At 66.5% G+C, this 57,516-nt stretch carries 49 protein-coding genes (1 of these 49 only partly in view); 16 read left to right on the plus strand and 33 right to left on the minus strand.

Annotation, left to right across the window (positions count from 1 at the left end; translation table 11 throughout):
• Positions 1-2,415, plus strand: a 2,415-nt coding sequence (locus tag ABIS05_RS05775) for an efflux RND transporter permease subunit (RefSeq protein WP_348009651.1), incomplete at its 5' end; no start/stop codon positions are given.
• 38 nt (positions 2,416-2,453) lie between these two features.
• Positions 2,454-3,344, plus strand: coding sequence for an alpha/beta hydrolase (locus tag ABIS05_RS05780; RefSeq protein WP_348009652.1), 891 nt, complete (start codon positions 2,454-2,456; stop codon positions 3,342-3,344).
• A gap of 61 nt (positions 3,345-3,405) precedes the next feature.
• On the opposite strand, the gene ABIS05_RS05785 is transcribed toward ABIS05_RS05780, so the two are convergent.
• Together ABIS05_RS05785 and ABIS05_RS05790 are read right to left on the minus strand one after the other, a co-directional pair.
• Positions 3,406-3,840, minus strand: a complete 435-nt coding sequence (locus ABIS05_RS05785) for an HIT family protein (RefSeq protein ID WP_348009714.1) — start codon at positions 3,838-3,840, stop codon at positions 3,406-3,408.
• On the minus strand, positions 3,840-7,709 hold the full coding sequence (locus ABIS05_RS05790) for a DUF3683 domain-containing protein (RefSeq protein WP_407074821.1): 3,870 nt from the start codon (positions 7,707-7,709) through the stop codon (positions 3,840-3,842). Before ABIS05_RS05790 ends, ABIS05_RS05785 begins: the two co-directional genes overlap by 1 nt.
• Before the next feature lie 48 nt (positions 7,710-7,757).
• On the opposite strand from ABIS05_RS05790, the gene ugpQ reads away from it, so the two are divergent.
• Both ugpQ and ABIS05_RS05800 read left to right on the plus strand, forming a co-directional pair.
• Positions 7,758-8,495 (plus strand): glycerophosphodiester phosphodiesterase, encoded by a 738-nt coding sequence (gene ugpQ, locus ABIS05_RS05795; RefSeq protein WP_348009654.1) that lies wholly within the window; start codon positions 7,758-7,760, stop codon positions 8,493-8,495.
• On the plus strand, positions 8,489-9,307 hold the full coding sequence (locus tag ABIS05_RS05800) for a hypothetical protein (RefSeq protein WP_348009655.1): 819 nt from the start codon (positions 8,489-8,491) through the stop codon (positions 9,305-9,307). The genes ugpQ and ABIS05_RS05800 overlap by 7 nt, the downstream gene beginning before the upstream one ends.
• Here the strand turns inward: ABIS05_RS05800 and ABIS05_RS05805 are convergent.
• The 4 genes from ABIS05_RS05805 to ABIS05_RS05820 form a co-directional block, all read right to left on the minus strand.
• Positions 9,297-9,881 (minus strand): GNAT family protein, encoded by a 585-nt coding sequence (locus ABIS05_RS05805; protein ID WP_348009656.1) that lies wholly within the window; start codon positions 9,879-9,881, stop codon positions 9,297-9,299. The genes ABIS05_RS05800 and ABIS05_RS05805 overlap by 11 nt on opposite strands.
• Entirely contained in the window at positions 9,878-11,158 is a 1,281-nt protein-coding gene (locus ABIS05_RS05810) for an MFS transporter (protein WP_348009657.1), read from the minus strand. The genes ABIS05_RS05805 and ABIS05_RS05810 overlap by 4 nt, the downstream gene beginning before the upstream one ends.
• Positions 11,159-11,263: 105 nt before the next feature.
• A complete protein-coding gene (locus ABIS05_RS05815; protein WP_407074822.1) occupies positions 11,264-11,647 on the minus strand; it encodes a PPC domain-containing DNA-binding protein in 384 nt (127 codons plus the stop codon).
• Positions 11,644-13,257: a gamma-glutamyltransferase family protein gene (locus ABIS05_RS05820; protein WP_348009659.1), complete on the minus strand. Its 1,614-nt coding sequence runs from the start codon at positions 13,255-13,257 to the stop codon at positions 11,644-11,646. Before ABIS05_RS05820 ends, ABIS05_RS05815 begins: the two co-directional genes overlap by 4 nt.
• 131 nt (positions 13,258-13,388) lie before the next feature.
• Here ABIS05_RS05820 and ABIS05_RS05825 point away from each other — a divergent pair, with 131 nt between their 5' ends.
• Positions 13,389-13,661 (plus strand): hypothetical protein, encoded by a 273-nt coding sequence (locus ABIS05_RS05825; RefSeq protein WP_348009660.1) that lies wholly within the window; start codon positions 13,389-13,391, stop codon positions 13,659-13,661.
• Between the two features lie 57 nt (positions 13,662-13,718).
• Here the strand turns inward: ABIS05_RS05825 and ABIS05_RS05830 are convergent, their stop codons facing one another.
• From ABIS05_RS05830 to ABIS05_RS05845, 4 genes are all read right to left on the minus strand, one after another.
• Entirely contained in the window at positions 13,719-14,708 is a 990-nt protein-coding gene (locus ABIS05_RS05830) for a S49 family peptidase (RefSeq protein ID WP_407074823.1), read from the minus strand.
• Position 14,709: 1 nt separating this feature from the next.
• Entirely contained in the window at positions 14,710-15,087 is a 378-nt protein-coding gene (locus tag ABIS05_RS05835; protein ID WP_407074824.1) for a Rieske (2Fe-2S) protein, read from the minus strand.
• Positions 15,088-15,281: 194 nt separating this feature from the next.
• On the minus strand, positions 15,282-15,941 hold the full coding sequence (locus ABIS05_RS05840) for an HAD-IA family hydrolase (protein ID WP_348009661.1): 660 nt from the start codon (positions 15,939-15,941) through the stop codon (positions 15,282-15,284).
• On the minus strand, positions 15,938-16,930 hold the full coding sequence (locus ABIS05_RS05845; RefSeq protein ID WP_407074825.1) for an RluA family pseudouridine synthase: 993 nt from the start codon (positions 16,928-16,930) through the stop codon (positions 15,938-15,940). Before ABIS05_RS05845 ends, ABIS05_RS05840 begins: the two co-directional genes overlap by 4 nt.
• A 611-nt stretch (positions 16,931-17,541) precedes the next feature.
• Here ABIS05_RS05845 and ABIS05_RS05850 point away from each other — a divergent pair.
• The 6 genes from ABIS05_RS05850 to ABIS05_RS05875 all read left to right on the plus strand — a co-directional run bounded on the left by ABIS05_RS05850 (position 17,542) and on the right by ABIS05_RS05875 (position 30,845).
• Positions 17,542-20,508: an Rne/Rng family ribonuclease gene (locus ABIS05_RS05850; RefSeq protein WP_348009663.1), complete on the plus strand. Its 2,967-nt coding sequence runs from the start codon at positions 17,542-17,544 to the stop codon at positions 20,506-20,508.
• 91 nt (positions 20,509-20,599) lie between these two features.
• Entirely contained in the window at positions 20,600-22,129 is a 1,530-nt protein-coding gene (locus tag ABIS05_RS05855; protein ID WP_348009664.1) for an oligopeptide:H+ symporter, read from the plus strand.
• 148 nt (positions 22,130-22,277) lie between these two features.
• Positions 22,278-24,278, plus strand: a complete 2,001-nt coding sequence (locus ABIS05_RS05860; RefSeq protein WP_348009665.1) for a response regulator — start codon at positions 22,278-22,280, stop codon at positions 24,276-24,278.
• A complete protein-coding gene (locus tag ABIS05_RS05865) occupies positions 24,275-25,336 on the plus strand; it encodes a diguanylate cyclase (protein ID WP_348009666.1) in 1,062 nt (353 codons plus the stop codon). Before ABIS05_RS05860 ends, ABIS05_RS05865 begins: the two co-directional genes overlap by 4 nt.
• 47 nt (positions 25,337-25,383) lie before the next feature.
• Positions 25,384-28,968, plus strand: coding sequence for a PAS domain S-box protein (locus ABIS05_RS05870; protein WP_348009667.1), 3,585 nt, complete (start codon positions 25,384-25,386; stop codon positions 28,966-28,968).
• 170 nt (positions 28,969-29,138) lie between these two features.
• Positions 29,139-30,845, plus strand: a complete 1,707-nt coding sequence (locus tag ABIS05_RS05875) for a hypothetical protein (protein ID WP_348009668.1) — start codon at positions 29,139-29,141, stop codon at positions 30,843-30,845.
• Here the strand turns inward: ABIS05_RS05875 and ABIS05_RS05880 are convergent.
• From ABIS05_RS05880 to ABIS05_RS05980, 21 genes are all read right to left on the minus strand, one after another.
• Positions 30,842-31,648 carry a hypothetical protein gene (locus tag ABIS05_RS05880; RefSeq protein WP_348009669.1) on the minus strand — a complete coding sequence of 269 codons (807 nt, stop codon included), beginning with the start codon at positions 31,646-31,648 and terminating at the stop codon, positions 30,842-30,844. The genes ABIS05_RS05875 and ABIS05_RS05880 overlap by 4 nt on opposite strands.
• Before the next feature lie 98 nt (positions 31,649-31,746).
• Positions 31,747-32,151: a holo-ACP synthase gene (gene acpS / locus ABIS05_RS05885; RefSeq protein WP_348009670.1), complete on the minus strand. Its 405-nt coding sequence runs from the start codon at positions 32,149-32,151 to the stop codon at positions 31,747-31,749.
• The gene (locus tag ABIS05_RS05890; RefSeq protein ID WP_348009671.1) at positions 32,148-32,909 is read right to left on the minus strand and encodes a pyridoxine 5'-phosphate synthase; all 762 of its coding nucleotides are present in this window, start codon (positions 32,907-32,909) and stop codon (positions 32,148-32,150) included. The genes acpS and ABIS05_RS05890 overlap by 4 nt, the downstream gene beginning before the upstream one ends.
• Positions 32,906-33,658 carry a DNA repair protein RecO gene (recO, locus tag ABIS05_RS05895; RefSeq protein WP_348009672.1) on the minus strand — a complete coding sequence of 251 codons (753 nt, stop codon included), beginning with the start codon at positions 33,656-33,658 and terminating at the stop codon, positions 32,906-32,908. Before recO ends, ABIS05_RS05890 begins: the two co-directional genes overlap by 4 nt.
• A 105-nt stretch (positions 33,659-33,763) precedes the next feature.
• Complete coding sequence (gene era / locus ABIS05_RS05900; protein ID WP_348009673.1) at positions 33,764-34,714, minus strand: GTPase Era; 951 nt, start codon at positions 34,712-34,714, stop codon at positions 33,764-33,766.
• Positions 34,711-35,418, minus strand: coding sequence for a ribonuclease III (gene rnc, locus ABIS05_RS05905; protein WP_348009674.1), 708 nt, complete (start codon positions 35,416-35,418; stop codon positions 34,711-34,713). Before rnc ends, era begins: the two co-directional genes overlap by 4 nt.
• A 25-nt stretch (positions 35,419-35,443) precedes the next feature.
• Positions 35,444-35,806 (minus strand): DUF4845 domain-containing protein, encoded by a 363-nt coding sequence (locus ABIS05_RS05910; RefSeq protein ID WP_348063223.1) that lies wholly within the window; start codon positions 35,804-35,806, stop codon positions 35,444-35,446.
• A 28-nt stretch (positions 35,807-35,834) separates the two neighbouring features.
• Positions 35,835-36,818, minus strand: a complete 984-nt coding sequence (lepB, locus tag ABIS05_RS05915) for a signal peptidase I (RefSeq protein WP_348009676.1) — start codon at positions 36,816-36,818, stop codon at positions 35,835-35,837.
• 41 nt (positions 36,819-36,859) lie between these two features.
• Positions 36,860-38,668, minus strand: a complete 1,809-nt coding sequence (gene lepA, locus ABIS05_RS05920) for a translation elongation factor 4 (protein WP_348009677.1) — start codon at positions 38,666-38,668, stop codon at positions 36,860-36,862.
• A gap of 516 nt (positions 38,669-39,184) precedes the next feature.
• Positions 39,185-40,654, minus strand: coding sequence for a DegQ family serine endoprotease (locus tag ABIS05_RS05925; protein ID WP_348009678.1), 1,470 nt, complete (start codon positions 40,652-40,654; stop codon positions 39,185-39,187).
• Between the two features lie 42 nt (positions 40,655-40,696).
• Positions 40,697-41,257, minus strand: coding sequence for a sigma-E factor negative regulatory protein (locus ABIS05_RS05930; RefSeq protein WP_348009679.1), 561 nt, complete (start codon positions 41,255-41,257; stop codon positions 40,697-40,699).
• Positions 41,254-41,838 (minus strand): sigma-70 family RNA polymerase sigma factor, encoded by a 585-nt coding sequence (locus ABIS05_RS05935; RefSeq protein WP_348009680.1) that lies wholly within the window; start codon positions 41,836-41,838, stop codon positions 41,254-41,256. The genes ABIS05_RS05930 and ABIS05_RS05935 overlap by 4 nt, the downstream gene beginning before the upstream one ends.
• Positions 41,835-42,248: a hypothetical protein gene (locus tag ABIS05_RS05940; protein WP_348009681.1), complete on the minus strand. Its 414-nt coding sequence runs from the start codon at positions 42,246-42,248 to the stop codon at positions 41,835-41,837. The genes ABIS05_RS05935 and ABIS05_RS05940 overlap by 4 nt, the downstream gene beginning before the upstream one ends.
• 12 nt (positions 42,249-42,260) lie before the next feature.
• Positions 42,261-43,505, minus strand: a complete 1,245-nt coding sequence (gene fabF / locus ABIS05_RS05945) for a beta-ketoacyl-ACP synthase II (protein ID WP_348009682.1) — start codon at positions 43,503-43,505, stop codon at positions 42,261-42,263.
• Positions 43,506-43,542: 37 nt separating this feature from the next.
• Entirely contained in the window at positions 43,543-43,782 is a 240-nt protein-coding gene (gene acpP, locus ABIS05_RS05950) for an acyl carrier protein (RefSeq protein ID WP_348009683.1), read from the minus strand.
• Positions 43,783-43,892: 110 nt separating this feature from the next.
• On the minus strand, positions 43,893-44,636 hold the full coding sequence (fabG, locus tag ABIS05_RS05955) for a 3-oxoacyl-ACP reductase FabG (protein ID WP_348009684.1): 744 nt from the start codon (positions 44,634-44,636) through the stop codon (positions 43,893-43,895).
• A 4-nt stretch (positions 44,637-44,640) separates the two neighbouring features.
• Positions 44,641-45,585, minus strand: a complete 945-nt coding sequence (gene fabD / locus ABIS05_RS05960) for an ACP S-malonyltransferase (RefSeq protein ID WP_348009685.1) — start codon at positions 45,583-45,585, stop codon at positions 44,641-44,643.
• Positions 45,586-45,748: 163 nt separating this feature from the next.
• Positions 45,749-46,747 carry a beta-ketoacyl-ACP synthase III gene (locus ABIS05_RS05965; RefSeq protein ID WP_348009686.1) on the minus strand — a complete coding sequence of 333 codons (999 nt, stop codon included), beginning with the start codon at positions 46,745-46,747 and terminating at the stop codon, positions 45,749-45,751.
• Positions 46,744-47,838 carry a phosphate acyltransferase PlsX gene (gene plsX, locus ABIS05_RS05970; RefSeq protein WP_348009687.1) on the minus strand — a complete coding sequence of 365 codons (1,095 nt, stop codon included), beginning with the start codon at positions 47,836-47,838 and terminating at the stop codon, positions 46,744-46,746. Before plsX ends, ABIS05_RS05965 begins: the two co-directional genes overlap by 4 nt.
• 131 nt (positions 47,839-47,969) lie before the next feature.
• On the minus strand, positions 47,970-48,155 hold the full coding sequence (gene rpmF, locus ABIS05_RS05975; protein WP_056876082.1) for a 50S ribosomal protein L32: 186 nt from the start codon (positions 48,153-48,155) through the stop codon (positions 47,970-47,972).
• 194 nt (positions 48,156-48,349) lie between these two features.
• The gene (locus ABIS05_RS05980; RefSeq protein ID WP_348009688.1) at positions 48,350-48,913 is read right to left on the minus strand and encodes a YceD family protein; all 564 of its coding nucleotides are present in this window, start codon (positions 48,911-48,913) and stop codon (positions 48,350-48,352) included.
• A 32-nt stretch (positions 48,914-48,945) separates the two neighbouring features.
• Here ABIS05_RS05980 and ABIS05_RS05985 point away from each other — a divergent pair, with 32 nt between their 5' ends.
• Both ABIS05_RS05985 and ABIS05_RS05990 read left to right on the plus strand, forming a co-directional pair.
• Entirely contained in the window at positions 48,946-49,521 is a 576-nt protein-coding gene (locus ABIS05_RS05985) for a Maf family nucleotide pyrophosphatase (protein WP_348009689.1), read from the plus strand.
• Positions 49,518-50,279: an SAM-dependent methyltransferase gene (locus tag ABIS05_RS05990; RefSeq protein ID WP_348009690.1), complete on the plus strand. Its 762-nt coding sequence runs from the start codon at positions 49,518-49,520 to the stop codon at positions 50,277-50,279. The genes ABIS05_RS05985 and ABIS05_RS05990 overlap by 4 nt, the downstream gene beginning before the upstream one ends.
• Positions 50,280-50,288: 9 nt before the next feature.
• Here ABIS05_RS05990 and ABIS05_RS05995 read toward each other — a convergent pair whose 3' ends face one another.
• Both ABIS05_RS05995 and ABIS05_RS06000 read right to left on the minus strand, forming a co-directional pair.
• Positions 50,289-51,809 carry a DEAD/DEAH box helicase gene (locus ABIS05_RS05995; RefSeq protein ID WP_348009691.1) on the minus strand — a complete coding sequence of 507 codons (1,521 nt, stop codon included), beginning with the start codon at positions 51,807-51,809 and terminating at the stop codon, positions 50,289-50,291.
• A 38-nt stretch (positions 51,810-51,847) separates the two neighbouring features.
• Positions 51,848-52,939, minus strand: coding sequence for a glycosyltransferase (locus ABIS05_RS06000; RefSeq protein ID WP_348009692.1), 1,092 nt, complete (start codon positions 52,937-52,939; stop codon positions 51,848-51,850).
• Between the two features lie 120 nt (positions 52,940-53,059).
• On the opposite strand from ABIS05_RS06000, the gene ABIS05_RS06005 reads away from it, so the two are divergent.
• The 3 genes from ABIS05_RS06005 to ABIS05_RS06015 all read left to right on the plus strand — a co-directional run.
• On the plus strand, positions 53,060-54,925 hold the full coding sequence (locus ABIS05_RS06005) for an SLBB domain-containing protein (protein WP_348009693.1): 1,866 nt from the start codon (positions 53,060-53,062) through the stop codon (positions 54,923-54,925).
• A 55-nt stretch (positions 54,926-54,980) separates the two neighbouring features.
• The gene (locus ABIS05_RS06010) at positions 54,981-56,075 is read left to right on the plus strand and encodes a lipopolysaccharide biosynthesis protein (protein WP_348009694.1); all 1,095 of its coding nucleotides are present in this window, start codon (positions 54,981-54,983) and stop codon (positions 56,073-56,075) included.
• 212 nt (positions 56,076-56,287) lie between these two features.
• Positions 56,288-57,516, plus strand: the 5' portion of a protein-coding gene (locus ABIS05_RS06015) for a hypothetical protein (protein WP_348063224.1). 19 nt of this gene lie beyond the right edge of the window; 1,229 of the gene's 1,248 nt are visible here — the first part of the coding sequence; its start codon is at positions 56,288-56,290; the stop codon falls past the right edge of the window.

Consider the following 57,516-nt stretch of genomic DNA (forward strand, 5'->3'; position numbering starts at 1 on the left):
GGCTTGCGCAGCACCGCCGATGTCGGCAACGTGACGCTGGAAGTGGGCGGCCAGTTGCTGCGCCTGGCAGACATCGCCACCGTGCGCGCCGGCTACGAGGACCCGCCGAGCATGACCATCCGCCACAACGGCACGCCGGTGCTGGCCATCGGCGTGACCATGCAGTCCAAGGGCAACGTGCTGGACTTCGGGCACGCCCTGGAGCAGCGCATGGCCGAGGTGCGCAAGGACATGCCGGTGGGTGTCGAGATCCAGCAGTACGCCGACCAGCCGCGCGTGGTGGCGGAATCGGTCTGGGAGTTCGAGCGCTCGTTCCTGGAGGCGCTGGCCATCGTGCTGGCGGTGTCCTTCCTCTTCCTAGGCTGGCGCACCGGCATCGTGGTGGCTGCTTCGGTGCCCCTGGTGCTGGGCCTGGTGGCCGCCGTGATGTACGCGGCCGGCTGGGCACTGGACCGCATCTCGCTGGGCGCGCTGATCATCGCGCTGGGCCTGCTGGTGGATGACGCCATCATCGCCGTCGAGATGATGGTGGTGAAGCTGGAGCAAGGCTGGGGCCGCCTGGAAGCCGCCAGCTACGCGTACACGAGCACCGCCTTTCCGATGCTGACCGGCACGCTGGTCACTGCCGCCGGATTCATGCCGGTGGGTTTCGCCAAGTCCATCGCCGGCCAGTACGCGGGCGGCATCTTCTGGGTCGTCGGCGTGGCGCTGATCCTGTCGTGGCTGGTGGCCGTGGTCTTCACGCCCTACCTGGGTGTGTTGCTGCTGCCCAAGAACCTGGCCTCAGGCACCCACCACGACCCCTACGACCGGCCCGTCTACCGCAAGCTGCGTGCCGTCATCGACTGGGCCGTGAACCGCCGGGCCTGGGTGCTGGGCGGCACGGTGCTGGCCTTCGGCATCGCCGGCGCCGGCATGCTGCTGGTGCAGCAGCAGTTTTTCCCGACGGCATCGCGGCCTGAACTGCTGGTGGAGCTGCGGCTGCGCGAGGGCGCCTCGTTCGCCGCCACCTCCGCCCAAGTGAAGCTGCTCGAAGCGCGGCTGGCGAAAGACCCGGATGTCGAGTTCTTCACCGCCTACACCGGTGCCGGTACACCGCGCTTTTACCTGTCGATCCAGCCGGAGCTGCCCAACCCGGGCTTCGCCCAGTTCGTCATCAAGACGGCGGGCATCGAACAACGCGAACGGGTGCGCGCCCGGCTGCTGGAGCTGTTTGCCAAGGACGAAGCCCTGCCCGACGCACAGGCCCGCGTGACACGCCTTGAGTTTGGCCCGCCGGTGGGCTTCCCGGTCCAGTTCCGCGTGATCGGCCCCGACAAGGCGCAGGTGCGCGAGATCGCCTACCGCGTGCGCGAGACGGTGCGCCAGAGCGCGCTGGTGCGTGACACCCAGCTCGACTGGAACGAGCAGGTGCGCTCGGTACAGGTCCACGTCGACCAGGACAAGGCACGGCTCCTGGGCCTGTCCAGCGCCGACATCCAGGGCCTGGTGCAAACCACGCTGGACGGCGCGCCGGTGACGCAGATCCGCCGTGGCGAAGAACTCGTCGACGTGGTCGTGCGGGCCACGCCCGAGGAGCGCAGGAACATCGGCCAACTGGGCGACCTGCAGGTGTTCACCCGCAGCGGCGTGAGCGTGCCGCTGTCGCAGATGGCGCGCGTGGAGCCGAGCTTCGAAGAGCCGGTGCTGTGGCGCCGCAACCGGGACATGGCGCTGACCGTGCGCAGCGACGTGCTCGACGGCGTGCAGGGGCCCTACGCCACGGCGCAGATCAGGCCGTCGCTGCAGCCCATCATCGACAGCCTGCCGCTGGGCTACCGCATCGAGGAAGGCGGCGCCATCGAAGAGAGCGACAAGGCCAACGTCGCGCTGTTCGCGGTGTTCCCTGCCATGTTCGCGGTGATGCTGACGCTGCTGATGATCCAGCTGCAAAGCTTCTCGCGGCTGTTCATGGTGTTCATCACCGGCCCGCTGGCGCTGATCGGCGTGGTGCCGGCGCTGTTGCTGTTCCATGCGCCGTTCGGCTTCGTCGCACTGCTCGGCGTGATTGCGCTGGGCGGCATGATCATGCGCAACTCGATCATCCTGGTGGACCAGATCGACCAGGACATCGCGCGAGGCGAGGCGCCCTGGAACGCCATCGTGGAGGCCACGGTGCGCCGCTCACGCCCGGTGGTGCTGACCGCCGCTGCCGCAGTGCTGGCCATGATCCCGCTCATGCACAGCGTCTTCTGGGGCCCCATGGCCATCTCGATCATGGGCGGCCTGATCGGCGCCACGGCGCTCACGCTGGTCTTCGTGCCGGCGCTGTACGCCGCGTGGTTCCGCATCTGGCGCGACAGCCCGGCCCACATGCCAACGCCGGCCGCTGAGCCGCTAACGGCCATCGCACGAACCGCACCGTCTGCAGCATGAACACGGCGAATCGCCATCACGCTTCCAAGGAGATGAACATGTCCATCACCGGCGACACCCCATCCGGCATCACGATCCCGGGAACCCGCAGCCACGACGTCGAACCGGCCGGCACAGGCGACCGAGGCCAAGGCCGGCTCCGCTACCTCAGCGGCGGCACCGGGGCGCCCTTGGTCCTGCTGCACACCGTGCGCACCCAGGCCGAGCACTTCCGCAAGCTGATTGCCTTGGTGAAGGACCGGTACACCGTGTACGCGCTCGATCTGCCCGGCATGGGCTATTCGCAGATCGTGCCCGGCGCCTCGTATGAGGAGCCTGCGATGCGCGCCGCCGTCAAGAACCTCCTCACGCAGCTGGACCTGCGCGACGTGACCCTGCTCGGCGAATCCATGGGCGCCGTGCTGGCCCTGACCACGGCCGCGGATATGCCCGACCGAGTCCGGCGCGTCGTGGCGATCAACCCCTACGACTACGCCGGCGGCATCAAGCGGTCGAGCTTCCTGGCGCGCTTCATCGTCACCGGCGTGCTCGCGCCCGGCATCGGCCCGATGCTCGCCAAACTGGAGCCCAAACCCATCGTGCGCGCCGTGCTGAACGGGGGCTTGGTCAACACGACGGCGCTCGGTGATGACTACCTGGATGAACTGCTCAAGGTCGGCCTGCGCCCGGGCTACTCGACGGTGGCTCGCGCGGTGTACGCGGCCCTTCCCAGCCTCATTGCGGCCCGCTCGCGATACGCCGAGGTCAAGGCACCGATCCACCTCATCTACGGCGAGAAGGATTGGTCACGCCCGTCGGACCGGCAGGCCAACCAGCGGCTGCTGCCCGCCGCCCAGTTCACGCAGGTGCCCAGCGCCGGCCACTTCATCGCGCTGGAAAGACCGGACGTGCCGGCCACGCTGCTGAACGAGTTGGCGCAGCACGCCTGACGTGCCCCCCATGTCGCCCAACGCTTGCGTGGCGTTGCGAACACCACGCGGGGCGTGCTGCTCAGCAGCCGAGGGCCAGCGCGATGGCGGCGTCGACCGCCGCCAGTGGCTGCGCCAGCCGTGCGAGCGCGCCACCCGGCACCTCGTCGCGTTGAGCCGCTGCCCAGACGGGCGCGGGGAAGTGGCTGTCCCAGTCGAAACGGGCGATGACGTGCCAGTGCAGATGCGGCACGACATTGCCCAGCGTGGCGAGGTTGACCTTGGTCGGCGCGAGCAAAGCCCGCAGCGTCCGCTCGATCTCGGTGACAGAGTCCATGCAGGCGTGTCTATCTGCTGGGGCCAAGTCGCTGAACTCGGCGACATGCGCGGTCCAGATCAGACGGTAGAACGCGGGGAAACGCCGCGCTTCTTCTCCATCGACGACTCGCACGACGCGGAACTGCGCCGTGCGGGCGACGACGAGGCCGCCGTCGCTCTCACACAGCGGGCAACCGATCACACCAGCACCCGCTCGATGCCACCGTTATTGGCCTTGGCCACGTACTCCGCCATCCAGTTCTTGCCGAGGATCTGGTTGGCCATTTCGACGACGATGTAGTCGGCTTCAAGCAGCCCGTTCTGCAGGTCGTCGCCGTAGCGGCTCAGGCCCTGCAGGCAGCTCGGGCAGGACGTCAAGATCTTCAGGTTCTCGTTCGCGCCAACCTTGCCGCTCTCGCGCAGCGCCGTTTCGGCCTTGCGCAGTTCCTCTTCCTTGCGGAAGCGCACCTGCGTCGAGATGTCGGGCCGCGTCACGCCCAGCGTTCCGCTCTCGCCGCAGCAGCGCTCGTTTTTGACGACGTTCTCGCCCACCAGCGCCTTCACCGTCTTCATCGGCTCCTGCAGCTTCATCGGCGAGTGGCAGGGGTCGTGGTACAGGTAGCTGGTCTTGGAGCCGAGGGTGATGCCCTTCTCCAGCAGGTACTCGTGAATGTCGATGATGCGGCAGCCGGGGAAGATGTCCTCGAACTTGTAGCCCTGCAGCTGGTCGTAGCAGGTGCCACAGCTGACCACCACGGTCTTGATGTCGAGGTAATTCAGCGTGTTGGCGACGCGGTGGAAGAGCACCCGGTTGTCGGTGATCATCTTCTCGGCCTTGTCGAACTGGCCCGAGCCGCGCTGCGGGTAGCCGCAGCACAGGTAGCCAGGCGGCAGCACCGTCTGCACGCCGGCATGCCAGAGCATGGCCTGCGTGGCCAGGCCCACCTGGCTGAACAGTCGCTCCGAGCCGCAGCCGGGGAAATAGAACACCGCCTCGGACTCGCTCGCCAGCTCGGGCGGGCGAATGATCGGCACGTAGTCCTTGTCCTCGATGTCCAGCAGCGCGCGCGCCGTCTTCTTGGGCAGGCCGCCGGGCAACTTCTTGTTGATGAAGTGGATGACCTGTTCCTTGATCGGCGCGGCGCCGAGCGTGGCCCGTGGCGCCGCCGTCTGCTTGCGGCCGGCCGGTTTGAACAGCTCCACCGCCAAGCGCTGCGCCTTGAAGCCGATGCCCACCATCGCCGTGCGCGCGAGCTTGATGGTCTCGGGGTTGGTCGCGTTCAGCATGAACATCGCCGCCGCGTTGCCGGGCCGCCAGGTCTTCTTGCCCATCTTGCGCAGCAGGTTGCGCATGTTCATCGTCACGTCGCCGAAGTCGATGTCGACCGGGCACGGCGACAGGCACTTGTGGCAGACCGTGCAGTGGTCGGCCACGTCCTCGAACTCCTGCCAGTGCTTGATGGACACGCCGCGGCGCGTCTGCTCCTCGTACAGGAAGGCCTCGACCAGCAGCGAGGTCGCGAGGATCTTGTTGCGCGGGCTGTAGAGCAGGTTGGCGCGCGGCACATGCGTGGCGCAGACGGGCTTGCACTTGCCGCAGCGCAGACAGTCCTTGATGGACGCGCTGATGGCGCCGATGTCGCTCTGCTGCATGATCAGCGACTCATGCCCCATCAGGCCGAAGCTCGGCGTGTAGGCGTTCCTCAAATCGGCATGCAGGTCGGCGCTCTTGAGCAGCTTGCCCTTGTTGAAGCGGCCTTCCGGGTCGACACGCAGCTTGTAGGCCGTGAAGTTGGCCATCTCGTCGTCGGTCAGGAACTCCAGCTTCGTGATGCCGATGCCGTGCTCGCCGGAGATGACGCCGTCCAGCGAGCGCGCCAGCACCATGATGCGCGCCACGGCCTGGTGGGCCGTCTGAAGCATCTCGTAGTTGTCGCTGTTGACGGGGATGTTGGTGTGCACATTGCCGTCGCCGGCATGCATGTGCAGGGCCACCCAGACGCGGCCACGCAGCACGTCCTTGTGGATGCGCTTGCACTCGGCCAGCAGCGGCTCGAAGGCCGCGCCGCTGAAGATGGCCTGGAGCGGCTTGAGGATCTGCGTCTTCCAAGACGCGCGCAGCTCGTGCGTCTGCAGCCCCTCGAAGAAGCCGGTGTCGATGCCGTCAAGCCACTGCTGCCACAGCTCGCCCACCTCGCGCAGCAAGGCGAGCGCCTGCTGCACACGGTCTTCCAGCAATTCGGCGCTCGGGATCTCGCCCGCGTCGTCGCTCTTGCCCAGCGGCAGCTTGCCGGTGGTGAACAGCGCCTGCAGCGCCGTCACCAGCGCCAGCTTGTTGCGCAAGGAGAGCTCGATGTTGATGCGCTCGATGCCCAGCGTGTACTCGCCCATGCGGTGCAGCGGGATCACCACGTCCTCGTTCACCTTGAACGCGTTCGTGTGCTTGCTGATGGCTGCCGTGCGCTTGCGGTCCAGCCAGAACTTCTTGCGCGCATCGGCGCTCACGGCGATGAAGCCCTCGCCCGAGCGGCCATTCGCTAACCGAACAACTTCAGACGTTGCGCGTGCCACCGCATCGGCGTCGTCGCCGACGATGTCGCCCACCAGCACCATCTTCGGCAGGCCACCGCGCTTGCTCTTGGTCGCGTAGCCCACGGCCTTGAGGTAGCGGTCGTCCAGATGCTCCAGGCCCGCCAGCAGCACGCCGGTGCCGGCAATCGAGAACATGTAGTCCTTGATGTCGACGATGCTGGGCACGCAGTCGCGCGGGTTGCCGAAGAACTCCAGGCAGACCGTGCGCACATGGGCCGGCATCTTGTGCACGATCCAGCGCGCGCTGGTGATCAGGCCGTCGCAGCCCTCTTTCTGGATGCCCGGCAGGCCGGCCAGGAACTTGTCCGTCACGTCCTTGCCCAGGCCCTCCTTGCGGAAGACGCGGCCCGGGATGTCCAGACGCTCCGTCTTCTCCAGCTTGGTGCCCGAGGCGTCGAAATAGCGCAGCTCGAAGCTGGCGATCTCGACGTCGTGGATCTTGCCGAGGTTGTGGTTCAGGCGGATCACCTCCAGCCACTTGGCCTCGGGCGTCACCATCTTCCAGCTGGCCAGGTTGTCCAGCGCCGTGCCCCACAGCACGGCCTTCTTGCCGCCCGCGTTCATGGCCACGTTGCCGCCGACGCAGCTGGCCTCGGCCGAGGTCGGGTCGACCGCGAAGACGAAGCCATGCTGCTCCGCCAGGTCCGCCACGCGCTGCGTGACGACACCGGCTTCGCTGAAGATCGTCGGCACCTCTCGGTCCAGGCCCGGCAGCTGCAGCATCTCCACGCCGCGCAGCGCTTCCAGCTTCTCGGTATTGATGACGGCGCTGTTCCACACCAGCGGGATCGCGCCGCCCGTGTAGCCCGTGCCGCCGCCGCGCGGGATGACCGTCAGGCCCAGCTCGAAGCAGGCACCCACCAGCCCGGCCATCTCGGCCTCGGTGTCCGGCGTCAGCACGACGAAGGGGTACTCGACGCGCCAGTCGGTCGCATCCGTCACATGGGACACGCGCGACAGGCCGTCGAACTTGATGTTGTCCTTGGCCGTGTGCTTGGCCAGCGTCTTGGAGGAGCGCTTGCGCAGCACCGCCACGCGCTCGAACATCAGCGCGAACTCGGCCACGGCGCCACGCGCGGCGATCAGCAGCTCGCCCACCGCCTCATCGCGTTGCGCGTCGGCAGAGGCGTCGCGGCGCTTCTCCACCTCGCCCAGGCGGTGATGCAGGGCCTCGATCAGTTGGCCGCGGCGGCGCGGGTTGTCCAGCAGGTCGTCCTGCAGGTAGGGGTTGCGCTGCACCACCCAGATGTCGCCCAGCACCTCGTAGAGCATGCGCGCAGATCGACCCGTGCGCCGCTCCAGCCGCAGTTGGTCAAGCAGCTCCCAGGCGCGAGCGCCCAGCAAGCGGATGACGATTTCGCGGTCCGAGAACGAGGTGTAGTTGTAGGGAATTTCACGCAGGCGGGGGGCGTCGCCAGCGTGGGGCGTGTCGGTTGCGGCAGCGGCAACCGGCATCAGGGGATGCGGGGCGTTCATAGAGGGAAAGGATCGTATCGCAGAGGGTTTCACCCCAGAATCCGCCGGATGAAGCCCTGGCCCTATCCAATCTGGCTCGCGCACCGTGGCGCGGGCAAGCTCGCCCCGGAGAACACGCTGGCTGCGTTTCGCCTTGGCGCCGGTTTTGGTTTTCGAGCCTTCGAATGCGATGTCAAGCTCAGCCGCGACGGCGAAGCCTTTTTGCTGCATGACGACACGCTGGAGCGCACGACCAGCGGCCTGGGCTCGCCGAACAACGTCGACTGGGCCGACTTGGCCCGGCTGGACGCCGGTGGCTGGCACAGCGCGCCATTCGCTGCCGAGCCCTTGCCGACGCTGACCCGGATCGCTGCCTTCTGCCAGGCCAATGGCTGCGCGCTGAACATCGAGATCAAGCCCTGCCCCGGTGTCGAGCGGCTGACCGGTGAGGTCGCGGCGCGCGAGGCCGCGCGGCTGTGGGCCGGCGCCGCCCTGCCGCCGCTGCTCAGCTCCTTCAGCCCCGAGGCGCTCGAAGGTGCCCGCAACGCCGCCCCCGCCCTGCCCCGCGCGCTGCTGCTGGACACACTGTGGGACGGCTGGGCCGAGGCCACCGTGGCACTCGGCGTTGTCGCCGTCATCACCAACTGGCGGGTGATGGACGCGGCGTTGATCGAGCGCCTGCATGCCAGCGGCTGGCGGGCGTTGGTCTACACCGTCAACGACGCCGCCGTGGCCGAGCGCCTCATCGCCGAAGGCATCGATGGGATCATCACTGACGCCGTCAACGAACTCGGACCCTCATGCTGAAGACCTTCTGCGCCACCGCCCTCGGCCTGCTCGCCACACTGGCTCAGGCAGCCCCGCCCACATGCGAGGCCGAGCGGCAACTGCCGCTTGAGCGAATCACCGAGAGAGTCGTCCTCGTCGGCGAGACGCACGGCAACGAGCAGGCGCCCGCCTTCGTCGAGCGGCTGATCTGCGGGCTACTGGCGCAAGGCCGGCCGGTGATCCTCGCGGTGGAGCGGCCTGTGACGGAGCAGTCCGCCCTGGACCGCTACCTGGCCTCGGCGGGACAGAGCGCCGACAGGCGTGCACTGGTCAGCGAGCCCGACTGGACAGCGCCCACGCAGGATGGCCGCAGCAGCGAGGCCATGCTCAAGCTGGTCGACAAGGTTCGCCTCTGGCGCCAGGCAGGGCAGCCCGTCCAGCTGGTGGCCCTGGTCCGCCCCTGGGCGGCCAGCTCCGCCCCCTTCGACCCCAAGCTCGCCCAGGCCGAGGGAGACCTTGGCATGGCCGACAGCCTCTCCGCAGCGCTCGACCGACACGCGGGGTACAGCGCCGTCGTGTTGGCCGGTACCTTCCACACCGTGGTCGGGTCGAAGATGCACCACGACATCATCGGCTCGCCGTCTATGGGCGATGTTCTCGCCACTCGCCTGCCGGTGCACGCCATCGGGCTCAGCAGCGGCGCAGGCGAAACCTGGGTGTGTCATCAACCCAGGGAATGCGGCCCGCGACGCTTGAGCGCCGCGCCATGGAACCTGCCTGATGCCCGAATCGACACATCGGTCGACCTGGGGCCGATTACCGTGTCGCGCCCCGCAGCCCTCAGCCTGTGATCCGCGAATAGACGGCCGTGTCGCGCGGTGCGCCGTCTACGCCGAGGGCCTCGTTGCGCAGCACCCCCTCCAGCTCGAAGCCGCAGCGCTGCGCCACGGCACGGCTTTTCAGGTTGCGCGCATCACAGCGGATCTCGACGCGCCGTGCGCCCAGCCGGTCGAAGGCGAGCGCCGTCAGCAGCGCAACCGCCTCGCTGACATGGCCCTGGCCCGCCGCCTCGGGGCGGATCCAGTAGCCGATCTCAAAGCGCCGGACGACCCAGTCGATGCGGTGCAGGCCGGTGCCGCCGAGCATGCGGCCGGGGCTGCCGTCGGGGCGACGGGCATAGATCTGGAAGCACAGGTCACGGCGGGCAATGAAGTCGGCCTGCATGCGGCGCACGACCAGCTCCGAGCTTTCGGCGGTCGGGGCTTCCTGCGCCCAGGGCATCCACGGCCGCAGGTGCGAGATAGCCTGCGTGATGACAACGGCCAGCTCGGCGCCCAGGCCCGCGTGCGGCGCGAGCAGCACGGTGCGCGGGCCATCCAGCCGCTCGGGGATGTCGATCAACACCGGGTCCTGAGGGTCGCTCATACGGTCACCGCCTCGACCGGCTTGGGCAACTCCCGCACGCCGCGCAGCACTGGGTGGTTCCAAGCCCACACGGCCGTCAGCACGCAGCCCACGCCGGAGAAGGCCAGCGCCGTGCGCAGGCCGAAGTGCTCGCCCAGCCAGCCGCCCAGCAGCGCGCCGGGTGCGGCGGGCAGCAGGATGAGCCAGCGCACGGTGCTGGTCATGCGGCCCAGCATGGGCGCCGGCGTGACGGCCTGGCGCAGCGACAGGAAGTTGATGAACATCAGCACCGCGCCCACGCCCCAGCCGAACAGCATCAGCGCGAAGCTGGCCACGCCCAAGGAGCCAGACGGCGCGAAGGCGAGCTGCAGCCAGGCCAGGCCGCACAGTGAGAAGCCCAGCACCAGGCAGGGCCCTGGGCCGAGGCGGCGGCTGATGCGGTGGCCGAAGATGCTGGCCAGCACGGTGCCCACGCCGATGGCCACGTAGGACCAGCCCACGGTCTGCGGCGCCATGTGCAGCTCGCGTGTGGCGAGCAGGATCTGCACGACGAGTGCTGCGTTGTGGAAGAGGTTCCAGGCGGCCATCAGGATGGCCATGCTGACGAGCAGTTGCCGATCGCGCACGAAACGCAGGCCGGCCTTGAGTTCCGCCCAGAAGTCCTGCGTCTTGCGCGGCGGCAGGGCTTCATGCACGCGGATGCCGCGCAGGATGAGCACCGACCCGGCCAGCATCAGCGCGTCCACCACCAGCGCCATCGGTGCGCCCAGCAGCTTGATCAGCAGGCCCGCCATGCCGGGCCCGGCCACGTCGGCGCCGGACGAAGCCAGCGCATTCTTGGCATGCGCCTCCACCAGCCGCTCGCGAGGCACCACCTGGGTCAGCACGATCTGCGCGGCGGTGCCGGCCGTCGTGTGGACGGTGCCGATGATGAAGCCGACGACGTAGAGCCATGCCATGTCCAGCACGCCCAACCAGGCAGCGACAGGCACCGACGCGACGGCCAGCGCCAACGCGACCTCGCCGCTGATGTAGACCGGCAGCTTGCGCACGCGGTCCAGCAGCACGCCGGCGGGCAGCGAGAACAGCGCGAAGGGCAGCACCTCCAACGCCTGCAGCAGGCCCATCTGCGTGGGGGTGGCGTTCAGCATCACGGCGGCCGTCAACGGCAGCGCCAACAGCGTGATCTGGCCACCGAGGGAGGAGCAGAGGATGGAGGTCCACAAACGCCGGTAGACGGCGTCGCGCAGCAGGTCGCTGGGCGCGAGGACGAAGAACTGGATGAAACGGGACAACATGACGGCTCGGGTTGAGACTCGACGCGCGGGCCGCAGGCCCGCCAGGCAGGACACGCCAGGAAGGCGCGTCAGTCGAGATCGAGCAGCTTGGTCATGCGCTGAATGCTAGCAGCGTGGCTCGACGGTGAGCTCCGCAAAGCCGGTGGCCGCGTCGAACTCGCGCCGCAGTGAACCGGCAGGCAGCGGCGCCACCAGCAGCTCTGCCGTCGTGCGCACCTGGCAGCCGGCGCAGACATGGCCGCCGAACACGCGGCCTGCCGCGTCGGACACGCTGGCGTGCAGGTGTGCGCCGTCGGGTGTCAGGCTGCCGCTGAGGGTGAGGATCTCCAGCGGGCCTTCAATCAGCGTGGCCCCAGGCTCGCCGGCAAAGCGCAGTTGGGCGTGGGCGAGGCTGCCGATGCCGGCGACGACAAAGCCGGTGCGGCCGCTGGCCTCCAGCGTGGCGCGCAGGTCGTCGCCAGGGTTCAGGCGCAGTGCCTCCATGCTCACCAGCCCACGGCCGCACCATCACGGCGCGGATCACTGGCGGCTACGTAGCCTTGCGCACTCGGGTCGCCCAGGCGCCAGATGAACTGGCCGGCGCCGAAGTCCTGGTAGCTGTCGTGGATGTCGCCGATCTCGTGACCGCGTGCGCGCAGGGTCTCGATGGTGGCGGCGGGCATGTGCGGCTCGACGTTGATCGACAGGCCGTCGTTGAAGCGCCAGCGCGGCGCATCGCAGGCGGCCTGCGGGTTCTGGCCGTAGCAGAGCATGCGCACCAGCGTCTGCATATGGCCCTGGGGCTGCATGTTGCCGCCCATGACGCCGAAGCTCATGACGGGCGCGCCGTCCTTCGTCAGAAACGCCGGAATGATGGTGTGGAAGGGGCGCTTGCCCGGCGCGACCTGGTTGGGGTGCCCCGCCTCCAGCGTGAAGCAGTGGCCGCGGTTCTGCAGGCTGACGCCGTAGCCAGGCAGCACCAGGCCCGAGCCGAAGCCCATGTAGTTGCTCTGGATGAAGCTGACCATCATTCCGGACTCGTCGGCCGCCGTCAGGTAGATGGTGCCGCCCTTGACGGGGTTGCCGGCGCCGAAGACCTGCGCGCGGGCCGGATCGATCAGCCTGGCCCGCGAGGCGAGGTAGTCGGGGTCTAGCAACTGCGCGGCGCTGACCGTCATGGCGCCAGGCTCGGCCACGTAACGGTAGACGTCGGCAAAGGCCAGCTTCATCGCCTCGATCATCAGGTGCTGGGCCTCGGGGCTGTCGACGGCGTGGGCCGTGACATTGCAATGCTCCAGCAACCCCAGCGCCATCTGCGCGGCGATGCCCTGGCCGTTGGGCGGGATCTCGTGCAGCGTGTGGCCGGCAAAGTCCTTGGCCAGCGGCGTGACCCATTCAGGCTGGTAGGCCGCGAGGTCGGCTTCCGTCAAGGCACCGCCCGTCTCACGCGCGAAGCGGGCCAGCGCCTGCGCGATCTCACCGCGGTAGAAGGCCTCGCCCTTGGATTCGGCGATCAGCTTCAGGCTGCGCGCTGCGGCTTCAAAGCGGAACAGCTCGCCAACCTGGGGTGCCCGGCCGTTGGGCAGCAAGGCTTGCGCAAAGCCGGGCTGCGATGTCAGCTCGCTCAAGCCCGCAGCCAGCGCCCATTTGCCCTGCACGACGGGCGGCACGGCAAAGCCGCGCTCGGCGATCTCGATGGCCGGCTGCATCAGGTCGGCGAACGGCAGCTTGCCGAAGCGTTCACTCAGCGCCACCCACGCGCCGACGGCGCCGGGCACCGTCACCGAGCCCCAGCCACGCTTGGGCATGACCTGACCCTTGAAGAAATCCGGCGTCCACGCTGCCGGCGCCGGCCCCGAGGCATTGAGCCCGTGCAACTGCTGCCCGTCCCACAGGATGCAGAAGGCGTCCGAGCCGAGCCCATTGCTGCACGGCTCGACCAGCGTCATGCAGGCTGCAGCAGCGATGGCTGCGTCCACCGCATTGCCACCCAGCCGCAGCATCTGCAGGCCCGCCTGCGCCGCGAGCGGGTGCGAGGTCGAGACGATGTTGCGAGCGAACAGCGGGCTGCGCCGGCTTGGATAGCCGGCGGCCCAGTCGAAGCGAGAGGCTGTATTCATGGAGGTCGATTCTGCGCGGTGTAAGGCTTTGCAAAGCCCCGGTGCATCGTCAACTTGGCGCGATGGGGCGTCGTTGTGGACCCAAGCTTTCGCGAAGCCCTCCCAACCCCAAACACCCTGGAGCACTCAAGATGAACACGCTGAAGACCGCCATCGCCACCGCCCTCATCACGCTCGCCTCTGGTGTGGCCCTGGCGCAAAGCCCGACCCCCGCCACTGCGCCTGCAGTCAAGGCCAGCGCCGCCACGCCTGCTGTCAAGGCTACTCCGGCGACCCCGGCAACCGGCACCGCCGCCACGGCCGCGACGCCGGCCATGCCGGCTGACGCCGCCAGCGGCGCCAAGCATCACAAGCGTCACGCTAAGAAGCACGCCGACGCCAAGACCGAAACCAAGACGCAGTAAGCGCGAGAGCGCTCTGCGCAAGGCCGCTGCCCTCAAAGGCAGCGGCCTTTTATTTGTTCAGCGGATCGGCGCCATCTCGCGCAGCGCCTTGACCGCACCGCCGCCGATGGCGGCGCCGAAGCGCTTGGCCAGGCGCTCGGCCACGTTGTCCTTGGGCGTGTAGTCGATGACGTCCTCGGCCTTGACGACCTCACGGGCCACGTAGTCGAGGTTGCCGTAGTGGTCCGCCAGGCCCATCTGCACGGCCTGCTCGCCGTTCCAGAACAGGCCGGAGAAGGTCTCGGGCGTTTCCTTCAGTCGCTTGCCCCGGCCTTCGCGCACGACGGCGATGAACTGTTGGTGGATCTGGTCCAGCATGGCCTGCGCATAGGCGCGCTGCTTGGGAACGAGCGGGCTGAACGGGTCCAGCATGCCCTTGTTCTCGCCGGCGGTCAGCAGGCGGCGCTCGATGCCGACCTTGTCCATTAGCCCGGTGAAACCGAAGCCGTCCATCAGCACGCCGATGGAGCCGACGATGGAGGCCTTGTCGACGTAGATCTCGTCTGCCGCTGCGGCGATGTAGTAGGCACCGGATGCGCACATTTCCTCGACGACGGCGTAGACCGGCTTGTCGTAGCGCTTCTTCAGCCGCTTGATCTCGTCGTAGACGATGCCCGCCTGCACCGGGCTGCCGCCGGGCGAGTTGATGCGTAGCACGACCGCTTGGGCCGCGTCGTCCTTGAAGGCGTCCCGCAGCGCGGCCAGCAGCAACTCGGCGCTGGCTTCGCTGTCCGCAGCGATCTCGCCGCGCACCTCGACGAGGGCCGTGTGGGGCGTCGTCGTCGTCGCCACATGCCGGCCCTGCCACCACAGGCTGTAGATCAGCAGGGCCGCGATCAGCAGCCAGAACAGGCGGAACACCGTGCGCCAGCGCCGCTCCACGCGCCGCTCGCGCAAGAAATCACGCGCCAGCTGGGCCAGCAGCGTTTCGTTGTGCGGCGTGAGCGAAGGCGGCACGCCGACGGGCTCGGGCATCGGGGGCGGCAGGGTGTCTTCGGGGAGGCTCATATCAGTCTTCAAAAGCGGGTTTGGTATCGCGTGTCGGCTGCCAGTAGACCTCGCCGTCGCGCTCGGTCACTTCGATCTTGGTCAAGCGGCCCCGGTTGCAGGGCCCCATCACGCACCGGCCGGTCAGCGGCTCGTAGACGGCGCCATGGATGCTGCACATGATGAAGCGCTTGTCGCCGTCCAGGAACTCGCCTTCCTGCCAGTCCATCTCGGCCGGCACATGCGCGCAACGGTTGAGGTAGGCCACGACACGGTCGTCGAAGCGCAGCGCGAAGGCCCGCACCGGCTCGCGCCACTGCAGCACGTCGAAGCTGACCGCCTTGCCACGTTCCTCCAACTCTGCGGAAGCACACAGGCGCTGCGGCGACATAGCGTCCATATCAGCTGTCCATGACGTTGTGCGCCACGTTTGGTTCGTGGAATGGCCTTCTCGGGCCGAGCGCCGGGCCGCTCCCAAGCCGGCCCGTCCGGCGATGTGCTTGCGGCTCGATGCCGCGAGCATCGCCGTCCCCACGGGGGACCGACCAGGCACGTCCGCGTCCAGCGGCGAGGGACTGGGCGAGGGGCTTCACGTCAGGCATGCGCGATCAGCCAGTCGTGCAGCTCGCGCGTCGAATGCGCGATGAAGAGCGGCTTGAACTCGGCAAAGGTCTCGTGGTCATGCGCGCCGAAGCTGACCGCCACGCAGGGCGCGCCGGCATTGGCCGCCAACTGCAGGTCATGCGTCGTGTCGCCGATCATCAACGTCCGCTCGGGCTCCACGCCGAACTCGCGCATCAGCTCCAGCAGCATCTGCGGATGCGGCTTGGAGCGCGTCTCGTCGGCCGTGCGTGTGGCGTCGAACAGATGGCCCAGCGCGCTCGACGCCAGCACGCGGTCCAGGCCCACGCGGTTCTTGCCGGTGGCTACGGCCAGCCAGTGATGGCGGGCTTTCAGTGCCTCCAGCATCTCCAGGCTGCCGTCGAACAGCGACAGCTCGTGTTCGGAGGCCAGATAGTGATGGCGATAGCGCAGCCCCAATTCGGGGTAGCGGTCCTCGGCCAGCCCCGGCACCGCATGCTCCAGCGCGTCACGCAGGCCCAGGCCGATGACGTATTTGGCGCGCTCGAACTCGGGCTCGGGCAAACCGACGTCCACGGCGGCGCGCTGGATGCAGCGGGCGATCAGCGCGGTGGAGTCGAACAGCGTGCCGTCCCAGTCGAAGGCGATGAGGTCGAAGCGTTGGGGTCTCATGGGTTCGCGAGGTTGGCACATTCGGGCGGCAGCGGCGCTTCCAGCGTCATTTCGGCGCCCGTGGCGGGATGGACGACGCGCAGTTGGCGGGCATGCAGGAACATACGATCAAATTTTGCCGGCCCGCGCGCCAACTCCCGGTTGCGCTCGAAGTCGCCGTACTTCGGGTCGCCAACGATGGCGTGGCCCGCCTGCTGCAGGTGGACGCGGATCTGGTGGGTGCGGCCCGTCTTGATGGTCACGTCGAGCAGGCTGAACTGCGGCGTTCTCTGCACGACCTTGACGAGGCTGATCGAGCGCTTGGCGTCTTCCTCCTCCGCCTTGCCCGGCCGCACCCACCGCTCCCCGTCGCCGCCGACGAACTTGACCAGCGGCACGTCGATGACCTTGAGCTTGGCCGGCCAGTCGCCCCAGACCAGGGCGGCATAGGTCTTGCCCGTCTCGCGCTCGCGCAGTTGGTCCTGCAGCGCTACCAGCGCGCTGCGCTTCTTGGCGATCATCAGGAGGCCGGAGGTTTCCTTGTCGAGCCGGTGCACCAGTTCCAGGAACTTGGCTGTTGGCCGCGCGCGGCGCAACTGCTCGATGACGCCGAAGCTCACGCCCGAGCCGCCGTGCACCGCCACGCCGGCCGGCTTGTCGATGACCAGCAGGTGGTCGTCCTCGAACACGACCGGGAACTCGCGCGGCGGCGCTTCGGGCTGGGCGGCGCGCTCGGGCAGGCGCACGGGCGGGATGCGCACCTCGTCGCCGATCTCCAGCCGTGTGTCGGCCTGGGCGCGGCCCTTGTTGACCCGCACTTCACCCGCGCGGATGACGCGGTAGACATGCGTCTTGGGCACGCCCTTGAGTTCGCGCAGCAGAAAGTTATCCAGCCGCTGCCCGGCGGAGCCTTCGTCCACCGTCACCCGCCTGACCGCCGGAGCCGCTGCCGGGGGAGGGGTTTGCGTGGTGGCGGGCGGCGATGGAGCTGCCTCTATAATCCTTTTCACCACGTTGTTGCCGTAAGTATTTGATTTGCTTGATTTTAGCGGCGGTAACGTGCGGTCAACGGGCGAAAGCCCGGCGGCCACAGGCGATGCAACGCGAACGATGGCCGGCAGGTTCCCTCCCTGTGTGAGTGAACGGCCCGCTGACAGACGCGGCAGAGCGATGACACAAGAACCCGCGAGCCCCGCTGCTTTTGATTGTTTCGAAGGCACACGGCGCCCGCAGACAACAAGGTTTCCATGGCGACAGAGCGCCTGGCCCTCCGGCCAAGTGAGCTGTCACCAGCGTCCAGCAGCCCACGCAGATGAGCATGCCCCTCCCCCCACACGCACCCCAGCGGCCCCGGCTTGATGCCGGCGTGGCCGCCCTGACCCGGCCTATGGCTGGGCGGGTGCGCGCGGGAGCCGGCAGCTCGGCTCGCTTGAGTGCTGCTGCGGCGCACGCGCCAACGCCGACTGCACGCTGACCCCCCGGTCAGTTGCGCTTTCGGTCCAGGGCGATTCCTTCCTCGGTTCTTCTCGTCGCCCGTGCATCTTGAGCTGCTCTCGGGCAGCGCGATGAACGTGCGCGTTTTGCGGCGGCTGATGCCCCCCGGCGCGCGAGGAGTGATGACATGAAACGCATGCTGATCAATGCGACGCAGCCGGAAGAGCGGCGCCTCGCAATCGTTGATGGCCAGAAGCTGCTGGACTTCGAGACCGAAATCGAAGGCCGCGAGCAGCGCAAGGGCAACATCTACAAGGCCGTCGTGACGCGGGTCGAGCCCTCGCTCGAAGCCTGCTTCGTCGACTACGGCGAGGACCGCCACGGCTTCCTGCCGTTCAAGGAAATCTCGCGCCAGTTCTTCCGCGAAGGCACCGACGTCAAGAACGCGACCATCAAGGACGCGATCAAGGAAGGCCAGGAGTTGCTGGTCCAGGTCGAGAAGGAAGAGCGCGGCAACAAGGGCGCGGCGCTGACCACCTTCGTGTCGCTGGCCGGCCGCTACCTCGTGCTGATGCCCAACAACCCGCGCGGTGGTGGCGTCAGCCGCCGCATCGAGGGTGAGGATCGCGAGGAGCTCAAGGAGAACCTCGACCAGCTCGAGTACCCCAAGGGCATGTCGCTCATCGCCCGCACCGCCGGCATCGGCCGCACGGCGCCCGAGCTGCAGTGGGACTTGAACTACATGCTCAAGCTCTGGACCGCGATCGACGACGCGGCCAAGGGTGGCAAGGGCGCCTACCTGATCTATCAGGAAAGCAGCCTCGTGATCCGCGCGATCCGCGACTACTTCACCTCGGACATCGGCGAGATCCTGATCGACACGGACGACCTGTACGAGCAGGCCAGCCAGTTCATGAACCACGTGATGCCCGACCAAGGCCATCGCGTGAAGCGCTACCGCGACGACGCGCCGCTGTTCAGCCGCTTCCAGATCGAGCACCAGATCGAAACGGCGCACAGCCGCACGGTCAACCTGCCCTCGGGCGGCGCCATCGTCATTGACCACACCGAAGCGCTGGTGTCCGTCGACGTGAACTCGGCCCGCTCGACCCGTGGCACCGACATCGAAGAGACGGCCACCCGCACCAACCTCGAAGCGGCCGACGAGATAGCCCGCCAGATGCGCCTGCGCGACCTGGGCGGCCTCATCGTTGTCGACTTCATCGACATGGAGGAGAGCAAGAACCGCCGTGACGTGGAACAGCGCCTGCGCGATGCGCTGCGCAGCGACCGCGCCCGCGTGCAGTTCGCCTCCATCAGCAAGTTCGGCCTGCTCGAAATGAGCCGCCAGCGCCTGCGCCCGGCGCTGAGCGAAGGCAATCACATCACCTGCCCGCGCTGCAACGGCACCGGCCATATCCGCGACACCGAGTCCTCGGCGCTGCAGATCCTGCGCATGGTTCAGGAAGAGGCGCTGAAGGACAACACGGCCGCTGTGCATGTGCAGGTGCCGGTCGAGGTGACGAGCTTCCTGCTGAACGAGAAGCGCACCGAGATAACCAAGATCGAGCTGAAGCAGCGCGTGACCGTGCTGATGGTGCCCAACAAGCACCTCGAAACGCCGAACTACAAGCTGGAACGCCTGCGCCACGACGACCCGCGTCTGGAGAACCTGCAGGCCAGCTACACGATGATCGAAGAGCCGACCGACGAGGTCGGCATCACGCGCCGTGGCGACGTCGAGAAGAAGAACCGCCAGGAGCCGGTCATCAAGGGCATCCTGCCCGAGCCCGCGCCGATGCCGGTGGCAGCGCCCGCGCCCGCGCCGGTGGTGGCCGCACCCGCACCGGCGCCCGTCGTGGCGCCCACGCCGGCACCCGAGTCCAAGGGCTTCTTCAGCCGCCTGTTCGGCAGCATCTTCGGTGGCGGAGCCGCCGCGCCGGCACCGGTGGCCGCTGTCGAGGCGCCCGCGCCGGCCGCTGGCACGACCGACAAGCCCAAGCGCGAAGGTGGCCGTGACGGCCGCGGCCGCGACGGTGGCCGCCGTGGTGAACGCGGTGAGCGCGGCGAGCGTGGACAGGGCGGCCAAGGTGGTCGCCGTGACGGCAAACCGCAGGAAGCCCGTGGCGACCGTGGTGATCGCCCAGAGCGCGGTGACCGCAAGCCGCGTGGCGAGGGTGGCGACAAGCCCGAACAGCAAGCGCAACGCCCCGAGCGCGCCGAGCGTGGTGAGCGCCAGGAACGCCCGGATCGCCAGGAACGCGGCGATCGTGGTGAGCGCCGCCCGCGCGGTGATCGCCCGGAGAAGGCGCCTGTCGACGCCGCCCTGGCGTTGAATGCACCGCTGACCGAAGACCAGGCTGCCCTCCACGACGCGCCGCCCGCCTTCGTCGACAGCCAGGCCGAAGCCGGCCTGCCGCAGACCGGTGACACGCCGGCCGGCGAAGATCGCCAGGGCCGTGGCCGCCGCCGCCGCCGTGGTGGCCGCGACAAGGGTGACGAGCAAGGCACGACGGCCGGCGATGAAGCCGCGCCGGAAGGCACCGCCCCGGCCCCTGCGGAAACCTCCGGCGACGCCGTGGCCGCCGACGCAGCACCCGCTGCCGAAGGCGACGACGCAGGCGAAGGCCGCGAGAGGAGCCGCCGCGGTGGCCGCAATCGCAACCGCAACCGCCGCGAGGAAGGCGCCGTCGACGGCCAGGAAGCCCCGGCCGTTGAAGGCGCTGCTGTCGCTGCAGAAGCTACTGCGGAAGTTGCGACCGAAGCCACCGCCCCGACCCAGGGCTCGCTGATCGAGAACGCGATGGCTGGCACTCAACCGCCGGTACAGGTCCAGGCGCCGGCGCCAGCACCCGCACCGGTGTTGGCTCCGCCGCCGCCCGCACCGACACCGGCACCGACACCCGCCCCGGTCGTCGAAGCCTTCAAGCTGCCGCTGAGTGACCTGCACGCCGTTGCCGAAGGTGCCGGCCTGAGCTGGGTCAACTCCGACGCCGACAAGATCGCTGCCGTCCAGGCCGCCATTGCGGCGGAGGCGGCACCGGCGCCGCTGGGCCGTGCGCCCGCAGCGGTTGCCGTGGTCGACGAGGGCCCGCTGGTGCTCGTCGAAACCCGCAAGGACCTGAGCCAGGTGAAGCTGCCTTTCGAGGCCTGATCAAGGCCTGACCGCCCCGTTCTGCCCCCCACGAAACGCCGCCGGCCACAAGCCGCGCGGCGTTTTCTCTTAGCCCAACCCCAAGGCTTCCATGACGACCACCGCCACCGCAGCCAAGATGCCGCCGCAGATCCCCTACATCATTGGCAACGAGGGGTGCGAGCGCTTCAGCTTCTACGGCATGCGCAACATCCTGACGGTGTTCATGATGACCAGCCTGCTGCTGGCCATCCCTGAGGACATGCGCAAGGCCGAGGCCAAGGAGGTGTTCCACACCTTTGTCATCGGCGTCTACTTTTTTCCGCTGCTGGGCGGCTGGCTGGCCGACCGCTTCTTCGGCAAGTACCCGACGATCTTCTGGTTCAGCGTCATCTACTGCGCGGGCCACGCCTGCCTGTCGATCTTCGAGAACAACCTGAAGGGCTTCTACTTCGGCCTCTTCCTGATCTCGCTGGGCTCGGGCGGCATCAAGCCGCTGGTGAGCAGCTTCGTCGGCGACCAGTTCGACAAGAGCAACCGCTCGATGGCGCAGAAGGTCTACGACGCCTTCTACTGGATCATCAATTTCGGCAGCTTCTTCGCGTCGCTGCTGATGCCCGTCATCCTGAAGAACTACGGCGCCAGCGTCGCTTTCGGCCTGCCGGGCCTGCTGATGGGCCTGGCGACGCTGATCCTGTGGAGCGGCCGCAAGAAGTACCTCCACCAGCCGGCGCGCGGCGCCAACCCGCACAACTTCCTGAAGGTGGTGTGGACGGCGCTGAAGGGCGGTGGCCTGGGGATGGCCGTCGCGGCGCTGGGGCTGCTGCTGGCGGCCTACGCCCTGAGCGAGATGACCAGCCTGGGGCTGGTCGCCGCCGTCTGCCTGGCGCTGGTGCTGGTGATGGGGTTCGGCGGCGTCGGCGCGTGGCTGCAACTGGACAGCGCGCGTGGCGTGCACCCCGACGAAGCCGTGGACGGCGTGCGCGCCGTGCTGCGCGTGCTGGTGCTGTTTGCGCTGGTGACGCCGTTCTGGTCCCTCTTCGACCAGAAGGCCTCGACCTGGGTGCTGCAGGCCGACCAGATGGCCAAGCCCGCCTGGTTCCAGTCGTCCATGATGCAGGCGCTGAACCCGCTGCTGGTGATGATCCTCATCCCCCTCAACAACCTGGTGCTCTACCCCGCGCTGCAGCGCATGGGCTTGCGGGTGACGGCGCTGAGGCGCATGGGCGTGGGCATCGCGCTGGCCGGCGCGGCCTGGATCGTCGCGGGCGTGCTGCAGCTGTGGCTGGACGAAGGCTCGACGGTCAGCATCGTCTGGCAGATGCTGCCCTACGCGCTGCTAACGCTGGGCGAGGTGTTGGTCTCGGCCACGGGGCTGGAGTTCGCCTACAGCCAGGCGCCGCTGTCCATGAAGGGCACCATCATGAGCTTCTGGAACCTGTCTGTGACGGTGGGCAACCTGTGGGTGCTGCTGTCCAACGTCAGCGTGAAGAGCCCGGGGGCGCTGGCGGCGATCAAGTCCACCGGCTACAGCGAGACGGCCTGCCTAATGTTCTTCTTCGCCGGCTTCGCGCTGGTGGCGGCGCTGCTGTTCGCGCTGGTGGCGCGGCGCTACCCGATGCAGGACAACTATCGAGGCTAACTTGCCGGTGATGCTGTCGCCGTGCCCGAGGCCGGCCGTGCGGAGTCTCGAGCGCGGGGCGATCAATGATCGGCAATTCAGGTGATCAAAGCGACCACGGGAGCCCCATACTGGTGGGCGAACCGCACACGAACCTGAAAGGTCTCTGATGGCACCGCGTGAGGTTCGATTGCTTTTGGTCGACGACGACCCGTCCGCGATCCAGGTCATGGCGCGGATGCTGTCGCAGTACCCCGACCAGCGCTTCGCCACATCGGGCCAAGCCGCACTCCGGCTGGCACGCGAGCTAACCCCGGATCTCATCGTGCTGGATGTCGACATGCCAGGCATGACCGGGCTCGACGTGTGTGAAGCGCTGAAGGCGGACCCGGTCCTGGCAGATGTCCCGGTCATCTTCGCCACCAGCAACGACCCCACGGCCGTGATGCAAGAAACGGCCTTTCGCAAGGGCGCATCCGATTTCGTCACCAAGCCGCTGATCGCGGTCCAATTGACAGCCCGCGTGCGTGCGCACCTGCGCATCAAGCTGCTGATCGAGGACCTGAAACGCAACAGCCTCGCATCAGGTGCCACACGCCCCCTGCTCGGCACGCAGACGCCTCGACTGCTGATCGTCGACGATGACATTCCATCGATCTACGTGCTGCGCAACACGCTGGCTGGAATGGGCGATTTTCACTTCGCCAAGAACGGCGACGATGCGTTGGAACTCGCGCGTCGCCTGCTGCCAGACCTCATCTTGCTCGACGCGCACATGCCGGGTATCGACGGATTCGACGTGTGCAGGACGCTCAAGGCGGAAGCCGCCTTCAGGCACGTGCCGATCGCTTTCGTCACCCGGTTCTCCGATCCGCAGAGCGAGATGCGCGCGCTGGATATAGGCGCGGCAGACTTCATCGCCAAGCCTTACACCCGGGCCGTTCTGCAGGCACGCGTGCGCAACCTGCTCGAGCTGAAGCGACGCACCGATGCCGAGTTGGCGTCGGTGCGCGAACACCTGCAACGCGTGGGGGATGCGCGTGTCGCCGACATCGTCGCTGCCGCATCGGACGCCATCGTCACCTGCAATGCAGATGACAAGGTGGTGCTGATCAACGCCGCGGCTTGCCGCATGTTCGGCATCGAGCGCGAGCAGGCCATCGGGTCGCCGATGCAAGCTCTGTTGGGCGAGGGTGCGTTGATCGACAACCCAGCGCAGAACGCCCCGGCACGCATCACGATCAAGCGGACGGGCGGTGAATGCTTCCCGACCGAGATGTCGGTGTCCCGGGTTGGCGATGGGCCGGACCGCTTGACCACCGTGATGCTGCGCGATACCAGCGACCGTGATCGGCTCGAAGCCGAATCACGCTCGCGCAACGAAGCCGAAACGGCCAGCCGCACCAAGACGCTGATGCTGTCCTACATCGCCCACGAGATGGGCAACCCCTTGAACGGCATGCTTGGTTTCGCCCAGCTGATGGCGGCCGATGACAAGCACCCCATGCCTGCAGTCCAGGCCAAGCGTCTGACGCAGATCCAGGCCAGCGGCAAGCATTTGGAAGTCCTGATGCGCGACGTGATGGACCTCGGCCGCCTGGAGACGGGCAAGCTGACGGTCGAGCTGCGCCCCGTGGACGCCGCCCGGTGTGCGCAAGACGCTGCGGAGGCGGTCTCGGCGCTGGCGCAGCGGGCCGGCGTGACGCTGTCGTGCCCGCTCGGGACGGCGCCTGTCCGTTGCGCCGCCGATGTCGGGCGGCTGCACCAGTGCCTGTTGAACCTGCTGACGAATGCGATCAAGTACAACCGGCCTGGCGGTTGGGCAAAGATAGCGGTGACCAGCGATTCGCATGCGATCACGATTGCCGTGAGCGACAACGGCATAGGCATGGACGCGTTGCAGCGCCAGCACCTGTTCGAACCCTTCAACCGCCTCGGCAGACAGCTGGCCTCGACGCCCGGCGCGGGCCTCGGGCTGGTGATCACGCGTCTGCTCGTGGAGGCGATGAATGGCCAACTGCGCGTCGAGAGCGAGTTCGGTCAGGGGAGCTGTTTCACCATTTCGCTTCCCGGTGCACTCGACGCTGCTCAAGACACCCTGAACCGCTCGGCAGTCGTCGATCTTCGAGCAACCAGCGCCGCTACGCGTGGTGCAGAAGACAAGCCATGAGCGACAGCATCCTGCTGGTGGACGACGATCCGTCCGCGATCCGGCTGCTGAGTCGCATGCTGGCGGACGTGGGCAACTTGCGCTTCGCGACCAGCGGGGAAGATGCGCTGCGGCTCGCGCGCGAGTCGGCGCCCGACCTGGTGCTGCTCGATGCAGAAATGCCCGGCATGAGCGGGTTCCAGATTCTCGAAGCGCTCAAGGCAGACCCGGCGCTGGAGGACGTGCCGGTGATTTTCGTGACCAGCCACAGCGAGCCGGAATTCGAACTGTCCGGGTTCGAACTGGGCGCGGCCGACTTCATCGCCAAGCCCGTCCACGCGCCGCTGGTCGTGGCCCGCGTCAAGACCCAGCTGCGTGTCAAGCGCATTGCCGACGAGCTGCGCCGGATCGCGACGGTCGACGTGCTCACCGGCGTCACCAATCGGCGCGGTTTCGACGAGGCGCTGGAGCATGAATGGCGCCGCGCCCGGCGCGCCGGTGACCCGCTGGCGGTGCTGATGATCGACGTCGACCACTTCAAGTTGTTCAACGATCACTATGGTCATCCCGCCGGCGATGTTTGCCTGCGCGCCGTCGCGCAGGCGCTGGTCGGCACCAGCCTGCGCCCGGCGGATCTGGTTGCGCGATACGGCGGCGAAGAATTCGTCGTGCTGCTGCCGCAGACGCCGCGCCTGGGCGCTGAGCATGTGGCCCACAGCATCCTCGATGCCGTCGAAGCGCTGACCATCCGTCACGAGGCCTCATCGACCGCATGTCATGTCACCGTCAGCGTGGGCGTCGCTTGCTACGACGAAGCGAGCAAGTGCTGGGTCCCGCCGTCGGCCGACTCCCGCGCCGCCGGTCTTGGCGTGGGCCACTCCCCGCTCGACCTGGTGCGCGCTGCCGACCAGGCCATGTATTGCGCCAAGCGCGCCGGCCGGGCCCAGGCCATGTTGCTGGACCTCTGCGATGTGGATGCGCCGCAGGGGGTGCGCGCCGCGCGCCGACCGCTGGTCGGTCACGAGTCCGGGCACTTGAAGCTCGGCCCACTCCCGCGCACCCTGCCGCCGCCTGACTGATTGATCACGCGCTCAAACGCGCTAAAACGCGCTCAACAAAGTTGCCCATGCCCAAAATCGCCGGCGATACCTCCACTCCTCGCAATCCCGCCGACGGCACCGTGGAGTACCTCAACGAGGTCCGGCGCCAGGAGGCCTTGCTCAAGACCGGCGCATTGCAGAGTGCGATTTTCAACAGCGCCAACTTCTCAAGCATCGCGACCGACGCGAAGGGCGTGATCCAGATCTTCAACGTCGGTGCCGAGCGCATGCTGGGCTATTCGGCCAACGACGTGATGAACAAGATCACACCGGCCGATATCTCCGACCCGCAGGAATTGGTCGCGCGCGCCGAAGCGCTCAGTGTGGAACTCGACACCTCGATTGCGCCCGGTTTCGAGGCGCTCGTGTTCAAGGCCTCGCGCGGCATCGAGGACATGTACGAGCTGACCTACATCCGCAAGGACGGCAGCCGCTTCCCCGCAGTCGTGTCGGTCACCGCGCTGCGCGACGCCGAAGATCGAATCATTGGCTACCTGCTGATCGGCACTGACAACACGGCTCGCAAGCAGGCGGAAGAGGCGCTGATCAAGGCCGGCGCCCTGCAGTCAGCGATCTTCAACAGCGCCAACTTCTCGAGCATCGCCACCGACGCGAAGGGTGTGATCCAGATCTTCAACGTCGGCGCTGAACGCATGCTGGGCTACGCGGCCGCCGACGTGATGAACAAGATCACGCCGGCCGACATTTCCGACCCCCAGGAGGTGATCGCACGCGCCAAGGAGCTCAGTGTCGAACTCGAGACCACCATCGCGCCGGGTTTCGAGGCGCTGGTATTCAAGGCCTCGCGCGGCATCGAGGACATCTACGAGCTGACCTACATCCGCAAGGACGGCAGCCGCTTGCCGGCCGTCGTGTCGGTGACCGCGCTGCGCGACGCCCAGAACGCCATCATTGGCTACCTGCTGATCGGCACCGACAACACCGCGCGCAAACGCGCTGAAGAAGCGCTGCTGAAAGCCGGCGCCTTGCAGAACGCGATCTTCAACAGCGCGAACTTCTCGAGCATCGCCACCGACGCCAAGGGCGTGATCCAGATCTTCAACGTCGGCGCCGAGCGCATGCTGGGCTACACCGCCGCTGACGTCGTCAACAAGATCACGCCCGCCGACATCTCCGACCCGCAGGAATTGATCGAGCGCGCCAAGGCGCTGAGCGTGGAACTCGAGACCCCGATTGCCCCAGGCTTCGAGGCGCTGGTGTTCAAGGCCTCGCGCGGCATTGAGGACATCTACGAGCTGACCTACATCCGCAAGGACGGCAGCCGCTTCGGGGCGGTGGTGTCGGTGACGGCGCTGCGCGACGCGCAGGACGCCATCATCGGCTATCTGTTGATCGGCACCGACAACACCGCGCGCAAGCTGGTCGAAGCCGAGCAAAAAAAGCTCGATCAGCGCTTGCGTGACCAGCAGTTCTACACCCGCTCGCTGATCGAATCCAACATCGACGCACTGATGACGACCGACCCACGCGGCATCATCACCGACGTCAACAAGCAGACGGAAGCCCTGACCGGCTGCACGCGGGACGAGCTGATCGGTGCGCCGTTCAAGAACTACTTCACCGCGCCGCACCGGGCTGAAGCAGGCATCAAGCGCGTGCTGGCCGAGGGCAAGGTCACCAACTACGAACTGACCGTCCGCGCCCGCGACGGCAAGCTCACCGTGGTGTCGTACAACGCCACCACCTTTCATGACCGCGACCGGCAGCTGCAAGGCGTCTTCGCGGCGGCGCGCGACATTACCGAGCGCAAGCAGTACGAGGAATCGCTGCGTCAGGCGACGCAAAAGGCCGAACAGGCGAATCGCGCCAAGAGCGAGTTTCTCGCCAACATGAGCCATGAGATCCGCACGCCGATGAACGCAGTCATCGGCCTGACCTACCTGCTCGGGCAGACCTCGCTGGACGAGGAGCAGCTGGCCTTTCTGACGAAGGTCAAGCTCGCGAGCAAGTCGCTGCTGGTGGTGCTGAACAACGTGCTCGATCTGTCGAAGATCGAGGCCGGCGAATTGATCGTCGAGAGCACCGCGTTCAGCCTGCCCAGCCTGCTGAAGGAGCTGACCGACGTGATGGCGGTCCAGGCCGAGGCCAAGGGCGTCGCCTTCGACATCGTCGTCGCGGACGAGCTGCCACCGGCCCTGGAGGGCGATGCGACGCGCCTGAGCCAGATCCTGACCAATCTGCTGTCCAACGCGATCAAGTTCACCGACCACGGCAGTGTCGAGTTGCACGTCCGGATGCTTGCCGCCACGGCCAGGCATGCGACGTTGTCGTTCGCCGTGCAAGACACCGGCATCGGCATCGCGCCCGAAGTTCAGAAGCAGTTGTTCGCGCCGTTTGCCCAGGCGGATGCGTCGATCACACGGCGCTTCGGTGGCACCGGGCTGGGGTTGTCGATCGTCAAGCGCCTGGCGGGCCTGATGGGCGGGCACGTGAGCTTGGAGAGCACCCCTGGCGTCGGCAGCGTGTTCAGCGTCGTGCTGGACTTTGCGCTCGCCTCGCCTGACGCGGTGGCGCGGCGGGAGGCGTCTCCCGCCGCAGCCGGTGAACGCGCGCTGCTGGACATCCGGGTGCTGGTGGTCGACGACAGCGACATCAACCTGGACGTGACGAAGCGCATCCTCGAATTGGAGGGGGCGAAGGTGGTCCTGGCAAACAATGGACAGGAAGCCTTCGACCTTCTTGAGGCACAGCCCCACGCCATCGACGTGGTGCTGATGGACGTGCAGATGCCGGTACTCGACGGCCACGACGCCACCCGGCGAATCCGCCTCGAACTGCACCTGGCGGACTTGCCGATCATCGCCCTGACTGCCGGCGCGCTGAGCAGCGAGCGACAACGCGCCACGGCGGCCGGCATGGACGACTACCTTGTCAAACCGTTCGACCCGCAGTCCCTCGTGGCCAGCATCCTGCGCCGCGTTGCGCCTGGGAACGGCCGGCCGGTGCCATTGGCCGCTGGCTCGCCCGACACGCCGACGCCGCAAGCGCTGCCGTGGCCCGAGATCGAGGGAATCGATGGGTTGAACGTGCGCGAACGCCTGAGCAATGACTTCGGCTTGTTCAAGTCGATGCTCAAGCGGCTGCTCGACGAGTTCTCGGCCGTCCCGGTTCCGACCGCCATGCAGGCCTCGTCCCACCTGGGCATCCATGCCGGTCGCATGCACAAGCTGAGAGGCAGCGCGGGCACCCTCGGGGCCAAGGAGATCCATCAACTGGCGGGCGAGGCGGAGGCGGCCTGTGCGGCAGGAAACGTCGAGAGATTCGTTGAGCTCGCCAGGCAGCTTGGCATCAAGCTGCAACGGCTGCGGGAATGCGCGGCGACGTTGGTGCTGACAGCGCCCGCTCAGGCCGGGGATCCGGCTATAGCCACGGGTGGCGACAGCATCGAGCCGCAGGTGCTGGCCGATCTCATTGGTCGGCTTCGCCAGCAAAGCATGTCGGCGATTGAGCGCTTCAATGGCCTCTCCCCACAGCTTCAGCGGCTCTTGAGCAAGGGCTCGTTCGAACTGCTGTGTCAGCACATCGACAACCTGGAATTCAGTGCTGCCGCCGATGCACTGGAAGCGGGCCTGCATATGCCAGTGAGCTGAACAGCTTGTGCGATAGCTCAGCGGCGTGACCGCTGGTCTTGCCTGCTGCGAACTGGGTCAAGCCCTGTTGCAGCCGGGTCAAATTACCCACGCCGCCTAACGCCCGGCACGCCCGCTGCGCTCTACGATGCCGCCGCTTGCCTGACAGGGTGGCACTTTTTGATCCCACGATGACCGACGCCCGACCCCACCGCCCCTACATCGACCCGACCACCGGTGACGTGCCGGCGCCGGCACCGCCCGCCGCAGCGCCTGCGGCCTGGCAGCAGGCCTCGCACCGCCCCCGCAGCGCGGGCACGCCAGGGCCTGCCCCGCGGCGCCGACCGCCTGTGAGCGACATCAGCGAAGCACCGAAGGCGGGTTATTTCAAGCGCCACTGGCGCGGCGAGCAGAGCCTGGCGCGCAGCTACTGGCTCAACAGCTTCCTCGTCGCCACGCCGCTGGCCATGGCGTTGACGGGGCTGATGAGTTGGATCAGCGTCAAGGGCGATTCGCTGCAGATCAACGCCATCGTCGTGCTGATGGGCTTCCCGCTGCTGATGGCGCTGGATGTCTGGTGCATCGTCGGCGCTTGGCGCTCCGCGACAGCCTATTTGCGTGACTACGGGTCGGCGCTCTGGGGTTGGCTGGCCCGCATCACGCTCGCGCTGGGCGCGCTGCAGTTGGCCGTCTCGGTGCTGTTCGGCCTGCTGCCCAGCCTCGGTGAGTTCTGGCAGATGGCGCGCGGCATCGACCCCATCGGGCAGGCCAAGTTCAGCTTCTCGGCCGACGGCCGCAGCCTGCGGCTGGACGGTGTCATCGGCATGGGCGACGGCGAGCGCCTGCGTGTCCTACTGGCCAGCAGCGCCGCCCGCGACCTGAAGCGCGTCGAGCTGTCATCGCCCGGTGGCCGGGTGCGCGAGGCAGAGCACATGGCCAGCGCCATGAAGGAACACCGCCACGAGGCCCGCGCCGTGGGCACCTGCGCGAGTGCCTGCACGCTCGTCTTCCTGGCCGGCAACCCGCGCCAGCTGGCGCCCGAGGGGCAGTTGGGCTTCCACCGCGCGTCCACCGGCACCTACAACCCGGTCTTCGAGGAGCTGGCCAACCAAGAGCTGGCCAAGACCTACCGCGAGCTGGGCCTGCCGCAGACCATGATCGACACGACGCTGCGCACCTCGTCGAGCAACATGTGGTTCGTGCCGCGCGAGGAGCTGCAGGCCCACGCGCTGATCGCACCGTCGCCGCGCACGCTGGCCATCCCGCTGCCGCCTGCGGGCGCCGGCCTGGCGGACTTTGACGACGCGCTGCGCATGCATCCCGTCTGGGAAGCGCTGGAGCGGCGCACGGCAGGCACCATCGAGACCGTCGCGCAGCGCATGTTGGCGGCACGCTCGGCAGGCGCGGCCGACGAGGAAGTGCAGGCTGCTGCCCTGCCGCCGCTGGCCCAGCAGATGCCAGCCCTGATCAACGGCACGGACGCCGTGCTGCGGCGGCGTTATCTGCAGATCGTCGGCGAGCAGCTCCAGGCACTGCGCACGCCAACGCAACCCGGCGCACGGCCCGCCTGCCGCGACCTGCTCGATGGCCGCCTGGCCGCCCGCCAGCTGTTGCCCTTGGACGCTCAGGCGCGCGAGGCGCAGTGGCTGCTTGAGGTCGCCAACAGCGCACCGCCGCGCTGGCTGCCCAAGCCGCCGAGTGCCATCGAGATGGAAGTGCTGGACCGCTCCGTCGGCAACTCCGCGCTGGGCATGCTGGGGCGGCTGTGGGCCGATGCGCCCACCGCTTCTGGCGCGGCCTCCTGCGAGCCCGTCATCGCGATGCTGGGCCGCGTGGCTGCCCAATCACCGGCACGGCGCCAGCTGGCGGAGCGGTTGCTGTTTCAGGGCAGGATTTAGAGTGGTGTTGCGCGTCGACTCGCCCAGAGGCGGGGCGCCAACTGCTGACCGGCAAGCGCCATCCCCATGACCAACAGCGCCGTCGGCCAGGCCCAGGCTACCGGCAGCGCGGTCAGGCCCGCAGCAAGGCCGACAAGAAAGAACGCCTTGGCTAGCGAGCCCTGGACATAGGCCTTGAGCAGCGCGCCCGTCCGGGCCGCGCCATCACGCCGATGGGTGGACACGATGGTGCAGATGCCGACAATGGGCACGGCCGCCAGCAGGCCGCAGATCGTCGGCCCGGCCGCGCCGCCGACCAGGCCCGTTAGCAGCGTCAGCGTGCCGGCCACGACCATGACCATGCAGCAGTTGCGGCGGTCACGCTGCGGGTCGGCCGCGGCGCGGCGCTGCTGTGCGGCGTCGACGCATGGCAGGCCACGGCGGGCCCAGACCATCGTGGCAAAAGCAAACAGCGAAGACGCCACAAGGCCGCCAGCAAGCTGGGGCTGCACCACCGCCCCGAGCGTCACGCAGGCCAGCAGAGCCAGCGCCGTGCACGCTGCCGGACAGCGCCGCGCGCAGCCACGGCCGTAGACGAGGGCGAACACGGCCGTCAGCCCGGTTGACACCAGCGCCGCCGTGGCGGCCTCGGCCGCCCAGCCGCCACCGCGCTCCAGGCTGAGCCAGAACAGCGCCGGCGCCGACGTGACAGGCACGGCCGCCACCCAGCCGCCCAGGCGCGGGCCACCCCGCTTCATCAGCCATTGCAGGCCGCCCACGAACGCTGCCGTGACCAGCGCGTGTTCCACCATCTGTGCGTCCATCGCCCCGCCCCTTCGCTCGAGCCGATTGGCCCTTGCTTGGATAAACGCGGTTTGCAGCAGAAAACCGTCATCGGCGTGAAAACTCACGCAACGCGGCGTTAGGGGTGCGGGTTTGCGGTCTCGACAACGACGAAGGCGACGGCGTAGTCCTGCTCGTCGCTGACGGTCACATGGGCGCTCAAACCGCGCTCGGTGAACCACTCGGCCAGCGCGCCGTGCAGGGCGATCTCCGGCTTGCCGCTGGGCGCCTTGACGACCTCCATCGCGCGCCAGGTCATGGGCATGCGCAGCCCTAAGCCGATGGCCTTGGAGAACGCCTCCTTGGCGGCGAAGCGTGTGGCCAGATAGGCCTCGCCGCGCGCAGCGACCTTGGCATGACGTTCGCGGTAAACGGCCAGCTCATGTGGGCCGAGCACCTTCTCGGCAAAACGCTCGCCGCGCCGCGCGAGGGTCTCGCGGATGCGGCGGATGTCGCAGAGGTCGGTGCCGATGCCGTAGATCATGCGGCGGCGATGGCGCGCAGATAGGCCCGCACCGCGTCGGCATAGCCCAGCTCCAGCGCGTCGGCGATCAAGGCGTGGCCGATGGACACCTCCTGCACGCCAGGCACTGCGCTCAGAAAGGCCGTCAGGTTGTCACGGTTCAGGTCATGGCCGGCGTTGATGCCGAGGCCTATCTTCAGCGCCGCCTCGGCGGTTGCGGTGAAGCCTTGCAATACCTCGGCTTGGCGCTCGGTGCCGAAGGTGCTGGCGAAGGTCTCGGTGTAGAGCTCGATGCGCTCGGCGCCCAGTTCGGCAACCAGCGCCATCGCGGCCGGAATCGGGTCCATGAAGAGGCTGACGCGCACGCCGAGATCGCGGGCTTCCTGGATCAGCGGCTGCAGGCGCTCGGCGTCCTGCGGCAGCGTCCAGCCATGGTCGGAGGTGAACTGCTCTTCCGAGTCCGGCACGAAGGTGACCTGGTGCGGGCGATGTCGGCGCACGAAGTCCATCAAGTTCTGCGTCGGGTTGCCTTCGATATTGAACTCGGCCTGGGGCCAGTCTTTGAGGAAGGCAGCGAGGTCGTCGACATCGCCCGTGCGGATGTGACGCTCGTCCGGCCGCGGGTGCACGGTGATGCCTTGCGCGCCCGCCAACAGGCAGGCCTCAGCCGCGCGCAGCACGCTGGGGATGCCGAGGTGGCGGGTGTTGCGCAACAGCGCCACCTTGTTGACGTTGACCGACAGGGCGCAGCGGGTGTCGCCGGAAGCAAAAGGGTTCATTTGTCGAGCAGGTTCTGGACATCAACCATCAGCGCGCGGGTGCGCAGCGGCTGGTGGCCCAAATGGTAGTGGAGCAGTCCGCGCAGCGTCGTCTTCAGCCCTTGCGGCTCGGCGGCGCAGGCCTGGCGCAGCGCGGCCATGCTGCCGTGCAGCAGCGCCGCTTGCAGCTGGATCAGCAAGCTGCCGGGCAGGCTGGCGTCGCTGGCCGCAGCGATGACGCCAGACTCGGGCGAGAGCTGGTAGCGGCGCTCAGGGGCTATGGCCGTCTGCGTGGTGGCGACGACGCTGAGGTCCGGCAGCAGGCCGAGTTCCAGCAGCAGCTTCAGCTCGAAGGCCCGCAGCGCAGCGTCGCCCTCGGGCAGCGCCGCCAGCGTGTCGGCATAGGCATCGAACAGCCGGGCGTGCGGGTCGTGCCGGGCCAGCAGCTTGAGCAGCAGCTCGTTGAGGTAGTAGCCGGAAAACAGCGCGGCGCCGGCCGGCATCGTCGCGCCGCCGCCCCACTCGGCGCTGCGCAGCGTCTGCACTTCGCCGCCCTCTGCCTTGGCCGGCTTGGACAGGCTGACGCTGATGCGCTGCAGCGGCAGCAGCACCGCGCGCAGCTGCGAGTACGGCCGCTTGGCGCCTTTGGCGGCCACCGCCACACGGCCGGACTCGCGCGTAAACAGGTCGAGGATGAGGCTGGACTCGCTCCAGTCGTGGGAGTGCAGCACGTAGGCCTGCTGCGTCGCTGGCGGACGCGTCAGCCTCATCGCTGCAGCCCAGGAACAAAGCCACAAAGCCACAGAGGCACAGAGAAATTCAAGGGGCGTTCCCTCTGTGTCTCTGTGCCTCTGTGGTTGCCTTTGAACTGGCCGTCACTCGTAGCCGTAGCTGCGCAGATGCTCTTCCGTGTCCGCCCAGCCCGAGCGCACCTTGACCCACAGCTCCAGGAACACGCGGCCGTCCATCAGATGCTCCAGCTCCTGGCGCGCTTCCGAGCCGATGCGCTTCAGGCGCTCGCCGCCCTGGCCGATGATCATGCCCTTGTGGGCGTCGCGCTCGACAACGATGCTGGCGCTGATGCGGCGCAGCTCGCCCTCGTCTTCCCACTTGTCGATGATGACGGTGGAGGTGTAGGGCAGCTCGTCGCCGGTCAGGCGGAACAGCTTCTCGCGGATGATTTCGCTGGCCAGGAACTTCTCGCTGCGGTCGGTCAGCGCGTCCTCGGCGTAGAACCAGCCCTGCTCCGGTAGATAGGGCTTGAGGATCTTGAAGAGGCGGGTGACGTCGCTCTCCTTCTTGGCCGACAGCGGCACGAACTCCGTGAAGTTGCGTCGTTCGGCCATGCCCTTGAGCCAGGGCGCCAGCTCGGCGCGGCGGTGCACGGCGTCGAGCTTGTTGGCGATCAGCACGACCGGCTTGTCCTCGGGCAGCAGGCTCAGCACCTTGGCATCGTCCAGGCCGAAGCGGCCGGCCTCGACGACGAACAGCACCAGGTCCACGTCACTCAATACGCCGTGCACGGTGCGGTTGAGCGTGCGGTTCAACGCGGCGTTGTGCTTGGTCTGGAAACCGGGCGTGTCGACGAAGACGAACTGCGCCTCCTCGACCGTGCGCACGCCGGTGATGCGGTGGCGCGTCGTCTGCGCTTTGTCGGACGTGATGCTGACCTTCTGGCCGACGAGGGCGTTCAGCAGCGTGGACTTGCCCACGTTGGGGCGGCCGACGATGGCGATGAGGCCACAACGTTGCAAGTTCGGCTGGGTGGCACCGTCAGCGGCGGCTGCGGCGGGAACAGCGGCGGGAGGAACTGCGTCGGTGGTCATGGTTTGCCTCGTTCGGCGGTGAGTCTGTCCTGGAGGCGATCAAGAAGGCGGCGCGCGGCCTCCTGCTCGGCCGTGCGGCGTGAGCGTCCTTCGCCCAATTCGGCCACGTCCAGGGCCGGCACCGCGCATTCGACCTCGAAGGTCTGCGCATGGGCCTGGCCGCGCGTGGCGACGATACGGTAGCTCGGCACGGCGATGCGGCGTGCCTGCAGCCATTCCTGCAACGCGGTCTTGGCGTCCTTGCCGAAGTCGCCCGAGCCGGCCGCCGTTGCGATGGTTTCATCGAGCAGGCGGCGCACGATGGCGAGGGCGGCGTCGTAACCGGCGTCGATGTAGGCGGCGCCCAGCACCGCCTCGACAGCGTCGGCAAGGATGGACGGCCGGTGCGCGCCACCGCCGCGGGCTTCGCCGTCGGACATCTTCAGCACGCCGGGCAGACCCAGGTTGAGGCCGAGCTTGTGCAGGCTGTCCTCGCGCACGAGGTGGGCGCGCACGCGGGTCAGGTCGCCTTCGTCGGAGCCGGAATAACGCTCGTAGAGCAGGCTGGAGACGGCCAGGCTCAGCACGGCGTCACCCAGGAACTCAAGACGCTCGTTGTGGTCGGCACCGTAGCTGCGATGGGTCAGCGCGCGCGACAGCAGCTCGGGCCGCTGGAAGCGGTGGCCGAGGCGTTGTTGCAGGGCGTCGAGAGCAGCGGCGTTCATCGTCGGGGCGCCAGCGGCAACAGCGTCAACCTGACTTGCCCCGGTACTTGATCAGCAGATAGACCGGGCCGAAGACATCGACCTCCTTGTCCCAGGCGAACTCGATGACGACCTTGTCGTTGCCGTCCTTAGTCACCACGAGGTCGCCGCTCTTGATGCTCTGGATGGAGTATTCGACCGCCGTGGCCCTGTCGAACTCCTGGCGCACCTGGGGCACCGTCGAGGGATTGCCGGCGGCGATGCGGTTGACGACACGTTTGACCGTGTAGTACTCCAGCACGGTTGGAAAGACCTTCATCCCGACGACCGCCGTGACGGCGGCGATGCCGCCCCAGAACAGCAGCCCGATCAGGGACAGGCCGCGCTGGCGACGGGGAGAAGACGACATCGAACGGTGGGGACGGTTCATCTGGGATTCAATCGAAGAAGGTACCGATGCGCTTGAGGTTACCGAAATTCATCCAGACCATGAAGGCCCTGCCGACGATGTTCTCGTCAGGCACGAACCCCCAGAAGCGCGAGTCACGCGAGTTGTCGCGGTTGTCGCCCATCATGTAGTAGTGGCCCGCCGGGACCTTGCAGGTCACGCTCTCGACGGTGTAGCGGCAGTTTTCCTGAAAGGGGAAGGGGCCGTCGGCGCGGTCCGGACGGAAGCTGTGAAGCGCGGTCTGGTCGACCAAGATCTGGTGCGGCTTGTCACCGAACTTCTCAGTAAAGCGAGGTCGGTATTCGCGTCGCATGCCACTGTCGTCGTAGAAATTGTCGACGGGCTGCGTAGGCTGGAGTTGGCCGTTGACGTAGAGCTTCTGGTTGACGTAGCTCACCTCATCGCCCGGGATGCCGACGACGCGCTTGATGAAGTCGGTGCTCGGGTCTTCCGGGTAGCGGAAGACCATCACGTCGCCGCGCTTCACGTCGTTGTTGGCGATGATCTTCTTGTTCAGCACCGGCAGACGGATCCCGTAGTGGAACTTGTTGACGAGGATGAGATCACCGACGAGCAGCGTGGGCACCATGGAGCCCGACGGGATCTTGAAGGGCTCGAACAGGAAGCTGCGCAGCAGGAAGACGATGAGGATGACCGGGAAGAGGCCGGCGGTCCAGTCCAGCCACCAAGGCTGCTGCAGGATCTGCTGGCGGGCCGGCTCGACATCACCGTCCACGCGGCTGATGCCCTGCGCGGCCAGGGTCTGGCGGCGTTTGGCGTCGTTCTCGACCAGCGTCTGCGCCGCCCGATTGCGGGCGGGCGCAAAGTAGAAGCGCTCGGCCAGCCAGTACAGCATGGTCACCGAGGTCAGCAGGAAGAGCAGCAACGCGAAGTTGCCGGTCCAGCGACCGATGTACCAGCCGCCAAGATAGGCCACCAGGGCCGCGTACAAGATACCGGTCAGAGCGCTCATCAGGGAGGTTTTCAAGGCGGGGGGATGGGAAGCGATGGGGGTCAATCGTCGACTTGCAGAATCGCGAGGAAGGCTTCTTGCGGCACCTCGACGGAGCCGATCTGCTTCATGCGCTTCTTGCCGGCCTTCTGTTTTTCCAGCAGCTTGCGCTTGCGGGAGACGTCGCCGCCGTAGCATTTTGCCAGCACGTTCTTGCGCAGCGCCTTGATGTTCTCGCGGGCGATGATGTTGCCGCCGATCGCCGCCTGGATGGCGACGTCATACATCTGCCGCGGGATGTGTTCGCGCATCTTGGCCGCCACGCCGCGGCCACGGAACTGGCTCTGCACGCGGTGCACGATGATGGACAGCGCGTCGACCCGGTCACCGTTGATCAGGATGTCCACCTTCACGACATCGGACGCGCGGTACTCCTTGAACTCGTAGTCCATCGACGCATAGCCGCGCGACACGCTCTTGAGCTTGTCGAAGAAGTCCAGCACGATCTCGGCCAACGGCATCTCGTAGGTCAGCATGACCTGCTTGCCGTGGTAGGCCATGTTCAGCTGGTTGCCGCGCTTGAGATTGGCCAGCGTCATGACCGGGCCGACATAGTCCTGCGGCATGTACAGGTGCACGGTGACGATGGGCTCGCGGATCTCCTGGATCTGGCCCACCTCGGGCATCTTGCTTGGGTTCTCGACCAGGATCACCGAGCCGTCGCCCTGCACCACTTCGTAGACCACGCTGGGTGCGGTGGTGATCAGGTCCTGGTCGAACTCACGCTCCAGGCGCTCCTGCACGATCTCCATGTGCAGCAGGCCCAGGAAGCCGCAGCGGAAGCCGAAGCCCAGCGCCTGCGACACCTCGGGCTCGTAGCGCAGCGAGGAGTCGTTGAGCTTGAGCTTTTCGAGCGCGTCGCGCAGCTGGTCGTACTCGCTGGCTTCGGTCGGGTACAGGCCCGCAAACACCTGAGGCTGGATTTCCTTGAAGCCCGGCAGCGCCTGTTCGGCGGGGCCCAGGTTGTTGGGCAGCTTCTTTTCCAGCGTGATGGTGTCGCCGACCTTGGCCGCCTGCAACTCCTTGATGCCCGCGATGATGAAACCCACCTCGCCGGCATTGAGCTGCTCGCGCGGCGTCGACTTGGGCGCGAACACGCCGAGGTTGTCGGCCGGGTAGACGGCGTTGGAGGCCATCATGCGAATGCGCTCGCCCTTCCTGAGCGTGCCGTCGACGACGCGCACCAGCATCACCACGCCGACATAGTTGTCGAACCAGCTGTCGATGATCATCGCGCGCAGCGGCGCCTCGACGACGCCGTTGGGCGACGGCATGCGGGCGATCACGGCTTCGATGATTTCGTCGATGCCCATGCCGGTCTTGGCGCTGCACGGGATGGCGTCATCGGCGTCGATGCCGATCACGTCCTCGATCTCGGCGCGCGCGTTTTCCGGGTCTGCGTTGGGCAGGTCCATCTTGTTGAGCACCGGCACGACCGTCACGCCCAGGTCCAGCGCGGTGTAGCAGTTGGCCACCGTCTGAGCTTCCACACCTTGCGAGGCGTCGACCACGAGCAGCGCACCTTCGCAGGCCGACAGCGACCGGCTGACTTCATAAGAGAAGTCCACATGGCCTGGCGTGTCGATGAGGTTCAGGTTGTAGATCTTGCCGTCCTGCGCCTTGTACTGAAGCGAGGCCGTCTGCGCCTTGATCGTGATGCCGCGCTCGCGCTCGATGTCCATTGAGTCCAGCACCTGCGCTTCCATCTCGCGGTCGCTCAGGCCACCGCAGCGCTGAATGATGCGGTCGGCCAGCGTGCTCTTGCCGTGGTCGATGTGGGCAATGATGGAGAAGTTGCGGATGTGATTCATGGAGTCTGCAGCGCGCGAGGCCGGCAAGCGTCAACGGCGCGAGCCGTTGCATGGACAGCTCTTATCGCGCAGCGATGTGAAGGCGCGGGAGCGCCGTGTCGTGGGTAAAAAAAAGGCACGTCGAAGAGGCGACGTGCCTTCCAACAAAGGTTTGGCAACTGCTTGTTGGGCTTTCATTGTAGCCAAAAGGGTCGGCCGAGAGCCCGCACCACCATTGGTTTTCCGGCCGTTGCAGGCCTCCAACAAGGAATTTATCAACAGCTTATCCACAAGAACCTGTGGATCACCTGTGGATCAAATCAAGCCGTTACCGGCAGCCCACGATTGCATGGCCAAGCACCCCTTTCGAGGATGCGTTCGCCCGCATTTTAGCGGGCGACGCGAACAATCGCGGCTCTTGTGCAGAAGTTAGCCGGTGCCAACTTCCAAATACGGTGGACAACCTTTCGGCGCCGTCCCGCCAGCCTTGCCGCATCGCGGAAAGCCCGACAAGACAACCCAGTCTTCCGGGCCGAATCAGTGCACCGGCTTCAGCAGCACGAAGCTCGTGACGTCGTCGCGGCGCACGACGAGATTCATGGGCTTGGTCTTGTCGGCCTTGGCCAACTGAGCCTGGAGAGCCTTGACCGAGTTCACCTCGACGTTGTCCACCGACAGGATGAGGTCGCCGTCGCGCAGGCCGGCGCGGGCGGCGGCACCCGTGGCGCTGTCGACCTTGACGCCGGACTTGAGCTTGAGGTCCTTGCGCTGGAGGTCGGTCAGGTCGGACACCTTCAGCCCCAGCGCTGCGCTCGGCCCGGTGGCGGGCGCCGGTTCCTTGCTGCTCTCGGCGCTGTCGCTGCCCGGCTTCTTACTGCGCTCGTCTTCGCCGATGGTGACGACGATGTCCTTGTTCGCGCCGCGGCGGAACACCGTCAGCGTCGTCTTGGCGCCGGGCTTGACGTTAGCCACCAGGCGGCGCAGGTCGGCCGCCTTGTCCACGGTCTTGCCGTCGACCTTGGTGACGACATCGCCACCCTCGACGCCCGCCTTCTCGGCCGGGCTGCCGGCCACGACGGAGCGGATCACCGCGCCCTGCGGCTTGCCCAAGCCGATGGCCTCGGCAATTTCCTTGGTGATGTCGTCAGGCAGCACGCCCAGGTAGCCGCGCACGACACGACCGCCTGCGCGCAGTTCGTCGGCCACTCGGACGGCGTCGGCGATGGGGATCGCGAACGAGATGCCCATGTAGCCGCCGTTCTGGCTGTAGATCTGCGAATTGATGCCGATGACCTCGCCGCGCATGTTGACGAGCGGGCCGCCGGAGTTGCCGGGGTTGATGGCCACGTCGGTCTGGATCAGCGGCAGCAGGTCGCCCGTGTCGCGCTGCTTGGCGCTGATGATGCCGGCCGTCACGGTGTTCTCCAGGCCGAAGGGCGAGCCGATGGCCATGACCCATTCGCCGACCTTGGCTTTGTTGCTGTCGCCGACCTTGACGAACGGCAGGCCGGCGGCCTCGATCTTGACGACGGCGACGTCGGAGCGCTGGTCGGCGCCGATGAGCTTGGCCTTGAGTTCGCGCTTGTCGGTCAGCGTGACGATGACTTCGTCGGCGCCCTGCACGACGTGGGCATTGGTCAGCACATAGCCGTCGGCGCTGAGGATGAAGCCGGAGCCAACGCCGCGGCGCATCGGGCCGTCGTCATCCGGCGCGCCGCCGCCGCGTGGCGCGCCACGGCGCTGGTTGGGCACGGGGATGCCGAAGCGGCGGAAGAACTCCTGCATCTGCTCGTTCATCTCGGCCTGGCCTTCGGGCACCTTGACCTTCTCCGCCGTGCGGATGTTGACGACTGCCGGACCGACCCGTTCGACCAGCTCGCTGAAGTCAGGTAGCTCACGGGCTTGCGCGGCCGCCGGCGCATGGCCGAAGGCAAGTGCGAGCGCCAGCGCGGTGCCGGTCAGCAGCAGGCGCGCACGGGCGGGGGGGAGGCGGTTCTCAGCGTGCATAGAAAGTTCCAGGTTCAGCGGGCGGAGGAAAGTTGCATTGCTTCATTGCGCGGGGCGGGAGGCCGCCTGCTCGGGCAGGGCCAGCCCCCAATCGATGATCTCGGGCGGCACGTTGACCAACACGCCGGCTTCGTGCGAGCCGCTCAGGGACGGCAGCGTACGGCCTGCCGCCGTCTGGGCAAAGCTCATGCCCGCAAGCCCTTGCGCGCGTGGTGTTGCGAATGGCGCAGCGGCGGCGAGGGTGTCCGGCGACGCGGGCGTGCGCAGCGCGCCGATGCCGATGGCCACGGCGACGAAGCCGGCGGCGACGGCGAACGGCGCGAACCAGTCGCGACCGCGCGGGTGCGCGAGGAGCGGTGCCGGCATCTGTGCATGCAGCGCGTCGAGCAGGGTGTGGGGCTCGCGGTGCAGCGCGGGCAGCTCGGCGGAGCGCAGGCCGTCGCCTGCCGCGTGCCACAGCGCCCAGCGCTCGCGCAGCGTGGCGTCGGCCGCCCAGGCCGCGTTCACACGCGCCCACTCGGCCGGCGTCGCGCGGCCGTCCATGACGGCGGACAGGGCCTCTTGCAGATCCCCGTCCAGCGCATCGTTGTCGGGGCTCCTCATCGCCACCCTCCCCCACTCAGCATCGGCCGCAGCCGCACGGCCAAGGCCTCCCGGGCGCGGAAGATGCGCGAACGCACGGTGCCCGGCGGGCAGTCCATCAAATCGGCGATCTCGTCGTAGCTCAAGCCATCTACCTCTCGCAGCAGCAACGCCCGGCGTTGATCTTCCGCCAGGCCCTCGACCGCCTCGTTGAGCCCGCGCGCCAACTGGCGGTTGGCGAGCAGGGCTTCGGGGGTCGCATCGTCGGTTGGATGCGCGTCGGTGCCGAAAGTTCCCTCGTCGTCGTCCAGGGACTCGACCGGCCGCTGGCGGCTGCGATGCCGCTGTGCGGCATTGATGGCGATGCGGTAGACCCAGGTGTAGAAGGCGCTGTCACCGCGAAAGGCAGGCAATGCGCGGTAGGCGGCCAGGAAGGTCTCCTGGCAGAGGTCGGCCACGTCGGCGGGGTCACGCACGCTGCGCGACAGCAGGCGCTCGACGCGGCGCTGGTACTTCAGCACCAGCATGTCGAAGGCGGTGCGGCTGCCGGCCTGCGCCTCGCGCACCAGCAGGGCGTCGGCGTCCTGGCCCTGGGCGTTCATGGCTGCACCGTCGGCGCGGCGAACACGGTCGCGCGCAATGCCGCCCAATGGGCAGCCTGCTGGTGCCGCGCCAACGGGAGCCAGCATGGGCCAGGGCTGGCACGCAGCAGCAGCCAGGCATCGAGGTCGATCAGCACGGTGAGTTGGACAGTGGCTTCTTCATCGCGATCAGAGTCGGCCAGCCACCAGGCCTGGCCATCCCAGCGCAGGCGGCGCGGCAGCACGGCGGCGGCGCGCCAGCCATAGATGCTGACCAGTGGAATGGACAGCAGTGCCGGCCACGCAGACGGGTAATGGCTGAGCATCCAGGCAGCCAGGCCACCCGAAGCCAGCGCCGCGACGCAAGCCATGACCGCCTGCAGGGCCGGCTGGCGCTGCAACTGCACGACGACGGGCGGCGTGCGACGCATCGCCCGGTGCGCCTAGACCCGCTTGAAGATCAGCGTGCCGTTTGTGCCGCCGAAACCGAAATTGTTCTTCGCGGCGATGTCGATCTTCATCGGCCGCGCCTCGTTGGCGCAGTAGTCCAGGTCGCACTCGGGATCCTGGTTGAAGATATTGATCGTCGGCGGGGCGATCTGGTCACGGATGGCCAGCGCGGTGAACACCGACTCGATGCCGCCCGCGCCGCCCAGCAAGTGGCCGGTCATGGACTTGGTCGAGCTGATGACCATCTTCTTGGCGTGATCGCCAAAGGCCAGCTTGATCGCGTTGGTCTCGTTCACGTCGCCGAGCGGCGTGGAGGTGCCGTGGGCGTTCATGTAGTCGACCTGGTCGGGGTTCATGCCCGCATTGCGCAGCGCCGCGCGCATGGAGCGCTTGGGGCCGTCGACATTGGGCGCGGTCATGTGATATGCGTCCGCCCCCATGCCGAAGCCGACCAGCTCGCAGTAGATCTTGGCGCCGCGCTTCTTGGCGTGTTCGTACTCTTCGAGCACCAGCACGCCGGCACCCTCGCCCAGCACGAAACCGTCGCGGTCCTTGTCCCAGGGCCGGGACGCGGTCGCGGGGTCGTCGTTGCGAGTAGACAGCGCACGGGCTGCGGCGAAACCGCCGATGCCCAGCGGCGACACCGCACCTTCAGCACCGCCCGCCACCATCACGTCGGCGTCGCCGTACTCGATGAGGCGGCCGGCTTCGCCGATCGCGTGCAGGCCCGTCGTGCAGGCCGTCACGATCGCCAGGTTGGGCCCCTGGAAACCGAAGTTGATGGAGACGTGGCCCGAGATCATGTTGATGATCGAGGCCGGGATGAAGAACGGCGAGATGCGGCGCGGGCCGCGGCTCGTCAGCTCTTCTTTCGTGTCTTCGATCAGCGGCAGGCCGCCGATGCCCGAGCCCACGAGCACGCCGATGCGCTCGGCCTGCTCCTCGGTCAGTTCGTTCCCTGTGGGGATGCCGGAATCACGCACCGCCTGGAAGGCCGCCGCCAGGCCGTAATGGATGAAGTTATCCATGTGGCGGGCTTCTTTCGCGGGGATGTAATCCTCGATCTTGAAGCCCTTGACCTCACCCGCAAAGTGGCACGCCATGACGCTGGCGTCGAAGCGGGTGATGGTGGCAATGCCGGAACGCCCGGCGAGGATGTTGGCCCAACCTTCGGCAACGGAGTTGCCGACAGGACTGATCAGACCAAGACCGGTGACAACGACACGGCGACGGCTCATGCGGTACGGATCACAGAGTTACGAGAGAAAAGAAGGCTCAGGCCTTCTGGTGCTTGACGGCGTAGTCGATCGCCAGCTGCACGGTGGTGATCTTCTCGGCCTCTTCGTCGGGGATCTCGATGCCGAACTCGTCTTCGAGGGCCATCACCAGTTCCACGGTGTCCAGAGAATCGGCGCCCAGATCGGCAACGAATGCCTTCTCGGTGGTGACGTCGGCCTCAGCCACGCCAAGTTGCTCGGCGATGATTTTCTTGACTCGTGCTTCGATATCGCTCATGACACTCCTCCAGGAGGGGTTTGCAGAAAACAGCCCGGCATTCTAAGGGCACTAGAGTTGCGCCCCTAAGTCGGGGCCCAAGCGGAAATTGAAGCAGCTTATGCAGGCCGTCAGGCCATGTACATGCCACCGTTGACATGCAGTTCGGTACCCGTAATGTAGGCACCGCCCGGTGACGCCAGGAAGGCAACCGCCGCAGCGATTTCCTCCGGCGCGCCCAGGCGGCCCAGCGGGATCTGCGCCAGCAGCGCGGCCTTCTGGGCCTCGGGCAGCACCTCGGTCATGTCGGTGGCGATGAAGCCAGGCGCAACGCAGTTGACCGTGATGCCGCGGCTGCCGAGTTCGCGGGCCAGCGAGCGCGTCAGGCCCGCCACGCCGGCCTTGGCGGCGGCGTAGTTAGCCTGGCCGGCATTGCCGGAGGCGCCGACGACCGAGGTGATGTTGATGATGCGGCCATTGCGCTGCTTCATCATCGGCTTGGTGACGGCGCGGGCGAGGCGGAAGACGGCCTTGAGGTTGGTGTCCAGCACCGCGTCCCAGTCGCCGTCCTTCATGCGCATGGACAGCGTGTCGCGGGTGATGCCGGCGTTGTTGACGAGGACGTGCAGGCCGCCCTCCTTGGCGACGATATCGTCCACGGCCGCCTGGCTGGCAGCGGCATCGGTCACGTTGAGTGCGATGCCGCGGCCACCGAACGCAGCGAGGGCTTCGGTGATGCCGGCGGCGCCGGATGCGGTCGTCGCCGTGCCGATGACGCGCCAGCCTTCATGGGCGAGGGCCAGCGCGATGGCTCGGCCGATGCCACGGCTGGCGCCGGTGACGAGGGCGACGCCCTTTGATGCAGATTCAGTCATGGGTTCAGCCTCCGAGGAGTGCTCGGGCCTCGGCGAGCGAGGCGGGATCGAACACGCAGGCGGCGACAAGCTCGCCGTCGATGCGCTTGGCCATGCCGCTCAGCACCTTGCCGGGGCCGGCTTCGATGAGATGGCCGACGCCGCGCGCCTTCAACGCCTGCACTACCTCGACCCAGCGCACCGGGCCGAAGGCCTGGCGGTAGAGGGCGTCGCGCAGCGCCTCGGCGTTGTCGTTGACGGCCACGTCGATGTTGTTGATGACGGGGAAGGCAGCGGGCTGGAACTGCACCGTCGCCAGCCTCTCCTTCAGCCGCTCGGCGGCCGGCCTCATCAGGCTGGAGTGGAAGGGGGCCGACACCGACAGCGGCAGCGCGCGCTTGGCGCCGGCGGCCTTCAGGATCTCGGCAGCCTTGTCCGCGCCGGCCTTGCTGCCGGCAATCACCGTCTGCTTGGGGTCGTTGAAGTTGACGGCCTCGACGGCCTCACCGGTCTCGGCGGCGGCCTGTGCACAGCCCGCGCGGACGGCGTCGCCGTCCAGGCCCAGGATGGCGTACATCGCGCCGGCGCCCACCGGCACGGCCTCCTGCATGGCCTGGGCGCGAAAGCGCACCAGCGGCAGCGCATCGGCCAGGCTCAGCACGCCGGCCGCAACCAGCGCCGTGTACTCGCCCAGCGAATGGCCAGCGGCAGCCACGGGCACCGCGCCGGTCTCGGCAACGAAGGCGCGCCAGCAGGCGATGCCGGCCGTCAGCATGACGGGCTGGGTGTTGGTGGTCAGGTCCAGCAGCTCCTTGGGGCCGGCATGGATCAGCGCGCCGATGTCCTCGCCGAGGGCGGCGGAAGCTTCTTCAAGAACGAGGCGGACTTCCGGGTGGTCGCCCCAGGCGTCGAGCATGCCGACGGCCTGCGAGCCCTGGCCGGGGAAAACAACAGCAAACGGTGCGGTCATGGATAGAAGCTGTGAATGGACCGCGCGCGGCCGAGCAGACCGTCGCGGCGTCGCCAATCAAGGCGCAAAGCGGAGCCGTAGCCGGAACTACGGCGAGCATTTGCAACGCCGAGTGGCGACGTTGCGGCGGGATGAGCGGCTGTGCGGGGTTCGTTCACAGCTTCTAATATTTGAGAAGGGCGGCGCCCCAGGTGAAGCCACCGCCGACGCCTTCCAGCATCACGGTATCGCCACGCTTGACGCGACCGCTGCGCACCGCCACGTCCAGCGCCAGCGGCACGGAGGCGGCCGACGTGTTGCCATGCTCGTCGACAGTGACGATGAGCTTGTCCATGGACATGCGCAGCTTTTTGGCCGTGCCCTGCATGATGCGGATGTTGGCCTGATGGGGGATGAGCCAGTCGATGTCGGCGTCCGTCAAGCCGGCCTTGTCGAGCACCGAACGGGCGACCTTCTCCAGCACGCCGACGGCGAGCTTGAAGACGGCTTGGCCATCCATCCTCAGCAAAGGCGAGCCCAGCACCTGGCCGCCCGACACGGTGCCCGGCGTGCAGAGAATGTCGGAATGGCGCGCGTCGGCATGCAGCTCGGTGGCGAGGATGCCGGGCTCGTCGCTGGCGCCGAGCACGACGGCACCGGCGCCGTCGCCGAACAGCACGCAGGTCGTGCGGTCCTTGAAGTCGAGGATGCGCGAGAACACCTCGGCGCCGACGACGAGCGCCTTGCTGGCGGCGCCGGTCTTGATCATCGAGTCGGCCACGCTGAGCGCGTAGACAAAGCCCGCGCAAACCGCCTGCACGTCGAAGGCGGCGCAACCGAACACGCCGAGCTTCTTCTGCAGCAGGCAGGCGCTGGACGGGAAGACCATGTCGGGCGTGGACGTCGCGACGATGATGAGGTCCAGCTCCTCAGCCTTGATGCCGGCGGCTTCCAGCGCGGCCAGCGCGGCCGGGAAGGCCAGGTCGCTGGCGCTTTGGTCTGACGCAGCGAAGTGGCGCGCGCGGATGCCGGTGCGCTCGACGATCCAGTCGTCCGAGGTTTCGACGCCGTCGGCCGCGAGGCGCTCGGCCAGGGCCTGGTTGGTGACCCGGTCAGCGGGCAAATAGCTGCCGGTGCCGAGGATGCGCGAGTAGCGGGGTGAGGTGTGTCCAGATGGGCTCATGCAGCCTGAGCGGCGGGCGCCGCCTTGTCTCCAGCATCGGTCGCCTTCGCCTGCAGCGCGGCGACGATGCGGTCGTGTACCCGGTCCAGCAGCCGGTTGCGGGCGGCATCATAAGCGCGGGCCAAAGCCTGCTCGAAGGCGAAGGCATCGGCCGAGCCATGACTCTTGAAGACCAGGCCGCGCAGGCCCAGCAGCGCTGCGCCGTTGAAGCGGCGGTGGTCCACACGGGCCTTGAATGCCTTCAGGATGGGGAGAGCCAGCAGCGCGACACCCTTGGTCAGCAGGTTGCGGCTGAACTCTTCCTTGATGAAGGTGCCGATCATGGTGGCGAGGCCCTCGGAGGTCTTGAGCATGACGTTGCCGACGAAGCCGTCGCAGACGACGAGGTCCGTCGTGCCCTTGTAGATGTCGTTGCCCTCGACGTTGCCGAAGAAGTTCAGCTGGCCGGCCGCGCCCGCCGCGCGCAGCAGCTCTCCCGCCTGCTTGATGGTCTCGCTGCCCTTGATGGCCTCCTCGCCGATGTTGAGCAAGCCGACGCTGGGCTCCTCGATGCCTTCGACGGCCGACACCAGCGCGCTGCCCATGACGGCGAACTGCAGCAGGTGCTCGGCCGTGCAGTCGACGTTGGCGCCGAGATCCAGCACGGTCGTGAAGCGGCCGCGCTGGTTGGGCACGACGGTGGCGATGGCCGGGCGGTCGATGCCGTCCAGCGTCTTCAGCAGGTACCGGGCCACGGCCATCAGCGCGCCGGTGTTGCCGGCGGACACGCAGGCATGCGCAAGCGCCGGGTTGCCGTCACGGTCGGCCTTGAGTTGCTGAATGGCGATGCGCATGGACGAGTCGCGCTTGCGGCGCAGGGCGACCTCGACCGGATCGTCCATCGTGATGACTTCACTGGCCGCGACGACACGGCAGCGCGGCCAGGCGGCGGCAGCGGTCAACTCTTCGGGCTTACCGACGAGGATGAGTTCAGCGCCGGGGTGCTTGTCGAGAAAGGCGCGGCAGGCCGGCAGCGTGACCGAGGGGCCGTGGTCGCCGCCCATGCAATCAACGGCAAGGCGGACGGGCTCGGGCAGGGTCGCGTGGGTCATCGAGGCAGAAGCGTTTCAGAAAAGACCAAACCCGGCACAGCGCGTGGCGCAGGCCGGGTCGGCAGATTCTCGGGTGCGCAGCGCAGCCAGTGCGGTGCGGGTCTGCAAGCCTCGCGGAGGCTTGCTCAAGCTCAGGCCGCGTCGGCCTTGCTCTTCAACACCTTGCGACCACGGTAGAAACCGGTCGGGCTGATGTGGTGACGCAGATGCACTTCGCCCGTCGTCGGCTCGATGGCCGTGCCCGGGGTGACCAGGGCATTGTGGGAACGGTGCATGCCACGCTTGGAAGGCGACTTCTTGTTTTGCTGAACAGCCATGAAATTCTCCGAATTCTGCGGGGTCTAGTGCGCGGTGAGGTGCGGGGTTTGGGTTTGCGACCCCTGGAAAAGTCTCAAGCGGGAAAACAGCTCGAGCCCCAGGCCGCAGAAAAGCCCACGAGTGTAGCAGCCAATGCTTTGATCGCCAAGCCAGGCGGGCTAAAGCGTCCGGCAAGCCAAGCGGATTCATGGCCTCAGGCGCTGCCGCCGCGCTTGAGCGCCGCCAGCGCGGCGAAGGGATTGGGACGCTCGCCCTCTCCGTCCTCACCCGCCAGTTCGTCGTCTTCCACATGGGCCAGCGGCTCGGGGCAGACCTCGTGACGCGGCACCAGCGGCAGGGCCAGCAGCACCTCGTCCTCGATGAGCTCGCGGGCGTTCAGGTGGCGCGGCATGGCAAGCACATCGTCGTCGCTGTCGGCATCCAGCGCCGCAGCTTCAGCCTCGGTGTCGACGAAACGGATCCAGCGGTCGATGTCGACATGCTCGCCAACGGGCTTCAGGCAGCGCTGGCAGGTCAGCGCGACCTCGACCTGCGCTGTCACCTGCAGCCAGGTCTGGGTCTTGCCATCCTTGGCCTGGCGTGCCTCTCCCTGAAGACGCCAGTGCAGGGCCGGCCAACCCTGCGCCGGCGCGTCGGGCGCTGCGGACTCGGCCAGGCGCTCCAGCGACTCAGCCCGCCATTCGCCCTCCAGACTGGCGCCATCGCGGGCGAAGGCGGCGAGGTCAAGCTTCTCAGGAACAAAGGCGCGCGGTTTCATGTCCACCAGTTTAGGCGGGCGAGAATGACCCGATGCCCCAGTTGATCCTCGCCTCGACGTCCCGCTACCGCCAGGAATTGCTGGCCCGGCTGCGCCTGCCCTTCGAGGCCGTGGCGCCGGAGGTCGACGAAACCGCCCTGCTCGGCGAAGCGCCGGCCGCCTTGGCCGAACGCCTGGCGCTGGCCAAGGCACGGGTCGTGGCCGCGCGCTTCCCCGGTGCCATCGTCATCGGCTCCGATCAGGTCGCCGATCTGGCCGGCGAAACCATCGGCAAGCCGGGTACGCATGAAGCCGCCGCCGCCCAGCTGCGCCGCATGAGTGGCCGCGAGGTCGTCTTCCAGACTGCGGTGGCCGTTGTCGCACCGGGCCTCGCCGCCATCGAGCGCGCCGAAGTGCGGGTGCGCGTTCGCGAGTTAAGCGATGCCGCCATCGAGGCCTATTTGCGGGCCGATGAGCCTTATGACTGCGCCGGCAGCGCCAAGGTCGAGAGCCTGGGCATCGCGCTGCTGGACGCCGTCGAATCCGACGACCCGACCGCGCTAATCGGTCTGCCCTTGATTCGCACCTGCGCCCTGCTGCGCCGCGCCGGCCTGGAGCCCCTCGCATGACCCTCGGAAAACTGATCCTGATGCCCAACACGCTGGACTTCGGCGTGGACGATTCGCTCGACCTGCGCGCGGTGCTGCCGCAACGCGTCATTGAGACCGCAGCGCGGCTGACGCACTGGGCCGCCGAGAACGCCAAGACGACGCGTTCGCTGTTGAAGCGCATCGATGCCATCGCGCCACTTCACCAGCCGCTGCAGGCGATGCAAATCACCGAGCTGCCGCGTCCGCCCAAAGGGGGCCGAGGTGGCGGCGATGACGCGGCCGCCTGGCTTGCGCTGCTGGACCCAGCCCATGCCGGGCACGACCTCGGCCTGATTTCCGAAGCCGGCCTGCCCGCCGTGGCCGACCCCGGCGCGCGCTTGGTGGCGCTGGCCCACGAGGCCGGCATCGAAGTGGTGCCGCTGGCCGGGCCCAGCTCCTTACTGCTGGCGCTCGCGGCGAGCGGCCTGAACGGCCAGAGCTTCGCCTTCGTCGGCTATCTGCCAGTGGACGCCAACGCACGCACGGCACGCATCCGCGAGCTGGAGGCGTTGTCGGCCAAGGCGCAGCAGACGCAATTGCTGATCGAAACGCCCTACCGCAACGAGGTGCTGAACCAGGCCTTGCTGGCGACGCTGAAGCCCGCCACGCGGCTGTCAATCAGCGTCGGACTAACGCTGCCCGGCGGCTGGACACAGACCGCCACCGTGGCCGACTGGCGCTTGAATCGCACCAAGCTGTCCGACCGCATCCCTGCGGTCTTCTCGCTGCTGGCCTGAGGCTGCGGTTTAAGACTCTGCTTCGGTTTCAGCTTCAGCCGGCTTCTTGGCGCCGAACAGCGCCGCGACCTGCTTCTTGGGCTTGATGTAGCTGGACAGGCCCTTGGCCGGCGTGGCCGCCTTGGCCTTCTCCCAGGCGGGCGGCTCGTCGCGCGAGCTCGACTCGTAGGGTTTGTTGAAGAACGGGTCGGCGGATTGCGCCGGCGTGCGCATGGCGGGGCTGGTCGTGCGAGCGGGGCGGTCATCACGCTCAGCACGTGCGGGCCGCTCTGCGCCCTCCTGGCGCGCCGGTGCATCCTCGCGCGGACGGCGCTCGAAACGCGGCTTCTCGCTTTCGAGCTCGAAGGGATCGAGGTCGATCTTGCGCTTGATGAGCTTCTCGATGTCCGCCACCAACCGCGCATCCGACTTGGTCACCAGCGTCACCGCCAGGCCCGACGCACCCGCGCGGCCCGTGCGGCCGATGCGGTGAACGTAATCCTCGGCGTTGAAAGGCACGTCGAAATTGAAGACTGCTGGCAGGTCGGCGATGTCCAGGCCGCGAGCCGCGACGTCGGTCGCCACCAGCAGATCAACATCACCGCGCTTGAAGGCGTCGAGCGACTTCAGCCGCTCGTCCTGCGACTTGTCGCCATGCAGCGCCGAGGTGCGCAGGCCGTCGCGTTCGAAGGTGCGGGCAAGGCGGGCCGCGCCCAGCTTGGAGTTCACGAAGATGATGGCCTGCGTGATCGCGCGATCTTTCAGGATCTGCCTCACCACCGCCCGCTTGTCGTCGTCCGTGACGCTGATGAAGCGCTGTTCGACGTTGGTCGCGGTCTGGTTGGGCCGGGCCGTCTCGACCAGGATGGGGTCCTGCAGATAGCTCTGCGCCAGCCGCTTGATCTCGGGCGAGAAAGTCGCCGAGAACAGCAGCGTCTGACGCGCCTTGGGCAGATAGCTGAGGATGCGCTGCAGGTCCGGCAGGAAGCCGATGTCGAGCATGCGGTCCGCCTCGTCGAGCACGACGTACTCGACCTGGTTGAGCACGCAGTTCTTGGCCTCGATGTGGTCGAGCAGCCGGCCGGGCGTGGCGATCAACACCTCGACGCCGGCTTTGAGCGCGGCCGTCTGCGGCTTCATGTCGATGCCACCGAAGACGACGACCGAGCGCAGCTGCGTGTGCTTCGCGTACTTTTTGACGTTCTCGGCGACCTGGTCAGCCAGCTCCCGCGTCGGCGCCAACACGAGGGCGCGCACCGGATGCCGGGCAGGCGACACGCTCGCGGTCTCGTGCTTGAGCATGCGCTGCAGCAACGGGATGGAGAAGGCCGCCGTCTTGCCGGTGCCGGTCTGGGCCGCGCCCATGACGTCACGCCCTTCAAGCACGATCGGGATCGCCTTCGCCTGGATGGGCGTCATCGTCAGGTAGCCGGAATCGGTCACGGCGCGGATCAGCTTGGGATCCAGGGGAAGGGTGTCGAAACGGGCCGGCGGGGCGGTTTCGATGTCCCCAATGTCGGGCTGTTCCGACGGTGATGCGTTTTCACTCATAGCCGACGATTATCGCCGGCCTGCCTCTTGCGCGTGTTTCAGCGGTTCACGACCAGCCATTTGGGGGTCTTGAAGCGAACGATGCGTCGGTAGAGCACGACATAGGTGACGCCGAACAGCACCATGCACGCGGCGATCAGCGGGGTGGAGTTCCAGAAGGCCAGCGCGGGCACGAGGGAGGACACGCAGAGCATCCACAGGTAGGGTGCCGTCATGGAGTTGCGGCGCGTCATAGCGCGGGCGTCGCGCGCACCGATAGCCCAACGCATCAGGCGGCGGTAGATCAGCGAGTGAAGATGAATGCCGTCTGGTAGCCCCGTCGGCACCGAGCGAATGACTTTTCGGCGGTACATCGAGAACAGCGTCTCGAACACTGGGTAGACGCAGACCATCAGCGGGAACAGCGGCGACACCTCCGCGTTGCGGGCAATCAACAGGATGCCGATCTCGGCAAGGTAGAACCCGAGGAAGTAGGCGCCGCCGTCGCCCAGGAAGATCAGGCCGGAGGGGAAGTTCCAGACGAAGAATCCCAGAGCTGCGCCCACGCCTGCCAAAGCCCACAAGGCCACGGGAACGTCACCCACCTGGTAGGCCACATAGGCGAAGACAAGCAGCATCAGGCTGACACACATGGACGAGAGGCCGTTGAAGCCGTCGATGATGTTGACTGAGTTGGCGACGCCGGCGACGGTGAGGATGGTGGCGAACCAGGCTCCGACGGCGGTAGACACCAACCAATCCAGGCCTGGAACATCCGTCTTCGTAATCGAGGCGCCGAGCAACCAGATGCCCAGGGCGGCCGAGACCGCGGTGGCCAACAAGCGCTTAGCGGGAGAAACCCTCTTGGTCAGATCCTCCACCAATCCGGCCAGGAACGCTGGCAGGCCACAAATGACAAGCAAGGCGCCCAGCGTCCAATCGGCATGCTTGACCATCGCAGCAACGCCTACACAACACAGGATGCCGGCGAACATTCCTGCCCCGCCGATACGGGGCACAGGTGTGGCATGAAATTTCTGCGGGCCAGACAGATCGGCGTCGGCCGAAAGGTGGGCGTGGCTGCGCGAGGAACGAATAACCAGAAGGGTCACCAACACAGCCACAAAGAACGACACGAGAAGATAGAGCATTCGCTGAAGTTTACCGAGCGGGACGTGAACGTACGTCAACAGCCGGCCATCTAGAATCCGCCTCCTTTCACGAGGCGCTTTGCAACGCAAGGCTTGCCGCTCCCGCCGATCAACCGACTGGTGACACATTTGCGCTGGCATCCTCTTACAGCCCTTCTGACCGTAGCCCTTCTTGCCGGCTCTGCTCCCGTACTAGCGGCTCTCGATAGCACTGATTCGGACAATCAAAGTCAGAATTCGAGCAGCGCCGGCCCGATTAAGCTCGGATCAACGCCATCACGAGTTCAACCATCGGCGGAAGACTTGGGGCGCTCCGGCCTTGGCGAAGATGGACTCGTCAACGCAAAGCCGACCATCCCTAGCGAGTTCGAAATCTACGTCAGCGGACTCGCTGGCATTCCCATCCAGAGGATGGGTAGTGACCTGATGCTGCCGACTCGCAGTTTCGCGTCAGTAGAAGCAAACCGCCAAGTGCCGCCCGACTATGTGGTGGGACTTGGTGATGAGATTCAGCTAACTATCTGGGGCTCGGTTGATGCGGACCTGCGCATGACGGTCGATCGCGCGGGGCGCGTCGTGATTCCACGCGTAGGTCCCGTTGTGGTTGCGGGGCTACGCTATGCCGATTTGAACGAACTGCTTACTCGTCGCGTCGGGCAGGTGTTCAAGAATTTTCAACTCAGCGCAACGCTTGGTCGCCTGCGCAGCATCCGATATTACGTAACCGGCTTCGTGGCTCGTGCAGGCGCGTACAGCGTCAGCAGCCTTGCGACAGTCATGACGGGTCTTGTACAAGCGGGAGGTCCCTCCGCAGCCGGCAGCTTTCGAAACATTGAGCTGCGGCGCAATGGGAAGGCTGTCGGAGCGTTTGACCTTTACGACCTGCTAGTCGGTGGGGACAAGAAGGGTGACTTGCCTTTGCAGGCGGACGATGTCCTTTACGTGGGGCCGATCGGCGCACAAGTGGCGCTGATCGGGAGCGTCAATCGTCCGGCAATCGTTGAACTGAAGGGTAATGAGACTGTTAACGACGCTATTCGCTATGTTGGCGGACTGTCCACAGTCGCTGATTTGCGTCGCGTGGCAATAGAAAGATTGAGCGAGCGAAATGATCGACGAGTCGTGGAGCTAATCCTGCCAGTTGATGGAGCCCAGCGACTTAGCAGCGGTGACGTGATTCGCGCGTTTAACAGCGTTTCCGCAGCACTGCCGCAGGCAAAACAATTCAAGCGCATTCGAGTCGAAGGCGAGGTGGCAAGACCCGGTGACTATGTAATGTCACCAAACAGCACGTTGAGCGATGCAGTTCAAGCCGCAGGCGGCGTCACGCGCGATGCATACTTTTTCGGAACCGACTTTTCCCGTGAGAGTGTGCGCCGAGTCCAGGAAGCTCAGTATGAGCGCGCGCTCAGAGATTTGGAAACCGACTTCACCCGCAACACGTCGACGCACAAGGTAAGCAATGCAGAAGACGCAGCCGCAGCAGTGCAAAACCAGGCCGGTACAACGCGGCTGATAGATCGGCTGCGTGCTACTCGCCCCACAGGGCGCGTCGTCTTGGATTTGACTGATGCAGCTCGAGAACTGCCCGCGCTCCCTGTTGAAGACGGCGACCGTCTGTACATCCCGGCTCGCCCTAACACGGTGGGCGTCTTCGGAAGCGTCTTTAATGCCGGGAGCTATTTTCTCAAACCGGGCAACTCGATCGAAGACATCGTCAAGGTCGCTGGCGGCCCAACACGCGGTGCTGATACAGGCAGCATGTTTGTGCTTCGCGCCAACGGCAGCGTCATAAGCACACGACAGTCAACGAGCGGCTGGTTCGGGGGGAACGCACTCGCTAGTCTTAGCGCATTACCCGGCGACACCGTATTTGTTCCGGAAGAGCTTAACAAGACGACGTTCATACAAGAAGCCAAAGATTGGACGCAGATCCTCTATCAGTTCGGGATTGGTGCAGCCGCGCTGAAGACGATTAAGAATTGAAAACCTCAATAAAGCTTGTATTCCTGACGCTGAGCCGGCAACGCCGCATTTCTAAATGATTGATCTAAATCCAGATGCACGCATGCCGAACTCCGCCGAGCCATTCCGCAAGCTGCTTCCACGTTGGCGCCTTCTCGTTGCTGCACCGCTGATCGCTGCGGGCGCCGCTTTCGGCATTAGCTATCTGATTGCCCCAACATTCACCGCGCGAACCACATTCATCCCTCCGCAGCAACAGCAAAGCTCTGCTGCGGCGGCGCTGAATTCATTGGGTGCCCTGTCAAGCTTGGCCGGCAGTGCTGCAGGCATCAAAAACCTTGGCGACCAACTAGTCTCTTTGTTGGCAAGTGCCAACGTTGAAGATCGAATCATCGACAAGTTCAAGTTGATGGAGGTCTATGACGCGAGATTTCGGGTAGACGCGCGCCGCGAGCTTGAACAGAACGTGCGCGCGAATCTCGGCAAGCGTGATGGCCTAATCACTATCGATGTCGACGCCAAGTCGCCGGAGCTCGCAGCAGATATCGCGAACCAATTTGTACTAGAACTTCAACGCCTCACATCCGACATCGCGCTGACCGAGGCGCAGCAACGACGTGTGTTTTTCGAGGCAGAACTCAAGAGTACCAAGCAGCGCCTTGGTGTCGCACAACGCGCACTGCAAGCCAGCGGGTTCAACTCTGGCGATTTGAAGGCGGAACCCAAAGCGGCTGCGGAAGATTTCGCACGGCTGAAAGCCGAAGAAACTGCCGCGCAGGTTCGCCTGCAAGTGCTCCGTCGATCATTAACCGAATCTTCTGCGGAAGTTCAGCGACAGAGCGCGATGGCGCAAGCTCTTAAGGCGCAAGTTGCTCGACTTGAACGCACTGGAAGGACCGCGGGCAATGCAGACTATGTGACCACCTATCGAGAATACAAGTATCAAGAGGCACTTTTTGACCTTTTCGCCAAGCAGTATGAAATGGCGAGACTTGACGAAAGCCGTGATAGCTTAGCTATTCAGATAGTCGACAAAGCTACGCCCCCTGAGCGAAAAAGCAAGCCCCGTCGTTTGATGTTCGCTTTGGCGGGCGCAGGTGGCGCCTTCTTCATCTTGGTGGGATGTCTGTTATTAGGCATTGGGGCGACAACACGTCCGGTTATCACCTAGTGATTGGCCAAAGACCCGATGAGGCTAAAGGTTCTAGAGCCACACAAAGTCCGACGGACTTCCGCTTCAAGGCGTTATGAGACGCGAGCGACTTTCCGCAACAGCCCGCAAAATCCAAACAATCTAATATGACGTCATCCGCGTCATCCCCGTCCTCTGACCCCAATGAACCGTCCGGCGGCGTCCGTGCAGCGCTTCTGACCGGAGTACTTTTGCTCCCGATCGATTACCTAATGCCTACGGCGGAAGCATTCCGTGAAGCGGGCGCAAAGCCTTCGATTGTTGCCTTTAGCATTGCGGCGTTAATATCTTGGTATCGCCGCCGCCGAGCGGAGCGGATGTTAATTGACGACGGGCAGCGAGAACTCTGGTTGCTGCTTCTGTGTGCGGGAGGGTTCGCTTTTTGCATCAACTTATTGATGGGTTGGTCCGACTTCGGACGCACAAAAAGTCCTACGGTTCAATTCATTACACAGGGGGCGTTACTTTCTCTCTTTTCGGCGGTCACCGTGGAGCTGAGCCATCTGTTCCGCGTCGAAGGAACACGGAAGTTTGTGATCCGGCTGTTCCCGTTTGTCGCTATTTTTCATCTAGCGCTATTCTTCCTGGAGGCTTCCGGCCTTATCACCGACGGGGCTGGCACCTTCCTCGGCTTTTTTCGGAGCGAAGGCGATGTAATTGAACGGCCAAGCGGATTGATGAGCGAGCCATCGTATTTTGGGGTATTTGCCGGAATGTTCGGCTTTGCGCTAATTTTCGACCGCTCTCAACACTGGGCCGTGCGATTCGTACTGCCCCTACTGATGTCTGCTGCAGCGCTTTGGATTAATGCGAAAACCATTGTCGCCGTTGTCGGCATACAGTTGCTGGGTGTACTTTGGAAAAATCGGCGCGACATACCAGTCGTTGCTCAGTCCGCTGTGTTGGGATCTTTTATCGCAGCCGCAGCGTTTTACATCACTTCGATGGCAGCGTTTGACCTAGAGGAGAACTTGAGCAGCGTCATGCGAATAGGTTCAACGATGCTGGGGCTTAACCTAGCTGCAGAAGGCTACGGATGGATCGGCGTTGGCACCGGTCAGTTCCATTTTCTTTACCGCGAGGCATTCGCGCCGGACTTTCTGATGTTTTCCAAAGAAGCACTCGATCAGATGGATCCCAGCGCCCTTGGGCGAGCGTCTGCCTACAACATTTTCGTGCGACTACTCGTTGAAGGAGGCCTTAGTTCATTGCTTGTCTTCCTAATCATAGTATGGCGCGCTCTAGTGAGCGCCACCAACTACGGCGGAGATCACGGCCGTTTCGCCTTCCTTTTGATTCTTGCCAGTCTTGGATTTCTTTTGACGCAAGACACTTACTTTTATCCGCCATTGTGTCTTGGACTTTCTCTGGCATTCTCGCTTAGTAGCTCGGAACGCGTGTCGAGCGAGAAGCGCTGCGA

It is taken from the genome of Roseateles sp., from assembly GCF_039929605.1.
Taxonomy (GTDB): Bacteria; Pseudomonadota; Gammaproteobacteria; order Burkholderiales; family Burkholderiaceae_C; genus Pelomonas.

Coding starts and splice junctions, on each gene's coding strand:
- ABIS05_RS05860 (WP_348009665.1), top strand. CDS start 22,278: ATGGCACCGCGTGAGGTTCGATTGCTTTTGGTCGACGACGACCCGTCC.
- ABIS05_RS05930 (WP_348009679.1), bottom strand. CDS start 41,257: ATGAGGAGCCCCGACAACGATGCGCTGGACGGGGATCTGCAAGAGGCC.
- rpmF (WP_056876082.1), bottom strand. CDS start 48,155: ATGGCTGTTCAGCAAAACAAGAAGTCGCCTTCCAAGCGTGGCATGCAC.
- ABIS05_RS05825 (WP_348009660.1), top strand. CDS start 13,389: ATGAACACGCTGAAGACCGCCATCGCCACCGCCCTCATCACGCTCGCC.
- fabF (WP_348009682.1), bottom strand. CDS start 43,505: ATGAGCCGTCGCCGTGTCGTTGTCACCGGTCTTGGTCTGATCAGTCCT.
- ABIS05_RS05965 (WP_348009686.1), bottom strand. CDS start 46,747: ATGAGCCCATCTGGACACACCTCACCCCGCTACTCGCGCATCCTCGGC.
- recO (WP_348009672.1), bottom strand. CDS start 33,658: ATGAGGCTGACGCGTCCGCCAGCGACGCAGCAGGCCTACGTGCTGCAC.
- ABIS05_RS05925 (WP_348009678.1), bottom strand. CDS start 40,654: ATGCACGCTGAGAACCGCCTCCCCCCCGCCCGTGCGCGCCTGCTGCTG.
- plsX (WP_348009687.1), bottom strand. CDS start 47,838: ATGACCCACGCGACCCTGCCCGAGCCCGTCCGCCTTGCCGTTGATTGC.
- acpS (WP_348009670.1), bottom strand. CDS start 32,151: ATGATCTACGGCATCGGCACCGACCTCTGCGACATCCGCCGCATCCGC.
- ABIS05_RS05855 (WP_348009664.1), top strand. CDS start 20,600: ATGACGACCACCGCCACCGCAGCCAAGATGCCGCCGCAGATCCCCTAC.
- ABIS05_RS05805 (WP_348009656.1), bottom strand. CDS start 9,881: ATGAGCGACCCTCAGGACCCGGTGTTGATCGACATCCCCGAGCGGCTG.
- ABIS05_RS05835 (WP_407074824.1), bottom strand. CDS start 15,087: ATGGACGCTATGTCGCCGCAGCGCCTGTGTGCTTCCGCAGAGTTGGAG.
- ABIS05_RS05790 (WP_407074821.1), bottom strand. CDS start 7,709: ATGAACGCCCCGCATCCCCTGATGCCGGTTGCCGCTGCCGCAACCGAC.
- ABIS05_RS05830 (WP_407074823.1), bottom strand. CDS start 14,708: ATGAGCCTCCCCGAAGACACCCTGCCGCCCCCGATGCCCGAGCCCGTC.
- ABIS05_RS05840 (WP_348009661.1), bottom strand. CDS start 15,941: ATGAGACCCCAACGCTTCGACCTCATCGCCTTCGACTGGGACGGCACG.
- ABIS05_RS05910 (WP_348063223.1), bottom strand. CDS start 35,806: ATGTCGTCTTCTCCCCGTCGCCAGCGCGGCCTGTCCCTGATCGGGCTG.
- ABIS05_RS05935 (WP_348009680.1), bottom strand. CDS start 41,838: ATGAACGCCCAGGGCCAGGACGCCGACGCCCTGCTGGTGCGCGAGGCG.
- ABIS05_RS05780 (WP_348009652.1), top strand. CDS start 2,454: ATGTCCATCACCGGCGACACCCCATCCGGCATCACGATCCCGGGAACC.
- lepB (WP_348009676.1), bottom strand. CDS start 36,818: ATGAGCGCTCTGACCGGTATCTTGTACGCGGCCCTGGTGGCCTATCTT.
- ABIS05_RS05810 (WP_348009657.1), bottom strand. CDS start 11,158: ATGTTGTCCCGTTTCATCCAGTTCTTCGTCCTCGCGCCCAGCGACCTG.
- ABIS05_RS05870 (WP_348009667.1), top strand. CDS start 25,384: ATGCCCAAAATCGCCGGCGATACCTCCACTCCTCGCAATCCCGCCGAC.
- ABIS05_RS05985 (WP_348009689.1), top strand. CDS start 48,946: ATGCCCCAGTTGATCCTCGCCTCGACGTCCCGCTACCGCCAGGAATTG.
- ABIS05_RS05800 (WP_348009655.1), top strand. CDS start 8,489: ATGCTGAAGACCTTCTGCGCCACCGCCCTCGGCCTGCTCGCCACACTG.
- ABIS05_RS06000 (WP_348009692.1), bottom strand. CDS start 52,939: ATGCTCTATCTTCTCGTGTCGTTCTTTGTGGCTGTGTTGGTGACCCTT.
- ABIS05_RS05990 (WP_348009690.1), top strand. CDS start 49,518: ATGACCCTCGGAAAACTGATCCTGATGCCCAACACGCTGGACTTCGGC.
- ABIS05_RS05850 (WP_348009663.1), top strand. CDS start 17,542: ATGAAACGCATGCTGATCAATGCGACGCAGCCGGAAGAGCGGCGCCTC.
- lepA (WP_348009677.1), bottom strand. CDS start 38,668: ATGAATCACATCCGCAACTTCTCCATCATTGCCCACATCGACCACGGC.
- fabG (WP_348009684.1), bottom strand. CDS start 44,636: ATGACTGAATCTGCATCAAAGGGCGTCGCCCTCGTCACCGGCGCCAGC.
- ABIS05_RS05890 (WP_348009671.1), bottom strand. CDS start 32,909: ATGAACCCTTTTGCTTCCGGCGACACCCGCTGCGCCCTGTCGGTCAAC.
- rnc (WP_348009674.1), bottom strand. CDS start 35,418: ATGAACGCCGCTGCTCTCGACGCCCTGCAACAACGCCTCGGCCACCGC.
- ugpQ (WP_348009654.1), top strand. CDS start 7,758: ATGAAGCCCTGGCCCTATCCAATCTGGCTCGCGCACCGTGGCGCGGGC.
- ABIS05_RS05820 (WP_348009659.1), bottom strand. CDS start 13,257: ATGAATACAGCCTCTCGCTTCGACTGGGCCGCCGGCTATCCAAGCCGG.
- ABIS05_RS05875 (WP_348009668.1), top strand. CDS start 29,139: ATGACCGACGCCCGACCCCACCGCCCCTACATCGACCCGACCACCGGT.
- ABIS05_RS05880 (WP_348009669.1), bottom strand. CDS start 31,648: ATGGACGCACAGATGGTGGAACACGCGCTGGTCACGGCAGCGTTCGTG.
- ABIS05_RS05940 (WP_348009681.1), bottom strand. CDS start 42,248: ATGCGTCGCACGCCGCCCGTCGTCGTGCAGTTGCAGCGCCAGCCGGCC.
- ABIS05_RS05995 (WP_348009691.1), bottom strand. CDS start 51,809: ATGAGTGAAAACGCATCACCGTCGGAACAGCCCGACATTGGGGACATC.
- ABIS05_RS06010 (WP_348009694.1), top strand. CDS start 54,981: ATGATTGATCTAAATCCAGATGCACGCATGCCGAACTCCGCCGAGCCA.
- ABIS05_RS05865 (WP_348009666.1), top strand. CDS start 24,275: ATGAGCGACAGCATCCTGCTGGTGGACGACGATCCGTCCGCGATCCGG.
- acpP (WP_348009683.1), bottom strand. CDS start 43,782: ATGAGCGATATCGAAGCACGAGTCAAGAAAATCATCGCCGAGCAACTT.
- era (WP_348009673.1), bottom strand. CDS start 34,714: ATGACCACCGACGCAGTTCCTCCCGCCGCTGTTCCCGCCGCAGCCGCC.
- ABIS05_RS05980 (WP_348009688.1), bottom strand. CDS start 48,913: ATGAAACCGCGCGCCTTTGTTCCTGAGAAGCTTGACCTCGCCGCCTTC.
- fabD (WP_348009685.1), bottom strand. CDS start 45,585: ATGACCGCACCGTTTGCTGTTGTTTTCCCCGGCCAGGGCTCGCAGGCC.